This is a genomic window from Ruegeria sp. ABV3_008, assembly GCF_056161185.1.
The window spans coordinates 1-57,671 of the sequence record NZ_JBSWYP010000005.1 but is presented as its reverse complement, the minus strand read 5'-3'; the positions used below and the strand labels follow the sequence as shown (position 1 = coordinate 57,671).

49 protein-coding genes and 2 pseudogenes (1 of these 51 running past the window's edge) are annotated in these 57,671 nt (G+C 53.4%); 29 read left to right on the top strand and 22 right to left on the bottom strand.

All coding sequences use genetic code 11. The features are described 5' to 3' along the window. Positions 1-622, bottom strand: partial view of an efflux RND transporter permease subunit gene (locus ACXAH8_RS10560; protein WP_475218182.1) — the beginning only. It extends 2,522 nt beyond the left edge of the window; only the first 622 of its 3,144 coding nucleotides appear in the window; the start codon lies at positions 620-622; its stop codon lies beyond the left edge, outside the window. 12 nt (positions 623-634) lie between these two features. Then, entirely contained in the window at positions 635-1,711 is a 1,077-nt protein-coding gene (locus ACXAH8_RS10555; RefSeq protein WP_475218180.1) for an efflux RND transporter periplasmic adaptor subunit, read from the bottom strand. A gap of 171 nt (positions 1,712-1,882) precedes the next feature. Here ACXAH8_RS10555 and ACXAH8_RS10550 point away from each other — a divergent pair, with 171 nt between their 5' ends. Beyond that, complete coding sequence (locus tag ACXAH8_RS10550) at positions 1,883-2,524, top strand: TetR/AcrR family transcriptional regulator (protein ID WP_475218178.1); 642 nt, start codon at positions 1,883-1,885, stop codon at positions 2,522-2,524. A gap of 493 nt (positions 2,525-3,017) precedes the next feature. Here ACXAH8_RS10550 and ACXAH8_RS10545 read toward each other — a convergent pair whose 3' ends face one another. Continuing rightward, positions 3,018-3,797 carry an MOSC domain-containing protein gene (locus ACXAH8_RS10545; protein ID WP_475218176.1) on the bottom strand — a complete coding sequence of 260 codons (780 nt, stop codon included), beginning with the start codon at positions 3,795-3,797 and terminating at the stop codon, positions 3,018-3,020. Between the two features lie 396 nt (positions 3,798-4,193). Here ACXAH8_RS10545 and ACXAH8_RS10540 point away from each other — a divergent pair, with 396 nt between their 5' ends. The 11 genes and pseudogenes from ACXAH8_RS10540 (at position 4,194) to ACXAH8_RS10490 (ending at position 14,682) form a co-directional block, all read left to right on the top strand. Continuing rightward, entirely contained in the window at positions 4,194-5,513 is a 1,320-nt protein-coding gene (locus ACXAH8_RS10540) for an ABC transporter substrate-binding protein (RefSeq protein ID WP_170375848.1), read from the top strand. A gap of 79 nt (positions 5,514-5,592) precedes the next feature. Then, the gene (locus ACXAH8_RS10535) at positions 5,593-6,540 is read left to right on the top strand and encodes a carbohydrate ABC transporter permease (RefSeq protein ID WP_155150124.1); all 948 of its coding nucleotides are present in this window, start codon (positions 5,593-5,595) and stop codon (positions 6,538-6,540) included. Further along, a complete protein-coding gene (locus ACXAH8_RS10530) occupies positions 6,537-7,475 on the top strand; it encodes a carbohydrate ABC transporter permease (RefSeq protein WP_010442361.1) in 939 nt (312 codons plus the stop codon). Before ACXAH8_RS10535 ends, ACXAH8_RS10530 begins: the two co-directional genes overlap by 4 nt. Then, the gene (locus tag ACXAH8_RS10525) at positions 7,472-7,660 is read left to right on the top strand and encodes a hypothetical protein (RefSeq protein WP_155150119.1); all 189 of its coding nucleotides are present in this window, start codon (positions 7,472-7,474) and stop codon (positions 7,658-7,660) included. The genes ACXAH8_RS10530 and ACXAH8_RS10525 overlap by 4 nt, the downstream gene beginning before the upstream one ends. A 2-nt stretch (positions 7,661-7,662) precedes the next feature. Then, the gene (locus ACXAH8_RS10520) at positions 7,663-8,760 is read left to right on the top strand and encodes an ABC transporter ATP-binding protein (protein ID WP_475218173.1); all 1,098 of its coding nucleotides are present in this window, start codon (positions 7,663-7,665) and stop codon (positions 8,758-8,760) included. Next, positions 8,753-9,745: an ABC transporter ATP-binding protein gene (locus ACXAH8_RS10515; RefSeq protein WP_475218171.1), complete on the top strand. Its 993-nt coding sequence runs from the start codon at positions 8,753-8,755 to the stop codon at positions 9,743-9,745. The genes ACXAH8_RS10520 and ACXAH8_RS10515 overlap by 8 nt, the downstream gene beginning before the upstream one ends. Positions 9,746-9,756: 11 nt before the next feature. Then, positions 9,757-11,379, top strand: coding sequence for a dihydroxyacetone kinase subunit DhaK (locus ACXAH8_RS10510; protein WP_475218169.1), 1,623 nt, complete (start codon positions 9,757-9,759; stop codon positions 11,377-11,379). Positions 11,380-11,386: 7 nt separating this feature from the next. Next, a pseudogene (locus ACXAH8_RS10505) lies at positions 11,387-11,551 on the top strand (LacI family DNA-binding transcriptional regulator); the annotation flags it as partial. A gap of 6 nt (positions 11,552-11,557) precedes the next feature. Beyond that, on the top strand, positions 11,558-12,445 hold the full coding sequence (locus tag ACXAH8_RS10500; protein ID WP_475218538.1) for a substrate-binding domain-containing protein: 888 nt from the start codon (positions 11,558-11,560) through the stop codon (positions 12,443-12,445). 27 nt (positions 12,446-12,472) lie between these two features. Beyond that, positions 12,473-13,528: a sugar phosphate isomerase/epimerase family protein gene (locus ACXAH8_RS10495; protein ID WP_475218167.1), complete on the top strand. Its 1,056-nt coding sequence runs from the start codon at positions 12,473-12,475 to the stop codon at positions 13,526-13,528. Then, positions 13,528-14,682, top strand: a complete 1,155-nt coding sequence (locus tag ACXAH8_RS10490) for a Gfo/Idh/MocA family protein (protein WP_475218165.1) — start codon at positions 13,528-13,530, stop codon at positions 14,680-14,682. Before ACXAH8_RS10495 ends, ACXAH8_RS10490 begins: the two co-directional genes overlap by 1 nt. Positions 14,683-15,759: 1,077 nt before the next feature. Here ACXAH8_RS10490 and ACXAH8_RS10485 read toward each other — a convergent pair. The 4 genes from ACXAH8_RS10485 to ACXAH8_RS10470 all read right to left on the bottom strand — a co-directional run bounded on the left by ACXAH8_RS10485 (position 15,760) and on the right by ACXAH8_RS10470 (position 19,682). Next, positions 15,760-16,869, bottom strand: coding sequence for an HlyD family secretion protein (locus ACXAH8_RS10485; RefSeq protein ID WP_475218163.1), 1,110 nt, complete (start codon positions 16,867-16,869; stop codon positions 15,760-15,762). 90 nt (positions 16,870-16,959) lie between these two features. Beyond that, positions 16,960-17,940: a CobW family GTP-binding protein gene (locus ACXAH8_RS10480; protein ID WP_475218161.1), complete on the bottom strand. Its 981-nt coding sequence runs from the start codon at positions 17,938-17,940 to the stop codon at positions 16,960-16,962. A 4-nt stretch (positions 17,941-17,944) separates the two neighbouring features. After that, positions 17,945-19,417, bottom strand: coding sequence for a guanitoxin biosynthesis MBL fold metallo-hydrolase GntH (gene gntH / locus ACXAH8_RS10475; RefSeq protein WP_475218159.1), 1,473 nt, complete (start codon positions 19,415-19,417; stop codon positions 17,945-17,947). A 10-nt stretch (positions 19,418-19,427) separates the two neighbouring features. Further along, on the bottom strand, positions 19,428-19,682 hold the full coding sequence (locus tag ACXAH8_RS10470; RefSeq protein ID WP_170471682.1) for a hypothetical protein: 255 nt from the start codon (positions 19,680-19,682) through the stop codon (positions 19,428-19,430). A 78-nt stretch (positions 19,683-19,760) separates the two neighbouring features. On the opposite strand from ACXAH8_RS10470, the gene ACXAH8_RS10465 reads away from it, so the two are divergent. Beyond that, a complete protein-coding gene (locus ACXAH8_RS10465; protein ID WP_475218156.1) occupies positions 19,761-21,095 on the top strand; it encodes a tetratricopeptide repeat protein in 1,335 nt (444 codons plus the stop codon). Positions 21,096-21,505: 410 nt separating this feature from the next. On the opposite strand, the gene ACXAH8_RS10460 is transcribed toward ACXAH8_RS10465, so the two are convergent. Beyond that, on the bottom strand, positions 21,506-22,189 hold the full coding sequence (locus tag ACXAH8_RS10460; protein WP_475218536.1) for a LysR substrate-binding domain-containing protein: 684 nt from the start codon (positions 22,187-22,189) through the stop codon (positions 21,506-21,508). Between the two features lie 42 nt (positions 22,190-22,231). Next, positions 22,232-22,438 (bottom strand): annotated as a pseudogene (locus ACXAH8_RS10455) (helix-turn-helix domain-containing protein); the annotation flags it as partial. Between the two features lie 333 nt (positions 22,439-22,771). Here ACXAH8_RS10455 and ACXAH8_RS10450 point away from each other — a divergent pair. Beyond that, positions 22,772-24,451, top strand: a complete 1,680-nt coding sequence (locus ACXAH8_RS10450; protein WP_475218154.1) for a BCCT family transporter — start codon at positions 22,772-22,774, stop codon at positions 24,449-24,451. A 381-nt stretch (positions 24,452-24,832) separates the two neighbouring features. Here the strand turns inward: ACXAH8_RS10450 and ACXAH8_RS10445 are convergent, their stop codons facing one another. The 3 genes from ACXAH8_RS10445 to ACXAH8_RS10435 all read right to left on the bottom strand — a co-directional run bounded on the left by ACXAH8_RS10445 (position 24,833) and on the right by ACXAH8_RS10435 (position 28,563). Continuing rightward, positions 24,833-25,870 (bottom strand): GlxA family transcriptional regulator, encoded by a 1,038-nt coding sequence (locus ACXAH8_RS10445; protein WP_475218152.1) that lies wholly within the window; start codon positions 25,868-25,870, stop codon positions 24,833-24,835. Positions 25,871-25,942: 72 nt separating this feature from the next. Further along, positions 25,943-27,415 (bottom strand): Na+/H+ antiporter NhaC, encoded by a 1,473-nt coding sequence (nhaC, locus tag ACXAH8_RS10440; RefSeq protein ID WP_475218150.1) that lies wholly within the window; start codon positions 27,413-27,415, stop codon positions 25,943-25,945. Positions 27,416-27,915: 500 nt separating this feature from the next. Continuing rightward, positions 27,916-28,563: a class I SAM-dependent methyltransferase gene (locus ACXAH8_RS10435; protein WP_475218148.1), complete on the bottom strand. Its 648-nt coding sequence runs from the start codon at positions 28,561-28,563 to the stop codon at positions 27,916-27,918. A gap of 96 nt (positions 28,564-28,659) precedes the next feature. Here ACXAH8_RS10435 and ACXAH8_RS10430 point away from each other — a divergent pair, with 96 nt between their 5' ends. After that, positions 28,660-29,559 carry a LysR family transcriptional regulator gene (locus ACXAH8_RS10430; RefSeq protein WP_475218146.1) on the top strand — a complete coding sequence of 300 codons (900 nt, stop codon included), beginning with the start codon at positions 28,660-28,662 and terminating at the stop codon, positions 29,557-29,559. A gap of 16 nt (positions 29,560-29,575) precedes the next feature. Then, complete coding sequence (locus ACXAH8_RS10425) at positions 29,576-30,067, top strand: P-loop nucleotide/nucleoside kinase family protein (RefSeq protein WP_475218144.1); 492 nt, start codon at positions 29,576-29,578, stop codon at positions 30,065-30,067. Positions 30,068-30,534: 467 nt separating this feature from the next. On the opposite strand, the gene ACXAH8_RS10420 is transcribed toward ACXAH8_RS10425, so the two are convergent. Further along, positions 30,535-30,693: a hypothetical protein gene (locus tag ACXAH8_RS10420; protein ID WP_475218142.1), complete on the bottom strand. Its 159-nt coding sequence runs from the start codon at positions 30,691-30,693 to the stop codon at positions 30,535-30,537. A gap of 19 nt (positions 30,694-30,712) precedes the next feature. Here ACXAH8_RS10420 and ACXAH8_RS10415 point away from each other — a divergent pair, with 19 nt between their 5' ends. Beyond that, the gene (locus tag ACXAH8_RS10415) at positions 30,713-32,563 is read left to right on the top strand and encodes a bifunctional 2',3'-cyclic-nucleotide 2'-phosphodiesterase/3'-nucleotidase (protein ID WP_475218140.1); all 1,851 of its coding nucleotides are present in this window, start codon (positions 30,713-30,715) and stop codon (positions 32,561-32,563) included. Between the two features lie 697 nt (positions 32,564-33,260). Here ACXAH8_RS10415 and ACXAH8_RS10410 read toward each other — a convergent pair. From ACXAH8_RS10410 to ACXAH8_RS10395, 4 genes are read right to left on the bottom strand one after another with little or no spacing between them, the layout of a single operon-like run. Then, positions 33,261-34,022 carry an ABC transporter permease gene (locus ACXAH8_RS10410; RefSeq protein ID WP_170660777.1) on the bottom strand — a complete coding sequence of 254 codons (762 nt, stop codon included), beginning with the start codon at positions 34,020-34,022 and terminating at the stop codon, positions 33,261-33,263. Continuing rightward, complete coding sequence (locus tag ACXAH8_RS10405; RefSeq protein WP_170552217.1) at positions 34,019-34,765, bottom strand: ABC transporter permease subunit; 747 nt, start codon at positions 34,763-34,765, stop codon at positions 34,019-34,021. Before ACXAH8_RS10405 ends, ACXAH8_RS10410 begins: the two co-directional genes overlap by 4 nt. Positions 34,766-34,774: 9 nt before the next feature. Continuing rightward, positions 34,775-35,539 (bottom strand): transporter substrate-binding domain-containing protein, encoded by a 765-nt coding sequence (locus ACXAH8_RS10400; RefSeq protein WP_170380295.1) that lies wholly within the window; start codon positions 35,537-35,539, stop codon positions 34,775-34,777. Positions 35,540-35,577: 38 nt separating this feature from the next. Further along, complete coding sequence (locus ACXAH8_RS10395) at positions 35,578-36,375, bottom strand: ATP-binding cassette domain-containing protein (RefSeq protein ID WP_170722540.1); 798 nt, start codon at positions 36,373-36,375, stop codon at positions 35,578-35,580. Between the two features lie 94 nt (positions 36,376-36,469). Between ACXAH8_RS10395 and ACXAH8_RS10390 the strand changes: the two genes are divergently transcribed. From ACXAH8_RS10390 to ACXAH8_RS10375, 4 genes are read left to right on the top strand one after another with little or no spacing between them, the layout of a single operon-like run. Continuing rightward, complete coding sequence (locus ACXAH8_RS10390) at positions 36,470-37,117, top strand: TetR/AcrR family transcriptional regulator (protein ID WP_475218137.1); 648 nt, start codon at positions 36,470-36,472, stop codon at positions 37,115-37,117. Continuing rightward, on the top strand, positions 37,114-38,298 hold the full coding sequence (locus ACXAH8_RS10385; protein ID WP_475218135.1) for a pyridoxal phosphate-dependent aminotransferase: 1,185 nt from the start codon (positions 37,114-37,116) through the stop codon (positions 38,296-38,298). The genes ACXAH8_RS10390 and ACXAH8_RS10385 overlap by 4 nt, the downstream gene beginning before the upstream one ends. Continuing rightward, positions 38,295-39,899 (top strand): 5-guanidino-2-oxopentanoate decarboxylase, encoded by a 1,605-nt coding sequence (locus ACXAH8_RS10380; protein WP_475218133.1) that lies wholly within the window; start codon positions 38,295-38,297, stop codon positions 39,897-39,899. The genes ACXAH8_RS10385 and ACXAH8_RS10380 overlap by 4 nt, the downstream gene beginning before the upstream one ends. A gap of 3 nt (positions 39,900-39,902) precedes the next feature. Continuing rightward, positions 39,903-40,685 carry an arginine deiminase family protein gene (locus tag ACXAH8_RS10375; RefSeq protein WP_475218131.1) on the top strand — a complete coding sequence of 261 codons (783 nt, stop codon included), beginning with the start codon at positions 39,903-39,905 and terminating at the stop codon, positions 40,683-40,685. Between the two features lie 274 nt (positions 40,686-40,959). Here ACXAH8_RS10375 and ACXAH8_RS10370 read toward each other — a convergent pair whose 3' ends face one another. The 3 genes from ACXAH8_RS10370 to ACXAH8_RS10360 all read right to left on the bottom strand — a co-directional run bounded on the left by ACXAH8_RS10370 (position 40,960) and on the right by ACXAH8_RS10360 (position 46,772). Then, positions 40,960-43,092, bottom strand: coding sequence for an adenylate/guanylate cyclase domain-containing protein (locus tag ACXAH8_RS10370; protein WP_475218129.1), 2,133 nt, complete (start codon positions 43,090-43,092; stop codon positions 40,960-40,962). 102 nt (positions 43,093-43,194) lie between these two features. After that, a complete protein-coding gene (locus tag ACXAH8_RS10365; protein WP_475218127.1) occupies positions 43,195-43,668 on the bottom strand; it encodes a phosphate-starvation-inducible PsiE family protein in 474 nt (157 codons plus the stop codon). 422 nt (positions 43,669-44,090) lie between these two features. Next, positions 44,091-46,772, bottom strand: coding sequence for a cation-translocating P-type ATPase (locus ACXAH8_RS10360; protein WP_475218125.1), 2,682 nt, complete (start codon positions 46,770-46,772; stop codon positions 44,091-44,093). An 82-nt stretch (positions 46,773-46,854) separates the two neighbouring features. Between ACXAH8_RS10360 and ACXAH8_RS10355 the strand changes: the two genes are divergently transcribed. From ACXAH8_RS10355 to arcC, 5 genes are read left to right on the top strand one after another with little or no spacing between them, the layout of a single operon-like run. After that, positions 46,855-48,504, top strand: coding sequence for a YfcC family protein (locus ACXAH8_RS10355; protein ID WP_475218123.1), 1,650 nt, complete (start codon positions 46,855-46,857; stop codon positions 48,502-48,504). Positions 48,505-48,513: 9 nt separating this feature from the next. Further along, positions 48,514-49,893 carry an amino acid permease gene (locus ACXAH8_RS10350; RefSeq protein ID WP_475218121.1) on the top strand — a complete coding sequence of 460 codons (1,380 nt, stop codon included), beginning with the start codon at positions 48,514-48,516 and terminating at the stop codon, positions 49,891-49,893. Further along, positions 49,890-51,116, top strand: a complete 1,227-nt coding sequence (locus ACXAH8_RS10345; protein WP_170471693.1) for an arginine deiminase — start codon at positions 49,890-49,892, stop codon at positions 51,114-51,116. Before ACXAH8_RS10350 ends, ACXAH8_RS10345 begins: the two co-directional genes overlap by 4 nt. Before the next feature lie 55 nt (positions 51,117-51,171). Next, positions 51,172-52,170, top strand: coding sequence for an ornithine carbamoyltransferase (gene argF / locus ACXAH8_RS10340; RefSeq protein ID WP_475218118.1), 999 nt, complete (start codon positions 51,172-51,174; stop codon positions 52,168-52,170). Positions 52,171-52,173: 3 nt separating this feature from the next. Next, the gene (arcC, locus tag ACXAH8_RS10335) at positions 52,174-53,112 is read left to right on the top strand and encodes a carbamate kinase (RefSeq protein ID WP_475218116.1); all 939 of its coding nucleotides are present in this window, start codon (positions 52,174-52,176) and stop codon (positions 53,110-53,112) included. 231 nt (positions 53,113-53,343) lie between these two features. Here the strand turns inward: arcC and ACXAH8_RS10330 are convergent, their stop codons facing one another. Then, positions 53,344-53,577, bottom strand: coding sequence for a hypothetical protein (locus tag ACXAH8_RS10330; RefSeq protein WP_170527438.1), 234 nt, complete (start codon positions 53,575-53,577; stop codon positions 53,344-53,346). A 381-nt stretch (positions 53,578-53,958) separates the two neighbouring features. Between ACXAH8_RS10330 and ACXAH8_RS10325 the strand changes: the two genes are divergently transcribed. From ACXAH8_RS10325 to ACXAH8_RS10315, 3 genes are all read left to right on the top strand, one after another. Further along, complete coding sequence (locus ACXAH8_RS10325) at positions 53,959-54,201, top strand: hypothetical protein (protein WP_475218114.1); 243 nt, start codon at positions 53,959-53,961, stop codon at positions 54,199-54,201. Positions 54,202-54,739: 538 nt separating this feature from the next. After that, positions 54,740-54,982 carry a 5-aminolevulinate synthase gene (locus ACXAH8_RS10320; RefSeq protein WP_475218112.1) on the top strand — a complete coding sequence of 81 codons (243 nt, stop codon included), beginning with the start codon at positions 54,740-54,742 and terminating at the stop codon, positions 54,980-54,982. Positions 54,983-55,423: 441 nt separating this feature from the next. After that, positions 55,424-56,317, top strand: coding sequence for an NAD(P)-dependent oxidoreductase (locus ACXAH8_RS10315; RefSeq protein ID WP_475218110.1), 894 nt, complete (start codon positions 55,424-55,426; stop codon positions 56,315-56,317). A 706-nt stretch (positions 56,318-57,023) separates the two neighbouring features. Here ACXAH8_RS10315 and ACXAH8_RS10310 read toward each other — a convergent pair. Further along, positions 57,024-57,362: a hypothetical protein gene (locus ACXAH8_RS10310; RefSeq protein WP_475218107.1), complete on the bottom strand. Its 339-nt coding sequence runs from the start codon at positions 57,360-57,362 to the stop codon at positions 57,024-57,026. Positions 57,363-57,671: the final 309 nt, after the last annotated feature.

Below are 57,671 nucleotides of genomic sequence, written 5' to 3'. Positions count from 1 at the left end.
TCCGCTGGGAGATCTCGGCAGCGCCAAGGCCAAGCGCTGCGGCCTTGTCCATACCGACACTTACCAGCACCTCTTCTTCCGGCTGACCGAAATAGTCGACGGCCCGTGTCGCAGGTATCGCGCGCAATCTGTCACCCAAGGCTTCGGCATGACGAGACAGCAAAGTGAGCGGGACGTCGGGGTCCTCGGCCGCGACTGCAATGACAGCGGAATAGGCAGCAATACCCTCGGCATCAAACTCCGGTGGCAACACTCCTGCCGGAAAGTTCTGGCGTGCATCTTCGACGGCGTCCCGAGCCTCGGCCCAAACCTGCTCAATGGTGGCTTCGTCTAGCGTTTCCAGCAATTCTACCGAAACGACAGATACGCCCGAACGGGATACGGAACTGATCTCATCCACCTCGGCGATTTTCCGCAGCTCTTCTTCGATTTCTGCGGTCACTAGTGCTTCAACCCGTTCTGGATCTGCACCCGGGAACTGTGTCGTTACAGTCGCGAAGAGGTTGGTGATCGTGGGGTCTTCCTGTCGCCCAAGCGATAGGAACGAAGACAGCCCTGCAGACACAAGCACCAAAATGATCAGGGCAACCAGCCGGGGATGGCGAAAGGTAAGGGTTTCCATCAGATCGCTCCGTTACTCGCCAGTGTTGAAGGCGACGCGCTGACCAACGCTGACCCGCTGCGGCCCCTGATCGATCAGGACGGTGCCTTCCGGGAACGCGCCTCGCACAAAGACGCGGTCGTCTTCGGCATGCAGCACTTCGACTGTCGCCAGGCGTACAGTCTTTTGCGCGTCGGCAACCAGCAGTGTCCATTGCCCGCGCGTTCCTTCCTTCAGCGATGTTGTCGGCACCCAGGTTCCCGCACTTTGGACAGGATCGAGCACATGAACACGTGCGGTTTGCCCGAAAGCCACGTCGGGAGCGTTCTTTAGATCGAACAGCGCGGTGCGGGTTCGGGTCACCGGGTCAATGTCGGGTCGCAAGGTTGCAAGATCAGCCCGATAGCTTTGACCTGCTATCTCGATCTCAACATCAGTCAGAAGCGCCGGATCAACATCGAGAGGAATACCGATCCGAACCTGTGGCGACACAACCTCGACCATTCCCAGAACCAACTCGCCCGATCGCAGAGTTTCACCTCCGTCCACATGTCGCGCGGTTATTTGACCGGCAAATGGGGCCTCGATACTGGATTTCTCGATCCGAACGGTCACATCGCGCAAGGCCGCATCCAGTTCGCCAATTCTGGACAACAATTCATCTCGCTGAGAAACGGCCTCGTCCAAACGGGCTTGACTGGTAAAGCCTTGTTCAATGAGTTTCGCGTTTCGCTCGACTGTCTTTCTCGCAAATGCAAGCTGGGCTGCAATGGCATCACGTGCTGCTGTCAGACGGTCGCGTTCGACCTCCAGCAGTACAATGTCCAGTGTGGCAAGAAGTTGACCCTTGGCAACCTCGTCACCCTCATCCACCAGAATTTGATCGAGCGTCCCGTTCAGTTCGAAAGAGATATCTGCCGAACGCTGAGGTTCGACCTGCCCGATGAACACACGGTCGACTGTGTAAGCGTTCTCGGAGGTGATCGGCGTCACGGATACCGGGGTCACAGCGGCGGCATCCGGTGCCGGCACCGCCTCCGCTCTACGGGTAAGCTCGGATGCTCCGAAGTGAACAGCAGCCGCTGCGACGGCGATAAAACTGACGGTCACTCCCAAACGCACAGTGCCGCGTAACACACGTGCAAATAGGCTCGGTTTGGTCGCTTCAGTAGATGAATTTGCAGGATTCGGCATTTGGGGACCTCATCAAGTTAGTGTCTCTAACATAAGTTAGAAGTTCTCACTTTGACAAGAGATACGTGATCTGGCACATGTTGGATCATGAGCAGCATCGAAAAAAATCATTCGACAAGCAGACAAACGGCTGGTCTTTCCGTGAGCAAAAAAGCCTATCATCACGGTGATCTCCGCGCTGCACTGATCGAAGCAACCCGACAGTTGGTCGAAGAAAAAGGCCCGGACAGTTTTTCCGTATCCGAGGCCTGCAGACGCGCGGGCGTATCAACTGCCGCGCCTTACAAGCACTTCAAAGATAAGACAGAAATGTTGGTCGCCACTGTTCTTGAGGGAATGGATCGGCACCGAGACAAAATGCTTGCCGCGCTGGAAGGCGTTCCTGAAGGATCTCCCGAGCGTATTACAGCCATAGGGATGGAGTACATTGCCTTCGCGTTAAATGAGCCCGGTATCTTCAGATTGAAATTTGGCGGCTTCACAGACCGCATCGCGGATCCGCGGCTGGAGGAAGGAGGCCAGCAAAGTTTCGAGATTCTTTTGACTGAGATAGCAAAATGTCTCGGTGAGCCGGGAATCACAGACGAAGTTCGCCGCCGCGGTTTTTTATTGTGGAGTTTTGTGCACGGGCTGTCCTTCATTCTGCATGACAAAGGGCTTGCCGAGAAGGGCGAAGAGTTTGATCTTCATACCCTTCTCGAGGACGTTTCGGAAAGAATGTTGAGTTAAGCGCTCTCGTGCCAAATCAAACGCGACTGAGCTTTGATGGCGGGAAAACTAAAACGGTAGATCGCCAACGCCAATACGATTGCTTGGGTTCAAGGAAATGACACCTATAGAAAACGCATGTCAGTTCTACCGCCAAGGTACTTCTGCAGCTGATGCTAAGCTCGCAGAGTCGCTGTTCAGGTCGACAACGCCCATGACAAAAATTTCCGTACGCCTGAAATTCGCATCAGTTAATAACTGTCACCTTCCTGCAAATTCACGCACCACTTGAAATGCAATGCAATTGGCGGCTTACGTCGCAGATCAGTTCTGAGGTCGGCTATGCTTTGTTGCATCGCCTGTGTTTCTCTCTACCAAATCATGAGATACTAAGCTCTTTGCAGATTCTCCCTTAGGCGAGCAAGAAAACGACTGGCAAAAAGTAGACACAACTTATCTTAGAACACGCGGGACAAATCGCCCGGGACTGCCACTTTGGCGGGGGAAGTAGTGTTCAATTTAACACTTGCCCTGTTTGGCCCACGCTCAGCTTTCCGCCTTTAGCCACCTCAACATAGACACCCATGTCCATATGACCCATCAACTTCCGAATTAGATAGGGTATCTTCAAGTCCCGCTCGGTCGTATCCGGGTTCACCTCGGTGGCTGCACACCTTTTCGTACGTGAGAGTATCTTTAACTCGACATCGCCGAATCCAAGAACTGATCCAACTGCGTCCAGCTCAGAAAACGGGGGTAAGCCTTCTATCTCAATATTCGCCCGGAAGCGTGCTGGGTGGATTTCCGCGTTCAGTTGTTCACCCAATTTCTCCACAGACGCCAGATTTAAAACGGATATCGCATTCATCATTTTAGGTGAGACGACAGACACATCTGTAAACCGATGAGGAGCAGACGAAACGAAATTTGGCGGTTCGGGATCTTTTAAATCGATCTCTGAAGACAGGAAACTTGCCGCATTCATCCGATCTTCTGGTGCTTGCATATTAAAGCTGTGTGTTTTGCCGCTTGCTTTGATCTTTAGAGTTTGGGTCTCAGTATCAAAATTCGTCTTAACACCTGCCAGTGCAGCCTCATTCAACAGAACAACAAAGCGATCTTTCGGCAGTGGCTGAGGGTTCTGCGCATCGAAACCGGAGTTGTAGCGCGCGAATCCGAACAAGCGATCACCAGGAATCCCCTCTCCTGCTCGCAGCTTTACGGTTTGCATGGGCTCGGCACTCAAACCTTTAATTGGGTACCGGTTCAATCTGACGATAGAGAGCATGTTCATACGTCTGCACCTGACCAAACGAGTTTACACGATCCTGCGTGGTCCGTGCTGTTTGACGCTATCTCCAATTCTCCAAGGTATCGACCAAATAATCTGTGAGTGCTTCAAAAGCGGGTTCGCTAAACCTGCTGGACGCATCATTGCCGCGATTGTGGGATGTGCCAATTATAGTCGATTTGGCCTTATTAATCCTAACTGTCAAAAATACATGCGCTTCGATAAAAGTAATTAACTATTATTAAATCAATAACTTAGAAGCAGATATAGCGAATTTCCAAGGCTATTTGAGGTACGAACCTCAAAAAATTCTGGACTTGAGGTGCGTACCTCAAATAGCCTTGGAAGTATGCCGCGATTCGCACATCCTCGATTGACGGCGCAAAAAGGGAGGAATGGATGACTTACACAAAACTGGCCTCGGCCAGCGCAATAGTCCTTGCCGCTACTACTCTTTCTACCAAGGCAAATGCTGAAGATCTGACGCTATGTTGGGCTGCATGGGACCCGGCCAACGCGCTTGTTGAGCTATCAAAAGAATTCGAAGCAGAATCGGGCCACACAATGAACTTCGAGTTTGTTCCCTGGCCGAATTTCGCGGACCGGATGCTGAACGAGCTGAACTCTGGCGGTAAGCTCTGCGACCTGCTGATTGGTGACAGCCAATGGATCGGTGGTGGCGCTGAGAATGGTCACTATGTCCAGCTGAACGAGTTCTTCGATGCTGAAGGCATCAGCATGGACGATTTCGCGCCGGCCACTGTCTACGCGTACTCGACGTGGCCTAAGGGCACACCAAACTACTACGCGCTGCCTGCGATGGGCGATGCAAACGGCTGGTTCTATCGCAAGGACTGGTTCGAGAACCCAGACATCCAGGCCGCTTACAAAGAGGCTACGGGTCAGGACCTGCGTGAACCTCAGTCTCAGAAAGAGTTGTTGCAGATCGCTCAGTTCTTCCAAGGTCGTGAGATCGACGGCAAGACCGTCTATGGGGCAGCAATCTTTACCGAGCGCGGCTCGGAAGGGATCACCATGGGTGTGACCGGAGCGCTGTATCCTTGGGGCTTCAAATACGAAAACACCCCGGGCTCATATGACATGGAAGGCGCCGTAAACTCACCCGAAGCGGTTGAAGCTCTGGAGTTCTACAAGGAATTCTACGAAACGGCGACGCCTCCGGGGTACACCAATTCGTACATGGGTGAGAGCCTGGACGCCTTTAAATCCGGTCAGGTCGCCATGGCGATGAACTGGTTTGCGTTCTTCCCAGGTCTTTATGCCGACCCCAATACCGGCGGTGACAAGATCGACTTCTTCGTGAACCCACCCCAAAATCAGGCAGGTTCGACACTGGGTGGACAAGGTATCTCTGTTGTCAGCTACTCTGACAAACAGGATGCCGCACTTGAGTACATCAAGTGGTTCGCGCAGCCAGAAGTGCAAGCCAAATGGTGGGAGCTTGGAGGATACTCCGCGCATAACTCGGTGCTAGAAGATCCTGGTTTCGTAGACAGCCAACCGTTTGCCGGTGACTTCCTGGAAGCAATGGGCGGTGTGCAGGATTTCTGGCAAGAGCCTGCCTATGCTGAGCTTCTGCTGGCAATGCAGAAACGCATCCACGACTACGTGGTTGCTGACCAAGGTACAGCTCAGGAAGCGTTGGATCTTCTGATCGAAGATTGGACGGAAGTCTTCGAAGACGAAGGCAAGCTGTAATCCGGACACAGGCCGGAGCGGGTGCAATCCCGCTCCACCTTCACCCGTGAGTCCTACACCAACAAGAACTGGCAAAGAGATGTCTGACAGGACCGTAGATCGCGTTGCGCAGGCAACGCCCGAGCGAGTTGCGCGAAAAATCCGGGGATTATCCGACCGCGCGATCGCCTGGATATTCATCTCCCCAACGATTTTTCTATTGCTGGCGATCAACATCTTTCCGTTGATTTGGACCATCCAACTGAGCTTTACCAACTACAAGGCCAATCGGATCGGGCGCGAAGTCAAAGATGTCGGTCTCAGGAATTACGAGCGTATCCTGACGGACTCGGACACCTGGCTGAACATGCAGGCGACGGCGCATTTCCTGTTCTGGACGATCTTTTTCCAGGTCCTGATCGGGTTTGCTCTGGCGTGGCTGATCAACAAGAAATTCAAGGGCAACGATCTTTGGACCACAATTATCGTGTTGCCGATGATGCTGTCTCCGGCGGTTGTCGGGAACTTCTGGAAGTTCCTGTACCAGCCTCAGATCGGCCTGTTTAACTACATCGTGTCCTGGTTTACCGGCAAGGACCCATCGAGCTTTGAAATGCTGGGATCCGTCACGTTGGCCCCATGGGCGATTGTGATTGTCGACACCTGGATGTGGACCCCCTTCGTAATGCTGATCTGTCTGGCCGGTCTACGCAGTATTCCCGACTACATCTACGAGGCGGCTGAGATCGACAGGGCCAGCAAGCTACGACAGTTCTTTACGATTACCATCCCGATGGTGCTGCCGTTCCTGATGCTCGCTGTGCTGTTTCGAGGGATCGAGAACTTCAAGATGTTCGACCTGGTGGTTCAGCTCACCGGTGGTGGGCCGGGGTCTGTTACGGAGCTTACTTCGATAAACCTGAAACGCGAAGCCTTTGAGAAATGGCGTACGGGCTATGCCTCGGCCTATGCGATCATCCTTTTCGTCACCGTGTTCGGCCTTGCGTCGATCTACGTCAAAGCCCTGAACAAGGTGAAACAGAGATGAGCAGTTTTTCCGTCACAGAACCTTCGAACCGGTCCAAGTGGATCGCAGGCTTCTTGGTAATCACTTATGCGCTGATCACGATGATCCCGCTGGTGTGGATCTTGCTGACCGGTTTCAAATCGCCCGCCGACGCGATCAGCTACCCGCCCAAAGTGGTCTTTGACCCAACGCTTGAAGGCTACGTCAACCTCTTCACCACGCGCACACGGCAGACGCAGGAGTTTCTGGAAGCCAATCCGCCACAGAACTGGGCCGATGAAATCGTGCGCCAATACGACATGGTGATCGTCGGGCCATCTAAGTTCGGCGAGCGCTTTATGAATTCGGTTATCATCGGATTTGGCTCAACCTTCCTTAGTATCTTCCTTGGCACGCTTGCCGCCTATGCGTTCAGCCGATTTAAAGTACCGCTCAAGGACGACCTTCTGTTCTTCATCCTCAGTACAAGGATGATGCCTCCGGTCGCCGTCGCCATCCCGATTTTCCTCATGTTCAGAAACCTTGGGCTGAGCGATACGCATCTGGGAATGATCCTGCTCTATACGGGGGTAAATATCTCCCTAGCGGTTTGGTTGCTAAAGGGTTTCATCGACGAAATCCCAAGAGAGTACGAAGAGGCCGCCCTCATAGATGGCTACACGAGGTTTCAGGCCTTCTACAAAGTGGTGCTGCCGCAAGCCGCCACAGGCATCGCGTCAACTGCGATCTTCTGCCTGATCTTCGCCTGGAATGAGTACGCGTTTGCCGTGCTGCTGACATCCGCAAACGCGCAGACTGCGCCACCGTTTATCCCAACCATTATCGGTATTGGCGGCCTGGACTGGCCCGCTGTTGCAGCAGGTGCCACGATCTTCCTGATCCCCGTCATGATTTTCACCATCCTGATGCGCAAACATTTGCTGCGCGGGATCACATTCGGAGCCGTACGCAAATGAGCGAGTTTCTTACCGGATTACTACGGCTCCGCCGCGGCCCATGGGAGATGGTGGCAACCATCCTAATTGCACTGGGTGTCTTCATGCTGATGCAACCCTTTGTCCTTTGGGCCTTTACCTACTCTTTCATCGTCACGCTGATCGGAACCGTCATGTTCATCATCGTCAGCCATTTCCCGGAGTAGAAATGGCCCAGATCGTAGTCAAAAACGTTAAAAAGATGTTCGGCGATTTCACGGCTGTCCGCGAAAGCTCGTTCACGATTGAGGACGGTGAGTTTTTCATGCTGCTCGGGCCATCTGGCTGCGGAAAGACGACGACGCTGCGGATGATCGCAGGGTTGGAGCTTCCAACGTCGGGCGAAATCTATCTGGACGGCGAAGAGATCAGCCAGCGGCCGCCATCAGAGCGTGACATTGCCTTCGTGTTCCAGATGTTCGCGCTGTATCCCCACATGAACGTGCGCAAAAATATCAGCTATCCCCTGATATCGCAGGGCATGCCGCGTGCTGCTGTCAAAGCCAAAGTAGAGGAAGTCGCGGGAATTCTGGGGATCAACGACATACTCGATAGCCCGGTAGGTGGGTTGTCAGGCGGCGACAGACAGCGCGTGGCGCTGGGCCGCGCGATTGTTCGAGAACCCAAGGCGTTCATGATGGACGAACCTCTTGGTGCCTTGGATGCCGAGTTTCGGGAACACATGGCCGAAGAACTGCGCGCGCTTCATGATCGCATGGGCGCAACCACTGTGTACGTTACGCATGATCAGCTGGAGGCCATGCAAATGGGCGACAAGATCGTGGTGATGAATAATGCTGTGATTGAGCAATTCGGCACGCCGCAGGAAATCTACGACAAACCGGCCACGATGTTCGTTGCGGATTTTATCGGATCTCCTTCGATGAACTTCCTGCCGTTTCAGGGAAAGGTCGCGCCTGGCTCGGGAATGGTTCGACTGAATGGCCATGACGAAGCCGTACCCAAACTGATGGAAGGGGCAGAAGGTGACTTGGTTTTCGGTGTTCGCCCCGAGCATGTTTTTCTGTCGGATGCGAGCGCCTACAGGGCCAAGGTCCTGGCCGCAGAATACTTAGGAACCACCCAGATCGTGACGCTGCAAAGCCCGAACGGAGAGCTGAAAGCCCGGATTGATGCACGTGAAACCGTTAACCCCGGCGAGACAGTGGGATTGGAGTTCCGCTCCCCCGCAGTAACCCTATTTGAAGAGTCTACCGGGCGCGCATTGAGGTCCGCTCTGAACGACGAGGTACTAAGCAATGGCTGAAGTCGTGTTGGAGAATATCTCGAAGTCATTCGGCAACGTCAAAGCGGTGGATGATATCTCAATGACGATCCCCAACGGAGCCTTTGTGGTGTTGTTGGGCCCGACTGGTGCGGGGAAAACAACGACGCTGAGATTGATTTCCGGGCTTGAGAAACTGGATTCAGGAACGGTGCGCATTGCCGGGCGTGACGTTGGAATAGATACACCTGCCCAGCGCGATGTGGCGATGGTGTTCCAGCAATACTCGCTGTACCCGCATATGACGGTGCGGGAAAACCTGTCTTTCCCGCTACGGTCGCCGATCCTAAAGACGCCAGAGGATGAGATAACGAGGAAGGTCAACGAAGTCTCGGAAATCCTGCAGATTCCGCACAAACTGGACAACAAAGCCACCGAACTGTCTGGTGGCGAAATGCAGCGTGTGTCGATCGGACGGGCGCTGGTGCGCGATCCCCAGATCTTCCTGATGGATGAACCGCTCAGTTCTTTGGACGCCAAGCTTCGGGCGGATTTGCGGGTCGAGCTGAAAAGGATTCAGGCCGATCTGGGGTCAACCTTACTGTATGTGACCCACGATCAGGTCGAAGCCATGACAATGGCGACGCATATCGGCGTTTTGGAAAACGGCCGATTGGTTCAGTACGGAACACCCCGGGATATCTATGAAAACCCGGGCAGTGTTTACGTTGCCAGCCGGTTGGGTCTGCCGCGGATCAACATCCTGCCGTCCGAGTTGTTCGGAGGCGATCACAAAGGCCCGCAGATCGGCCTGCGCCCGGAAAACATCATCGAAGGCGAAGGCAGCGATGCGCGCGTGATACGCGCCGAGCATCTGGGAGATCAAACACGGCTACACTTGGACTTACACGGTCACCCAGTTGTGACCCTGATCGATGTCCATCAGGACTACCCATCTGGAAAGATTATAAAAATCCGCCCCCACAACCCGTTGTATTTTGACGCGTCCGGCGCGCGCGTGAATTAAGGAGCAAAAGCATGGCCCAGTTCCTCAACACAAAAGAAACCCTGGTGACAGAGGCTATAGACGGCCTTCTGGCTTCCTCTGGCGGTCAGCTTACCCGGCTGGACGGCTATCCGCATATCAAGGTTGTTTATCGGTCGGATTGGGACAAGTCGAAGGTCGCCCTGGTGTCCGGAGGAGGGTCTGGTCACGAACCCGCCCATGCCGGTTTCGTTGGCGCCGGTATGTTGACGGCCGCGGTCTGCGGCGAAGTGTTCGCCTCACCCTCGGTCGAAGCAGTTTTGGCGGGCATTCTTGCTGTCACGGGTGAGGCCGGGTGCCTGCTGATCGTCAAGAATTACACCGGTGACCGGTTGAACTTTGGACTGGCGGCGGAACGCGCCCGCGCTTTGGGTCGCAAGGTTGAAATGGTCGTCGTCGATGATGACATCGCCCTGCCCGACCTTCCGCAACCACGTGGCGTGGCGGGTACGTTGTTCGTCCACAAAATCGCCGGAGCGCTTGCTGAAAACGGTGCTGACCTAGACACCGTTACCAAGGCAGCAAGAAGCACCATAGCAAAGGTTGTCAGCATCGGTATGAGCCTGGACACCTGTACCGTTCCGGGATCTCCGAAAGAAGACAGGATCGCGCCGGGGAAGGCAGAGCTTGGCCTGGGTATCCATGGTGAGCCCGGCGTACAGCAAGTCGAGTTCTCAAATGCGGTATCGGCCATGTCCACAGTGGTGGAGAAGCTGAAGCAAAGAGTGGGCGATGGGGACTGCGTGGCATTGGTTAACAACCTGGGCTCGACAACTCCGCTGGAAATGTCTGTCCTCACGCATGCGTTGTCCGAAACTGGTATCGCCCACCATATCGTTGGCCCGGCACCGATGATGACGTCGTTGGATATGCACGGGTTTTCGGTTTCCATTCTGCCCGTGGATCAGGACGATTTGTCAGCGCTTGAAGCTCCCGTTGATCTGGCCGCATGGCCCGGGGTCAATTCCATTGACCCGATCAAAGTTGCGCCATTGCCTGATGGCCTGACCCCAATCGATCCAATTCCTTCGAACAATCCCGCAACAAAGGAAACGATCACCCGATTGTCTGAGCTGCTGATCAACGCCGAGAAAACCCTGAATGAGCTGGACGCAAAATCCGGGGATGGCGATACAGGAAGCACATTGGCGACCGCCGCTCGGGCGTTACAGGGCAGCCTCGACCGGATGCCGCTGGCTGATCTAACACAGCTGTTTCCGGCGTTGGGCAACGAACTGAGCCAGACAATGGGTGGGTCGTCCGGTGTGATTCTTGCGATCTTTTTCAACGCAGCCGGGGATGCCTGTGCAAGCGGAGCCTCCGTGCCTAAATCCCTGGTCGAGGGCCTGAACCGCGTCAGCCAGGTCGGGGGTGCCAAGGTCGGTGACAGGACAATGATTGACGCCCTAGCACCGGCACTTGCCGCGCTGCCATCTGGTCTGACGCACGCGGCCGAGGCTGCCCGCGAAGGCGCGAACAACACCGCAAATATTCGTCGTGCGAAGGCAGGCCGGGCAGCCTATGTTCCCGAAGAAAACCTAGTTGGACATAACGATCCCGGTGCTGAGGCTGTTGCTTTGTTGTTTGAAGGCTTAGCGCGGGAGATTGAGGGCTGAAGAACACGTGGAAGACCAAAAACAAAAACTAGAATTGGTAAAAAAGCCAACCGTCAATGACCTCGCGCGCGTTGCGGGTGTCAGTCTCGCGACTGTTGACCGCGTCTTGAACAGACGCCCCGGCGTGCGGGCCGTAACCGTACAGAAAGTCCAAAAGGCAATTGATGAGCTGGGGTATGTGCGCGACACGGCCGCGGCCAACCTTGCGCGAAACCGAGTTTACAACTTCCTCTTTGTTCTGCCGGACACTGACAACGAGTTTGTGGAGGCAATCAGCAGTCAGATCGCAGAACAATCCCGTGACCAATTTATCGAGCGGACCCGCATTGCGATTGAGAAGGTCGCTCCGTTCGAGCCGCAAGATATCGTCAACATTTTAGATGCTGTCGACAGTTTGGATGTTGATGGAGTTGCCGTTTTTGGGCCTGAAACGCCTTCTGTCCGCGATGCTGTCAAAAGGCTCAGGGACAAAGGCGTTCCGGTGGTTGCCTTGGTATCTGACTTGCCCAGTTCCGAGCGAGACCACTTTGTGGGAATTGATAACGTTTCGGCAGGACGAACCGCCGCTCAGCTGATGGGGCGGTTTGTTCATCGCGACGGCAAGGTCTTGGTTCTTACAGGATCCCGATTGGCACGTGACCACCTGGAGCGTCGCCAAGGCTTTGACATTGTCGTGGCCGAGGAATTTCCGCACCTCCAAGTCGTGGCGTCGGTTGAGGGCCGGGATGACCCGGACCTGATTTACAAGATGATGCCCGAAATCTTTGAAACCTATCCAGATCTGGTCGGAATATACTCGTCCGCGGCGGGCAATGCGGGCCTGATACAATTTCTTTCAGAGAACAGGTTCAGCAAAGATCTGGTGATCATAGCGCACGAGCTTACGCCGCTCAGTCGTGAGGCGCTTAGGCTTGGCACATTTGACGCCATAATCTCGCAGGACACAGGGCATATTGTTCGTTCTGCCGTCCGTCTTTTGCGCGCAACTAAGGACAAGGTTCCATTCAACAAAGCGCAGGAACGTATCCGTATCGACATCTATCTAAAGGAAAATTTACCGCCATAGAGGCTTAGATTTTGGGGAGGAAATTTTATGAAGACGATCAAAGGTCCAGCTTTGTTTCTTGCACAATTTGCGGGGGACGAAGCACCGTTCAATTCGTGGGACGCGATCACCAAATGGGCGGCTGATTGTGGATACAAGGGCGTTCAGGTCCCCAGTTGGGACGGCCGGTTATTCGACCTTGAACAGGCCGCGTCCAGCACCGGCTATTGCGATGACTTCAAAGGCAAGGCCCTAGAAAATGGCGTCGAAGTCACCGAACTTTCAACGCATCTTCAGGGCCAGCTCGTGGCCGTTCACCCAGCCTATGACAGTGCGTTTGATGGCTTTGCAGCCGAAAGCGTTCGGGGGAACCCGAAAGCCCGGCAAGAATGGGCGGTAGACCAGGTCAAAAAGGCACTGTCAGCGTCAAAAAACCTGGGTATTTCCGCACATGCGACATTCTCAGGCGCGTTGGCCTGGCCCTATGTTTATCCCTGGCCGCAGCGCCCTGCGGGCCTGATCGAAACCGCGTTTGATGAGCTGGCGCGCCGATGGGTGCCCATCTTGAATCACGCCGAAGACTGCGGTGTCGATGTTTGCTATGAAATCCACCCCGGAGAGGACCTCCACGATGGTGTGACCTACGAGATGTTTCTGGAACGGACGGGAAATCACCCACGGGCCTGCATGCTATACGACCCGTCACACTACGTGCTGCAATGCCTCGACTATCTGGACAATATCGACATTTACAAAGATCGGATCCGGATGTTCCATGTTAAAGATGCCGAGTTCAACCCGACCGGGCGGCAGGGTGTTTATTCCGGATATCAAAGCTGGGTTGATCGGGCCGGACGGTTCCGTTCACTGGGCGATGGTCAGGTGGATTTCGGGGCTGTGTTTTCAAAAATGGCCGCGAATGACTTTGATGGCTGGGCTGTGGTCGAATGGGAATGCTGTCTCAAACACCCCGAGGATGGAGCACGTGAAGGCGCTCAATTCGTGTCAGATCACATCATCCGTATGACCGAGAAAGCCTTTGATGATTTCGCCGACGGTGGCGCTGACGAAGCCGCCAATCGTAGAATGCTGGGGATTGAGTGATGGTTACAGGACGCAGTGAAGAAACGTCAGGACGTATTCGCCTTGGCATGGTTGGCGGCGGAAACGATGCCTTCATCGGCGGCGTTCATCGCATCGCCGCGCGATTGGACGACAAGTTCGAGCTGGTTGCCGGTGCTTTGTCTTCGACGCCCGAGAAATCCATTGAAAGTGGTCAGGCCTTGGGGCTCGATCGGGTCTATGAAGACTTCAAACAAATGGCGATAAGGGAAGCCCGGCTGAAATCTGGGATAGAGGCGGTCTCAATCGTTACGCCAAATCACGTTCACTATGCCGCCGCGCGTGAGTTCCTGAAACGCGGTATTCATGTCATTTGTGACAAACCACTCACCTCGACCCTTGCCGATGCAAAAAAGCTGGTGAAGGCGGCGGAAAGCGCGAATGCGCTGTTTATTCTGACCCACAACTACACGGGCTATCCGATGGTTCGGCAGGCACGGGAAATGGTTGCCAACGGTGATATCGGCAAGATCCGAGTCGTCCAGGTTGAATACCCGCAGGACTGGCTGACCGAGCAGCAGGAATTCAAACAGGCTGAGTGGCGAACTGATCCCGAACGCTCGGGCGCAGGCGGATCGACCGGTGACATCGGGACTCATGCCTACAACCTCGCTTGCTTTGTAACCGGGCTGACAGCGGAAAGCCTGGCGGCCGACTTGCAGGCCTTTGTGCCGGGGCGAAAAGTCGATGACAACGCGCATGTCTTGCTACGCTTCGAAGGCGGAGCGCGAGGTATGCTGTGGTCTTCTCAGGTGGCTCCCGGCAATGAAAACGCACTTCGTTTGCGCGTCTATGGTGAGAAAGGTGGGTTGGAGTGGTCTCAGGAAGATCCCAATTACCTTTGGTTCACGCCATACAATGAACCCAAGCGGCTGATCACCCGAAATGGAGCTGGAGCGGGCGATGCTGCCAATAGGTTGAGCAGAGTCCCTCCAGGTCATCCCGAGGGATATCTCGAAGGTTTCGCCAATATCTATGGAGAGGCTGCTGAGGCGATCCAAGCTTTCCGGAATGGTATTTCACCTGATGCGTCGGTTGTTTATCCAACGGTTCATGATGGACTCAATGGTGTTAAGTTTGTAGCCGCATGTGTGCAGAGTTCTTCAAGGAATGCGGCTTGGGTCAGCTTAACTTAAATCCTGGTTGCGGGCGTAGGGCATGTATCTTGGAAGGTATCGTGGGTATCTACCAAAAACCGAAGCGCACAACCTATTAATAAACACTCCGGAACAACGAACCGCGAGCGTCGCTGAACCGGTGTCATGTGAAGCGATCTCCTGTTGCGTGATGACCGTTCATTGGAACGAGTACGAAAGGCTACTTAGCGTGCAAAGCCGTCCTTCACTTTTTGGGCCTCGCTAACTCAGCATCCTAGCGCAGATGCGGCAACCAGCCTGTTCTTATTGAAAACAACGTGTTCTCGCGCAAAGAGTAGCAGCGCGGCCTGCACCGCCGCACTTGTTTTGGATCAGCGGGATTTGGACAAGCCAAACACCCCTAGCCATCAGCGGCAAGACGCTGCCTTCCCCCTCGGGCAACCCTATTAGACAACACCGTTTCCTCGGCTGAACATGCGGGCCGTACCTTTATTGTCGAATAGCATTGCCTCGCCTCCATCCGCGTTCGCCATACGGCTCATCAGCAGGAACAGGCACCTTCGGCGTATGATCTGCAAATCAGCCCTGATTTTCCAAAAGAAGGTCAGGGTCAATGAAATCGGTCTAGGTGCAAGGTGAAGGAACTGACACAAGCATGGCAAGGTACTCTCGCTGGTGGTGGAACTAAGTGTCGCCTTGCACAGGGGGAATTGGCGGACTGAGGAGCAACTGTTTTCTGCAACTATATGTTAAGCAATGATAAAAAGTTGGACTAAAAAATACTCTACTGAGTATTCCACACTAGGAATGGAAACTGGCATTTCTAAGCCAAAGTCTGGGGTTTAATGAAACGCCCGGTAAGAAATATAAAACCGTCACTTCTACAGAGTGTAACGAACACATTCTTAGAAGCGTTTCGAACTTGCTGATGACGACAATGCGGAACAAATTGCCATCGGATGCTGAGCAATCAAGGACCGTACAGATCCCAAATCGAACTTCCAAAGTTGAGCCCCGCAAGTCCCGAGGTGCGAACGGCTCAGTTAGTGAAGCTCAAAGCAAAAGTATGATTTTGTTGGTCGCGACATAGGTCGTTTCTTGCGCAATTCAGTTAAATCAAAGGTAATTCAGTTTCTTGGTGACCCAGAATAAAATTTCTGCCAACACCGAAATTGCGCCTGCTTCCTCGGTTATAACCAAGCCCGTACCCGATGCGCCCAGTTTGGTCACCCTTGCACTCTGATCTTCCGGGATTTCTGCAACAACGATGAAGTCCGCCGCGCCAATCAATTCGCGCAGTGACGGAAGCCCACTTCTCGCATCCAACGCTCCTTCGCTGGTAGCGGGTGGTATGTCCGAAATCGTGGTATCAAACTCCGCTCCAGGCATACTACGCAGGGCAACGCGAATAGTGTCGCCTATGGATATGTTTTGCAGACTACTCAAGGGAAGTGTCGCAACCAGAACCCTGTCGCTTGGTACAACAAAATTGATTGCCCCTTGTAGAGTCGATACCCGGTTTCCAGGGCGCAGGGTCAAGCCTGTCACCATGCCATCTGCAGGTGCGCGTACGACTGTTTGTTCCAATGCCCAACGCGCTTGGATCAGCAAATTCTCTACTTCGGCAACGCCCACATCGACGCCATCCACTTGGGCGGCAATACGCCTTTCAAGACCCGCCTTCCGCGCGTTTGCGGCGCGCAAGCCCGCCTCTAGTTGCTCTATCGTTGAAACGGCTTCCTGAAGCTGGAACTCAGTGGACGCTCCCCGTTCGGTGAGACGGATAATGTCATCGCGTCGCGCCACACCAAAATCCAGTTGCGCGGACAATGAGGCGATGTCAGCCTCAGCCGCCTCAAGGTCGTGACCCAGTTGATCTGCCTCCGATTGGGCGGAGGCCAGCGACGCTTCAAGTCGAGCGACCTCAGCGGCGAATTCCGTATCATCTATCCGGAAAAGAACATCCCCCTTTGATACCAACTCATTGGGCTCTGCTGCGACTTCTGTCACTGGTCCAGCAACATTTGGGGCAATGCTGATCACTGCACCTTGGACCGAAACCGTCCCGCTTGGCGTCGTGTGGTTCAGCGCGCCGATAACCACCAATGCAATCACGACACCACCGCCATAGATGACGGTTTTTGAAACCGCGTTCCAAGGCAACAGGCGGAGTTTGGAAAATACCAACCATGCCAGGCCAAAATACAGCGCCAGAACGATTAGCATATCAGATACTCCACTGAATTCATTGGACCAGGAACCGAAGTATCTGGGCTTACTAAAGACGCACAAGACCAGGTTCGGCCGATTTGGCCATTATACAGTCTCAAGTAGCGTATCTGAAAGAGTGTGCTCTGAAAGGGCTCCTGGTGCACCAATTGCAACAAGCCTGGTTTCGGGTTTGCGCTCACCCCACACTTCATCCCGCGCGATGTCCATGCGTTTACCGACGACTTGGACAAGAATACGATGATCCGGATCTTCCTCACTGAAGACAAAACCCTTGAGACGATAGACATCACCGGGAAGCGTCCGAATAGCGCTGCGGAGAGAGGACAGGCTTATCGGGCGTTCCGCTTTCATCATGGTTGTCGAAAAGCTGTCTGAATGATTAGCGTGGTGACAGCCGCAGCCGGGGCCATGTTCATGATGGTCAGGTACTTCTGTTTCTAGTTGTTCTGAGGCAAAGCGGCCGACTGAAAGAAGTATGTCCAGAGGGACGTTTGCATTGACAGCTTCGACCAAACGATAGCGACGGAAGCGAGAGCCAAGCCAATCGTGCACCTTCTGAACTGTAGCCCTGTCAACAAGATCAACCTTGTTCAAAATAACCATGTCCGAGAACGCAATTTGACGGAGCTTCAGTTCCATTTGTTCCGGCGCGGCAAATAGTTGTTCCGCATCGACCAGGCACATAAGGCTGTCCAAGCGGATCATGTCCCGAAACTTTTGATCTGTGAATGTCATCGCGATTGACGATGGATCCGACACTCCACTTGCTTCGAGGACGATGTATTCCGGTTTTTCAGGCCGGGCGAGAACTGCTTCTACCGTTTCGATCAAGTCATCTCGGATCGAGCAGCACACGCAGCCGTTTGCCAGACTCATCACATCATCTTCGAGGCCGACCACCAAGTCGGCATCGACATTTATCGATCCAAAATCGTTAACCAGTACCGCCACCCGCAGACCGTGGTTACCGGTCAGGATGCGGTTCAAAAGCGTTGTCTTGCCGGCTCCTAAAAAGCCGGTAAGGATCGTTACGGGGATTGCGGATGACGACCCAAATTCGATCATGTCGTTACTCCGCCTTCTTTTTTCGGTTCGGGATGACGTCATCAACTTTGATGACGAAATCACTGGGCCATTCTGGATCAGGAGCTCGGAATACGTCAGCTGGGTAGTATTCTTTAGGATCGATCTCCATGTCGCGATACTTTTGGTCCTGCTGTTCAGCACGTGATGACCGCGGTGCTGGCGGCTTGATTTCATCCGGCAGCGTGATCTTGCCCTCTGCTTCCATCTTGCCCAATTCGCGGAAGGGGGCGACAGATCCAGACTTTCCGGGAAGAGTCGCCTTCCGATACCAGATTGCATCCTTTGTGACGTTGACGACGGCGACATCCAAACCCCAGGCGAACAACCCATCATAGTGCGCTCGGATTCCCGCCAACATCTCAGCATCGATATCCTCGTCTTGCGTATAGTGGGTTACCATTGCAAGCCGTGGGCGCGCCTCAGCCATCATCTTACCGACCGCATAGTGCGATGTATGATGCGTATCGATTGTGTAGTTGAACAGCTCTTGCGGCAAACCGTATTTGTAGGTCATCAACTGACCGATATCCTGTCCGGACATTTCGGTCACAAACACATCGACGCCTTTTCCGTATTCAAGGCTCAGTTCATCAGGGCGGCCATCGCCGGTCCAAACAAAGCTCAGGCCATTCCAATCCAGCCGATACCCCACAGCTCCGTCCTTGGCATGGCTACGCGGCCAGGACCGAACAGTCACGCCATCTTGGTCATAAACGATGCCACCTTCTTGGCGGAAATCGAATTCGTTAACTTCGATCTCGTAGCCGTCCCCAATCGGGAATACATCAAAGGCCTCCAGATGCCATTTGAGCATTTGCTGCATGCCTTTAACCATTCCGGCCGTGCCAAGCTCGGGTGTTCGACCTGATGGACCGTGAATGCGAAGCGGTGTGTATCCACCAGACCAGGCCCGAAACGGGTAGATGTATGGGATGTCGGCATAATGATCGACATGCAGGTGCGTTATGAAGATGTCGTTGATCAACTGACCCGGAACCTGCATCCCGATAATGTTGCGGACACAACCTGATCCGAAGTCGAAGAAGAACCTCTTTCCGTTACCCAACTCGACCATAATACAGGTGCCAGCCTGATCTTCTCTCGGAGGAAATGGGGTGGAACCGCAGAATGAAATCCGCATTTCGTCGGGGCCGAGCTCTTCGGACAGCGGGAAGTAGTTCGCGTTCGAACCAGTCATGTATTTTGTGGGGCGGAAATACTCCGGCAGCGTGATACCGCCCGCAGGTCTGCCGCCGTAAGGGTTCTTTAGGCTTTCGCCTAGTGGTCCATCTCCGGGGTGCGCCTGTGCAGCTCCAGTACCGTAGCTAACGGCACCGGTTGCGACCGCGCCTGCTGCCAGCCCCTGCATAACGTGTCGCCGGGAAGGGTTTTCGATGTCGTCAGATTGCTGGTTCGGGTCGTTTTTCAGATCTTTGCCGTTGTCTTCTTTTGTCATGGCCATGCCCTCAATTGGAAATGTTGCGAGGATCGCGCTTCACCATCCGGCGAAGTTCGTTCACGAGTTCAGATTTTATGTGGGCCCATTCCGCGCGCTCTGAGGCTGTGATCGATACATCATCCAGCAGCTCGGAAGCTTTCTTCAGGTCTTCGACAACCTCTTTGAGCAACGCATCCGTTTCGATACGCCCTGACAGCGCATCGGACAGCTCTGGAATCTCTTCTGTCAGGTCCACCGCCACTGGATAAATCCCGGCTCCCACTATCTATTCTCACATCGAGATGAGTGTGGTTGACCGTGCAGGCCAAGTGAGTCACCGTGAGTTGGGGGTGAGTTTGCCTTGAACAAAGCTAGTGAATTGCCGATAGATCAACATGTTGAGCAGCCATCGCCGGATCTAGTCCGGGAAGCTCTCGAGCGCGTTTTATCGAGCGACGAATTTCAAGCTTCGCCCCGTCTCCAGCAATTTCTTACATACGTAGTCGAGGAAGCTATCGCGGGTCGCGGTCCCCAGATCCGAGGCAAAGCTATTGCCGTAGAGGTCTATGGGCGGCGTATTGATGGCACTGGCGGTCAAAACCTCGTTCGCGTAGAAGCTAGGCGGCTGCGCAGGCTGCTCCATGAGTTTTACGAAGAAAAATGGGACGGCGAAGGGGTTCGCATTTTTGTTGATCCTGGCGGATACAAGCCGCGGTTTTCATACGAGCCTACAATTGAAGACGGCGTGTCAAATGGATGGAACGGCGATGAGCCGGGCGGGCGTCGGCGTTCGCTGCGGCTGCTGCCAGTTGGATTGGGGGTCCTCGCAGTAGTCGCTGTGCTTGGCATCTGGACGAGCCAAAAAAACACAAAAGTACCACCAACGGCTCAATCCATTGAACAAGCTGAACGTGCAGCACTTGGTGAGCAATCTTTGACAAGACTTCAGGCGGCCAACCTTGCGGGTCAAGCCCGAGGCATGTTTTTTCCCGTATTTGACGTCAAACGCCAGCAAATAGCACTGGGAATGTTCCAGCATGCGGCCGAGCTCGACCCAGCACTCTCCGATGGCTATGCGGGATCGGCACAGGTTCTGGCGACTCTGGCCATGCTGTCCCCTGATGAAGCACAAAGAGAAGATCTCTTAACTCAAGCTTCGGAACTATCTGAAAAGGCCCTTGAATTGTCCCCTGCTGATGCGTGGGCAAATGGCGCAAATGGTTGGGTGTTGGCCGTCAAGAACCAGCCAAACGAGGCTTTAAAATACGCCAGAATGTCCGTCGAACTGGGTCCGAAGGATGGCCATATTCTCGACCTTGTTGGTATCACTGCCATAGTTGCCAATGCCCCAGAACTTGCCGCCGAAGTCAGTAACCCGGAGAGACCCAGATCCGGATCGGGTAGGTTTGGTGCGAGAAACATCTGGGGCGTGTCGCAACTCATGCTCGGGAATTACGAGAGCGTTGTCGAAGCCTTTCAGGGGGCGCCAGCTGCCGGAGCGCCAGTCAGTGCTCCTTCGCTCTTATTCCAAGCCGTTGCGCAAGATGAGTTGGGAAACACGGAAGAAGCACAACGGCTCATTGCTGAAATGCGAAAAACGTGGCCCGAGTTTCCGTCTGAGTTTCTCGCTTACAGGATATTCAACAACGACAACGCTACGCGGAAATTGATACTGGAAACACTTAGCAAGTTTTGACAAACGGCCGATCAAAACGACAATGATGTGCGTCTAGAAGAGGACGTTTAAACCAATTATGGAGGTTGCCTAGTAATAAACCTTAGTCCTCACTTTGATTGACCGATGTCGGCCCAAAAGAGACTTTCACGGTGGTTTTTTGTTGTGGTGTTTGCAAACCCACACAGCCGCCGTTCGCCGCACCTGCTCGTATTCGATAGTGGCCACCGCCTTAAGTGCGGCCAAAGCAGCCGTCGAAAGCATGACACCTAAGAACCAATCGAACCCGCAATTTTGCATTCGCGACCGGACTTTGAAAGCTCGCAAAACGCAAAACCAGAGTTTTCAATGTAGCTTCGAACCTTTGCCGTATTAAGTTTTCGTATTGACCTGACTTGACGGCTAGGTTGACTGAACGATCCAACGACTCGCTATTTTGAAGATGTTGCGAGAACTTGGTCCGCGATCCAGTCGAACACAAGCCTGGGTCCTCGGCCAGAGTTGGTATGGCTCCGTGACATCACATAACCGGCATCGCTGAAAACGAGATCGTCCGTAACGGTCACAAGGGAACCCTTGCTGAGCAGATCATCAATCAATCCAATCCAGCCTAATGCAACGCCTTCACCTGACAAAGCTGCCTGAGTGACCATGTCGTAGTTGTTGAAACTAATGTAATTTTTCTTTCTTTCGCCCGTTACGCCTAAGCTATCAAACCATCCTTGCCAGGTTTGCCACGCCGCGGTTGCGGGTTTTGACAGACTCAAGAGTTGAACATTGAGCAAGTCTGCAGGATTTTGGATTGGCCCGATCTTCTCTAACAGCTGAGGACTGCAAACAGCAGCGACAACTTCTTCCAAGACTAGTATTTCATCAGGTTTGATCTGGTCCTTGGGCGCAACATGAATACGAATGTCGCAATCGGTATCATTCAGACTGGGTGGCACATTTGAAGCCAAAATCTGAAATTCAATTTCATCCCCGATTTCCTCTCGGAGGTAACCAAGTCGAGGCAGCAACCAGAATGTTGAGAACGCAAAATCGGCTGAGATTCGAACGCTGGGTTTAGTTTTGCGTTCCAGCAAAGAGTTTACCGCATAGTTCATCTGCGTCATTGCTGGTCTGACCACGTTCAAAAGCCTCAAACCCTCGTGTGTCAGTGAGACACCCCGGTGTTCCCTTTTGAAGAGGACGACACCCAGATCAACCTCCAAACCTTTTATCCGTTGCGAGATAGAGGACTGGGTCAGCCCGAGAGCGTCTCCCGCACTCGTAAAGTTTCCATGTTTTGCGACCATTTCGAACGCATAGAGCGCAACGAGGTTCCGGCTTAGATTGGTATTAACTCTGTTAATGTCATGCATAACTACTCAGCTACTGCAAAAGAAAGAAGAATTATACCAAAAACTATGCCAGTGGGCGCGAGTGCAGCCCTGTGAAAGAAACACGGGAGCCAACGATAACAAATTAAAGGCGCGGCTACAGGCGCGGACAGCCATCCGATCAACGAAACTCAAACGCGTATGCAGGCTCAAAGAATTCAATAATTTTAGAGAGTTGTGATTCTGTGGACCCGTTGAGGCTGACGACGCTTTTGTGTGCATCGTTGGGTTCACTGGTTTCCTTACAACTTGGGCTGTCAGACCAAATCTAGCAGACAGCCCCACAAGAACATCCAAAACAGGGAGAAGTTGACTATGGCAATAAAGCCACCTCTTTCGGAACTTCCGATTAAGACCGCTGATAACGGTTTTTATCGGGGGTTCAGTGTAAACGTCACTGTGATCAGTAAGATCATCATCAGTTTGTTGGTCGTCTGGTGCATCGTTTGGCCAACCCAGGCCGGCAGGATCCTTGGCGACTGGAACGCAGCTATTCTGGCTCAGTTTGCTGCTTGGTACATCTGGGTCGTAACCGGATTTGTTATCGTCTGTATTGGTTTGGCCATCTGGCCAACTGCGGGACGTTTGAACCTTGGTGTCGAAGGTGAAAAGCCGGAGTTCTCAAATTTCTCCTGGTTCTCGATGATGTTCGGTGCTGGGATCGGTGTTGGGATGTTGACCTGGGCGGTTGCAGAACCCGTAGCCCACTTCAAGAACAACCCTTCAGTTATTCAGGGGGTCACTACAGCTCTAGATGCGGACAATGTGCGCACCGCTTACGTGTGGTCCTACCTACATTGGGGATTGGGCGCTTGGGCGTGCTACGCGATTGCTGGTCTTGCACTGGCATTCTTCAGCTATCGCCGCGGGCTTCCGCTAACGATCCGCTCATCCTTGACACCACTGTTTGGCAAAGCGCTGTCGGGCAACCTTGGGCACCTGATTGATATCGTGGCCGTTGTTGCGACCATCCTCGGTGTGGCACAGACATTGGGGTTTGGTGTCGAGCAATTCGTGGCGGGTCTGACCCGTATCGGCATTGGTGGATTGGCTAATGCAGACGGTTCAGCCACAACACTGGGTATCGTCGTCGCCTTGCTGGTCATTATGGGTGCCTCGACGCTGTCGGCTCTGTCCGGTGTGGGTAAAGGTATTAAGTGGCTGTCAAACATCAACATGGCTTTGTCGATCTTCTTGCTGGGATTCTTCATCCTGTTCGGAGCGACATTCTTTGGCGCCAAGGCCTTCTTTGTCGGTATCTGGGATTACTTGATCGCTTTGCCTTGGCTCAGCTTAAATGTTTACGCATCAGATGGCGTTGAGGGCTCCGAGGCTTTCCTATTAGCACAGTGGCAGGGCTGGTGGCCGGTGTTCTACTGGGCTTGGTGGATCGCATTCGCACCCTTCGTCGGGTTGTTCCTGGCGCGCATCTCGCGCGGTCGGTCCATCCGTGAATTTGTGCTGGGCGCAATGATCGTACCCTCGCTTATGTGCTTTGTCTGGTTTGCGTGGGCCGGTGGTACGGCCATCGACCTGGAACTGAATGGCGGTGCGAATGGCGTGATTCTGGACGCAGCCAATGGTGACAAGATCTTTGCCATGACTACGTACATGCTCGCGCCAATAGCGGAATTCCTTGCCTGGGCAATGGCGGTAGTGATCGTGATCCTCTTGATGACGTTTCTAGTAACTTCCGCTGACTCGGCAGTCCTGATCGTGAACACAATCAACGCCGCTGGTGACGAGGGGCCCAAGGCTCGCCCGCACATCATGTTCTGGGGTGCAGCGCTGGCATTGGTCGTTGGCGGTTTGCTAATCTCTGGTGGAACAGGGGCAATCCAGACAGCCATGGTAATCGGCGCGTTGCCTTTTTCCATTGTCATGGCGCTGATGTGCATTGCGTTGATAAAAGCGATCTGGAACGATGGGCGCCGCGAAGCCGCCGGCATCGCATCAACTATTGATCCAGAAACATCGACGATGCCAGCCGAATAAAATTCGCTTAGCCAACAGTGACCCTGGGACGTTCCTAGGGTCACAAATATGAAGGCAGCCCATACAGAAATCCATCAGAAGTTGAGGTTTTTGCACTGTGCGTTGACTGGTTGATCAAAATCAAAATGCGATTTTGAATAAACTTGGCTACGTCAGCTTTCGAGCACTACAAGCATTGATTCACTGTGTAGCATTTCGCACTTTGAGCTCTTTCCAGACCTCGGAGGCAGCGCAACTTCGAACCATACAACGCTTCGTCGACCGGAACTCATCGCCACTTTCAGACATTTTTCAATACTGAGGGTCCTGCGTTGCAGCGTTCCCAAAACGGACCTTGGCTGGCTGCAGAGAAAGCACCGGGGTACGCTCAGATATCTCAAACTATGACTGTTCAGACGCAAAATACTCACGTCTTTCAGACCACCCCCTTCTGAATGAAGTCGGCGCTTCGCCGTAGCGTTTCTTGAATCGTGCAGTAAGTTGCGTCGCGCTGCTAAAGCCTGTGGCTGCGGCGATTTCTGCTACAGCCATCTCGGTTTCGCTGAGCAATGCGTAGGCCCTCGAAACACGCAGCTCTATATAAAACTGGACAGGCGAAGTTTCGACGTACTTTTGGAAGAGACGCTCTAACTGGCGACGAGATATCTGCACGGCTTCTGCTATTTCAGAGATATCTAAAGGCTCTTCCAGGTTTTCTTGCATGATCTGCATCGCGTTGATCAGGTACTGGTTGCGGCTACCCAAAGCGACCGAAAAGGCTGATTTCTGGAGCGTTTTACTATTGTTGGACCGAAAGTGAATGCACATGTCCGAAACGATGACCGCCAGGTCATTTCCGAAATCGGATTCGATCATGTCCAACATCATGTCGGTTGCGGCATTTCCGCCTCCACATGTCATAAGCTCATTGTCGATCTCATACAGGTTTGACGATGGCTCCAAACCATCAAAGTTTTCGATGAAAGCAGGGTGGTTTTCCCAATGCAATGTGAACCTTTTACCTGACAGAACTCCGGCCTTGGCAAGGGCGAAAGCCCCGGTGCAAATACCACCCAGATTACACCCAAAGGTTCTTTGGCGGCGAATCCACGATAGCACCTTGGGGTTTGTACTTTCCACCGGTTCAATACCCGAGCAGACAAACAGCCGCGATGATCGTGGCAGATTGTGCAACGCAAAATCCGGCTTAATTTCAACCCCATTCGAACAAGAAACCGGTTCTCCATCTTCAGTGATCAGAAACCATTTATACAGTTCTTTGTTTGTAACCTGATTAGCGATCCTCAGAGGTTCCACTGCGGCGCTAAAAGCCAGCATGGTCAGCTTTGGCAGCAGCAGAAAATAGATTTCCTTGGCCGGCCCATCATAGTCAATGCGATAGCTGGCCGCGCCCTTTGGGACAAAGTTTCTCGGGTCCATATGCTCTCCTCCCAGTATCGACCAAGGCGGATGAAGGGCACCAACACCTCATTTGGTGTTGGTGCAGAAAGATTACGCACTCATCTGTGCAACAGGTTCGCCGCTTTCCTCCCAGGAGCGGACTTCATCTTCGCTTGCTTTAGGCGAAAAGAGCCCTGTCATGGCATAGAAGATACCGATGACCGGTGACAGCCAGCAAGCGAATGCAAGCGGAATATACAGCAGGTTTTCGAAGTTGCCGTCTGCGATACCCAAACCAAGCGCCGTGATGACAAACGCACCACCTGCATTCCACGGGATTAGAGGGGACACCAGTGTTCCGCCTTCCTCGACCGCCCGGGAAAGGTTCAGCGGGGAATAGCCCATCGCACGATAGACCGGTGCATACATCCGTCCAGGAAGCGCAATTGACAGATAGGGGTCACCTGCAACGGTGTTGGTCGCGACAGAGGTCAGGATGGCCGAGGTTTGAATGCCGGCAAACGTTTTCACCTTCGAGATGACAACTTTGATGATCGCCTGAAGGCAACCGACACGTTCAAGCGCTCCACCAAACCCCAGGGCAAGCAGCACCAGTGAAATCGTCCACATCATCGACTGAATACCTCCGCGGTTCAGCAGGGGATCGATCTCTGGAACCCCAGTATCGATCGAATAGCCGCTATTGGCGAAGGTGAACGTCTCATGCAGTCCAGCCCCCTGACAGAAGATAGCCATGATGCCGCCCGAAACCGCGCCTGCAAACAGTGACGGGATCGGAGGTTGTTTCATGACTGCCAGCACGATGACCAGAACGGCTGGAAACAGCATGATCGGCGAAATCCAGAACGCGTCATCCAGTGCCGTCGTGATTGCATGAATGCGGTCAAACGATACCTGTGACGTGTCAATCAGAGTGAAGCCAACGACAAAGTAGATCACGAGTGCAATCAGCATCGAAGGAACGGTGGTTGGAAGCATATTCCGAATGTGATCGAACAGATTGGTTCCTGTCACGGCTGGTGCCAAGTTCGTCGTGTCCGATAGAGGTGAGATCTTGTCTCCAAAGAATGCTCCGGAGACGACCGCCCCCGCTGTCCAATACATTGGAATACCGAACCCCGCACCGATCCCCATCAGCGCTAAACCGACAGTGCCTGTCGTTCCCCACGAAGTGCCCAATGAAACGGAGACAATGGAGCAAAGGACCATTCCAGCGGCGAGGAAAAGTTCAGGCGACAAAATCTTGAGACCGTAGTAGATCAGCGTTGGCACAGTTCCGCTCGCGATCCACACACCGATTATCATTCCCACTGTGATCAGAATCGAAACTGAAGGCAGTGAGATATTGATAACGTGGAAAACGCCCTCTTCGATATTGGGCCATTTGTGACCCAACATGAGGCCAACGATGCTGGTGATCGCGATCCCGAATGCCAACGGGATATGCGGGGTAAAGTCACCGAAATAGAATAATTGCAGCCCAAGCACACACAGAGTCAGCACTATTGGCGCAAGCGCCAGCAGCAAGCCGGGCTGTCGTATGTTGTCTTCATTCCCAGGCATATGAGTCTCCTCCTTTAGATTGGTCCAGAACCTTGTTGATCTGCGGAAGAAACCAAGTTTGGCGATGTGAGACTGTCGGTCAGAGCGTACATCTTGTTAAAATTTGCGACATTCGGGCGGCGGATTTTGGCGTCCTCGAATGAACTGAAGACTGACAATTGCGATCACGCCAAACAAATTACATGCGTTTCGACCACCTCATCTTCATTGGGGCAACTAGCAAACTTTGCTCGAGTTGGAGTGGTTCTGTTAGTCATGGTCCTTTCCGTACCTTCACCCCATAGTCCCCGTGCTGCAGCACGGCGCATCGAACTTGTCGTTCGCAACGAGCGCAAAATCAAAGCCTGCCTGAACTCGCTAAATGCGAAAAAAGCGGCCCGCCGTAATAGCTTTCTTGAGTTAGAGGCAGACCGAAGTAACTCCGTTCATTCCAGTATAAAAACAACGCGCAATGTGACGCAAAGATAGTGCCAACCGATGCCGCTGATCGAACTAAAACTTTAAGATTTTTGCGCGACAATATAGCGGCTTTGGAGGATTGAGGCTTGATCAGTCGTATAGAGGATATCGAAGCCTGCGGAGGCAATCTTCCTCTCAAGCACTGATCCAGACACAAAATGCACAAATGGGGCTTTACCAAGAGCCTGCATGATTGGGATCGCGACCCGACTGATCATCGTATACTTGAAACCACCGCTCTCAGGGGCGCAAACGGTTTTGGATATGAAAAACCCACCGGATTTTGTAAGTGCGGAAATGTGCTCAAGCGCTTGGTCCAAATCGGGCAGGAGATGAAGCAAATTGTGCGCCAGGACCGCATCGTAGGACCCTTCGTCAAGACCGTGCTCAAGAACTTCAGCCACCTTGAAAGTGACATTCTCCAATCCTTCTTTCGCACGCTTCTCATCGGCAATCTCGATCATGCCCGGAGCGAGATCCGTCGCGGTGATATGGGCAACATGCGGTGCAAGCAGCAGCGCTGTTGAACCCGTCCCGCACCCGATTTCCAGTACGTTGTCGTCTGCTTTCAGGTACGACTTCGTAAGCTCAAGTGTTTTCAGATACCCTTCCATATTGCGGATTGGGTCTGCCGCGTACTTTCGCGAGATTTTGCTCCAGAACGCGGCATCCTTGGACAAAGCAGTCATTTCATTACTCTCTTACAAGATTGCTGCGGTATCCTTTACTTCCAAACAATCATTTATGGAATTGCTACAATCCGCAGAACTGTTATGCATAAATGCATGAACTGGAAAGCTATAAACTTCGACTGGAATCAGGTGCGGTCCTTTCTTGCGACAGCCGAAGAAGGCTCATTTTCCGCAGCGGCGCGCGTTCTTGAGCAAACTCAACCCACTGTCGGCCGTCAAGTTGCTGCACTGGAAACGGCGCTTTGCATCACCCTGTTTGAAAGAGTCGGCAAGTCGCTAAAGTTGACGACAGCTGGCGCCGAGCTTTTGTTGCATGTCAGAGAAATGGCGGATGTGGCAAACAGGATTTCTCTTACTGCGACAAGCCAGTCGCAAGCTGTTGAGGGACAAGTCAGGATTACTGCATCAGATGTGATGTCTGCCTACCAGCTGCCACCGATACTGAAAAAGATTCGACTTGCAGCACCTCGACTAGAGATAGACATCGTTGCTGCAAATGACATACGAGACATACAGCGACGTGAGGCTGATATCGCGATCCGACATGTACGCCCAACTCAGCCGGATCTGACAGCAAAGCTTGTCGCCGAGGCCAGCGCTCATTTTTACGCGGCACCTTCGTATCTTGATCAGGTCGGACGGCCTAAAAATGAAAATGAACTTGCGAAATTGGACTTTGTCGGGTTCGGGGACATCGACACGATGATCGGCTTTCTCGATCCGGCGGGCATTCAGGTCACCCGAAAAAGCTTCAGGATTGGCTCACAAAGCGGGATAGTATCCTGGGAATTGGTGCGCCAAGGGTTTGGCATAAGTGTAATGTCGGATGATGTGGCTGCCTTAACGCCGGGTGTGGAGCGCGTGCTTCCCGACCGCGAGCCGTTTAAGTTCCCGATTTGGCTGGCGACGCACTCCGAATTACATACCGCACGAAGGATCAGGTTGGTGTTTGATCAACTGGCGGACCAACTTAGCGCAGGGACCATCAGGTAATCTGGGAGTTCGCTTTATGTCACAGGCTATTCCAACGCTTCACTTGCTATGCGGCAAAGCAGCTTCCGGGAAATCAACTCTGGCAGCAGAACTCGCCGAAAGAGACGCGGCCGTGCTTATTTCAGAAGATGAATGGCTTAGCACCCTGTTTGGCGACCAGATGAAGTCCCTTCAGGACTATGTGAATTGCGCTTTAAAACTGCGACCGGTCATGGGGCGTCACGTGGCTTCTCTGCTGAAGGCTGGCGTTTCCGTTGTTCTCGATTTTCCAGCGAACACAATTGAAAATAGGGTTTGGATGCGCGACCTGCTGGAAGACACTGCTGCGAAGCACCACCTTCACTTTTTGGATGTGCCAGATGAGGTTTGTCTGCACCGACTGCGCGAGCGCAACAGAGAAGGCGCTCATGCCTTTGCAGCAACGGAAGATCAATATCGCCGAATTGCGCGGCATTTCGTGCCACCATCACCCGAAGAAGGTTTCAACATCATAACTCACCGTCAGTAGCGCCCGAAATTCAAAGCGTCGCGGCGGCTCCAAACATTGTTCCGCCCCCTGCTCTGGATCGAAGGATGGCGAATGCTCAAAGACAACTTTCACTTAGTCTCAACTCCGGATTTCGCACGATAATAGGAGGCGCATGCCAGTGGGTCCTTCATGGGTCAAGGCGGTGGCAAGACCGGCAATGTCGCTTACGCCGACTATCGGTTAACGTACGTCACTGGCGGGCCTGGGCAACGCACCGTCCAGAACAGGCTCCTGCGATCCCCTTCAGAATAGTTTTGCGCCGTCAATGCTGCACGGACAATGGTACGAAGCACCGAGCAAGTTACACATAAGTTATCAAAACACTTCTGGCTTGATTTCACCTCAGACCATCACTGAGCAACTTCTCGGGAGTAGGTGCATGGTGCTCGTCCAAAACCCCTGAAATAAGCCTGCAAAATGTGGTAGGAAAAACTGTCATAAGATCGTTATGCAAAAGCGGCAACAATTCTCGTTGCCAGCCAATTCGAAAGGTCACCCATGTCATTTTCCAGCCGCTCGTCAATTTCGCGTCGCCAATTTCTCGCAACAACAGCCGGTGCAGCGGCTATCACCTTGCATCCTTTTTCAGTTTCGGCTGCCAACAATCAAGCGCATTTGCGCATTATGGAAACAACGGACATCCATGTTCATGTGTTCCCCTACGACTACTATGCTGACAAACCCCGTGACACCGTGGGCTTGTCACGTACGGCCTCAATCATCGACGAAATTCGATCCGAGGCGACGAACTCGATCTTGGTCGACAATGGCGACTTTCTTCAAGGGAACCCAATGGGCGACTACATTGCCTATGAGCGTGGTATGAAAGAAGGGGACGCCCACCCTATCATCACCGCGTTCAACACGATTGGCTATGATGCCGCCACTTTGGGCAATCACGAATTCAACTACGGACTGGATTTTCTGGAAAAATCACTTGCGGGCGCGGAGTTCCCGGTCGTTTTGGCTAACGTTTCAAAGGCACAAGGCGCAACTCCACGTGACGACAAAACGCTGATCAAACCTTACGCAATGATCGACCGTGAAATCGAAACGGGCGACGGGACCAAGCACTCAATCAAAATCGGCGTAATTGGCTTTACACCGCCGCAGATCATGAACTGGGATCGAAAGCACCTGGAAGGCAATGTTCAAGCCCGCGATATCGTCGAAACCGCGCGGGCATACGTGCCAGAGATGAAAGAACAAGGGTGTGACCTAGTCATCGCCCTTTCACATTCTGGGATCGGCGACGCCAATCATGTCGACGGTATGGAAAACGCATCCGTCGTTTTGGCGGGTGTTGACGGGATCGACGCGTTGGTCACGGGCCACAATCACCTTGTTTTCCCCTCGCCGACATTTTCGGACCGACCCGGTATCGATGTCGAAAAGGGCACCCTGATGGGCAAACCTGCTGTCATGGGCGGCTTCTGGGGATCACATCTTGGTTTGCTGGATCTGTTGCTGGAACGAGACGGAAACGAGTGGCGCGTGGTCACCACGACGTCCGAGGCCCGTGCGATTTCTCAACGCAATGAAGACCGTTCAATCACCGCTTTGGTCGGAGACGATCGGAAGGTTCTCGACTCGGTTGCGAAGGATCACGACGAAACGCTCGCCTATGTCCGTCGAGCAGTCGGCAAAACATCTGCTCCATTGCATAGTTATTTCGCGCTGGTTGCTGACGATCCGTCTGTGCAGATCGTTTCAATCGCACAGAATTGGTATGTCGAAGAAATGCTGAAAGGTACCGAGCACGAGGGTTTGCCGATCCTGTCAGCGGCGGCGCCGTTCAAGGCGGGTGGTCGCGGCGGCCCCGACTACTACACCGACGTCCCGGTCGGGGACGTTGCTATTAAAAACGTGGCTGATCTGTATCTCTATCCGAATACGGTGCGCGCGGTGCGCGTGAACGGTGTTCAGCTGCGTGGTTGGTTGGAGCGTTCGGCCGGAATGTTCAACAAGATCGAGCCAGGCTCAGAGGACGCGGTGCTACTGAACCCAGAGTTTCCATCTTACAATTTCGATGTAATGGATGGTGTGACATACCAGATCGACCTTTCACAACCGTCGCGCTTTGGACCAAAAGGCGAAGAGGTGAATCCCGACGCAGCCAGAATTGTGAATTTGTCCTTCCAAGGTAAACCGGTCACTGATGACATGGAGTTCATTATCGCCACCAACAATTATCGTGCATCGGGCGGAGGTTCATTCCCCGGCGCACTGGGTGATACAATTGTATTCGAGGCCCCGGACACAAATCGCGACGTCATTGTGCGCTATATTGTTGAACAGGGAACGATCAACCCAAAAGCGGACGCCAATTGGTCATTTGCACCTCTTGAGAACACAACCGTGCTTTTCGAGACCGGCCCTAAGGCCCGAGACTACATTGGCGACGTCAAAGGCGTTTCCATCGAAGACGCCGGATATGGCACAAACGGCTTCGCGGCTTTCCGCATCAAGCTCTAGTTCAATCTGATTTGCGTACTTAGGGGAAGCTGGGGATCAACTAAAGCAGCTACTATAGGGTCTATGCTGACCGCCCGCTTGGGATATTCAAAGGCTATCAATAGTCATAAAGAACGATTGCTTTGTACTCACAGCAGAAATTAGCGGCGGCGTTTCAGAATGGCGGTTTTGGGCCGTACTTCATACTTGTGGTGGGGCTACTGGCCATTGACATTTTTTTGTGGGTCAGTGGGATCTGGACAAGCCAAACGCCACTGGCCGCTAGGGAGAGGGCGCAGCTCTCCCCCTCGGGCAACTCAATTAGACAGGGCCGTGTCCTCGGCTGGGCCTGCGGGTCACTCCAAACCTGTCGAATAGCATTGCCTCGCCTTCACCGGCGTTTGCCACTTTGCAGATCAGATGGCAAAGTCGTTTGTTCCTGATGATCTACAAATCAGCTCTGATTTTCCGGAAGGAAAGTCAGATCAAACGGAACGCCGACGGGAGCATGAAATCGGGGTGTTGGGTCAGTCTTTGACGTGAAGTTCAAATTCGTCTGACGTCCAACAGTTACTGTGGAACATCACAGATCATTGACTTAATCGATGGCCAAAATCTCAAGAAATGAGTACATTACGTCTCTTATATCTAACCCAAACATCAAGCATTTCTGTCTCAATACACCTATCGACCATACGTTAGCACTGCTGGCAATATTTCAAACTCCCTCGAATCGTCGGAAGGCTAAGGCAATTAAACCGGCGATTGCCATGTAAACCAATGCCAGCAACAGCAGGGGCTCGTAGACCACGAATGTGTCTGCTCGAACCCGGGAAGAAACCGCATATATCTCGACCACTGTGATCGTTGCTACGAGTGGCGTTGCTTTGAGCTGCAATATGGTTTCACCACCCAAGGTAGGCAGAACATTACGTACGGCTTGGGGTAGCCAGATCCGGCGGAACATAGTGAAACGTGGCATCCCGAAAGACTTTGCAGCCTCCAACTGGCCTTTTGCCACACCAGAGAACGCGCCTCGCATGACCTCGCCCTCGTATCCTGCAAAGGACAATGTCAGCGCCAGGACGGCGTAGGGCCAAGCCTGACGCAGGTAGGGCCAAAGCTCAGACGATCGTATCCAGGGAAACTGCGGAAATAACGAACCAAGTCCGTAATATAGCAACCAGATCTGCAACAGCAGCGGTGTGCCTCGAATTATCGTGCAGAACACCCTTGCGGGCGTGGCCAAGTACCATGGGCCCACCGCTTGCGCCAATCCCAGAGGCACAGCCATTAGAAAGCCTAATACGGTTGTGACCACCAAAAGCCAGATTGTGGTCCAAAGACCCTGTAACGCCAAAGGGGCATATTTTGGGATCCAGTCCCAACGCAACGAGAACGCACACCAGATCACCAATGCTGCAAATAGCAACATCATGACGATACGGTGCGGTTGCATAAGAGCTTTTACAGTGATCATGCCGAGCCACCCTTCAACGAAGGTTGACCGCGCCGCGCCCATTTCTCGATTCGGGCAAAAACGACCCCTGAGAAAAGGGTGACCATCAGGTATAGAAAGCCAGCAGCCAAAAAGAAGGTGAAGTAGGCTCGGGTACTGCTTGCCGCCTGTCGTGTTTCCAGCGTCAACTCACTGAACCCAACGACAGCGAGCAAGGCCGTGTCTTTGGTGGCGATAAGCCACAGATTGGCCAGCCCCGGCACCGCAAATCCCATCATTGCTGGTATGGTCACCCGACGCATGATCATGAAGGCGGGCATTCCATAGGACTTCGCCGCCTCGATCTGCCCGACAGGCACCGCCTTTATCGCGCCTCGCAGAACCTCGGTGGCATAGGCCCCTTGTACAACGCCCAACACCCAAATACCGGCGGCGACACCGTTGATCTCAACCCGGCCGCCTCCGACGGCCTCAGAGATCTTGTTGATGATATCACTGCCGACATAATAAAGGATTAGGATCAGCACCAATTCGGGCACAGCCCTGATCACTGTTGTGTAGATGGCAAGAAGGTCACGCGTGACCTTCCCGCCGTAGAGTTTTCCGTAGGCCCCGAACAGCCCGATAACCAGCCCCATTCCAAATGCGCCGAAGGCGATTTGCAGGGAATTGGCAAGCCCGCGTAACAGGTTGCCACCCCAACTAGACAGCGACAGCAACTCCATGCTGGTGCCAAGGCCCAGTGTCTCTAACAGTCCGGTCACAGCTACGCCTTAGTAGATGCTGGTGGTGAAATAACCCGAGGTGATTTTCTCGTGGGTCCCATCCGCCAAGATCGCAGCGATCCCTTTGTTTAGCGCTTCAAGAAGTTCGGTGTCGCCCTTGCGCACACCGGCACCGACGCCACGGCCCAAGATTGCCGGATCATCTGCGACAGCACCTTTGATTTCGCAACAGCTACCATTGTCCGAATTCACAAAATCAGCCATGGCAATACTGTCCGCCTGAGTAGCATCGATGCGACCCGCGAAAAGGTCTTGGTTGGCCTCATCCTGAGTCTGATAAACTTTCAGCTCTGAATCCTTGAAGTATTCCTGGGCATAGGCTTGGTGGATGGTCGAGGCTTGGATCCCGATGATCTTGCCAGCAAGGGATTCTGCGGTGGGCTCGATATCCATCGACTTGTCCGCCACGATCACTGCGGGTGTGTTGTAGTACGCATCACTAAAGTCGATGGTCTTCAGCCGTTCTTCGGTGATCGACATCGACGCCATGATCGCATCGATCTGCTGGCCGGTCAGCGACGGAATGATACCGTCCCAGGCGACAGGTGTGATTACACAGTCAAGCTCGGCTGCGGCGCAGACGGCATTGATCACCTCGATCTCCCATCCGACCCAATTGCCCGAGCTGTCGGGTGACGCAAATGGGGGATAGGGTTCGGCGGCGATACCGATCTTAACTTGTTCAGCTGCGGCCGCGCCTGCAGTTAGAACGGCTGCGGCTGTTGCTGCAGTCAGAAGTGCTTTTAATTTCATTAGGAGTCTCCCGGTTGGTTTTATTTGGTGTTTTGATACTATCCGACTGATCTGAGGAATTGCTTCAGTCGTTCTGATTGTGGATTTCCAAAGAGGTCGGCAGGTGGTCCCTGCTCTTCAATGCGTCCCTGGTAGAGGTAGACGACATGGTTCGCCACTTCTCGCGCGAACTTCATCTCATGAGTGACCAATAACATGGTTCGCCCTTCAGCAGCCAGATCACGGATCACCGTCAGCACTTCGCCCACAAGTTCTGGATCCAGTGCGGATGTTGGCTCGTCAAAGAGCATAGCGGAAGGATCAACCGCCAATGCCCGAGCAATAGCGGCCCTCTGCTGTTGGCCCCCGGATAGATATGCTGGGAAGGTGTCCTCTTTTCCGCCCAGGCCTACCCTGACCAGCAATTCGCGCGCGCGTTCGATCGCCTCGGATTTTGGCACCTTTAACACATGTACCGGAACCTCGATCACATTCTCCAGCAGAGTGCGGTGGGTCCACAGGTTGAACTGCTGGAACACCATCGCCAGCTTTGTCCGAATGCGCTCTATCTGCTTCTGGCTGGCCGGGCTGCCATCCGCCCGCATGGCCACTTCCTCGTCTCCGATTATGATTTTGCCGGAGGTCGGCGTTTCAAGGAAATTGATGCATCGTAGCATGGTCGATTTGCCAGACCCCGAGCCACCAATGATCGCTACGACATCGCCCTGATGTGCAGTGAGGTCTACGCCTTTTAGTACCTCGAGATTTCCAAAAGACTTATGCAAGTCCTCAACGCGGATCGCCTCTCGGCGCGTATCCGTTTGTTGAGCAACTGCGTCAGCGGCGGCTGTGTCCATTTTTTCTTTGACCCCAACTTTCTGATTGCAGTAAGCCGCGAGCACAGTAATTATGCAAGTGTATAATTACAGCATCCGCAAAATAGGACCAATCGTGAGCGAAGACCGCAAGAAATTTAAGCGTGAGTCGGCCGAAGCCCGACAGCACGCACTGATTCTCGCGACGCTTGATTTGGTGGCGGAGCAGGGCGTCCGTGGCGCTACAGTGCGGGGAATCGCAGACCGCGCAGATGTAACGCAGGGGCTCATCCGTCATTATTTCAACTCCAAGGAGGAGCTGATCGTCGCGGCGTATGAGCACCACATGAACTCGATGACAGATCAGACATTCGCACCCGCGAGCCAAGTCGAAACTAGCGCCCAAGCCAAGTTGGCAGCTTTCGTGACCGCGTCGTTGACGCCTCCGGTTGTCGACCCCCGTGCTATCGCTCTTTGGGCCAGTTTTTTGAACAAAGTTCAGCAGGACCAGCAAATGAAGGCGACCCACGAACGAACATACGCCTATTTTCGGGACCAGCTTGAAGGGTTAATCGCGGCCTCTCTGAATGAAGCGAACCGTTCGGCATCGCCTGTCCAATTGCGGCAGCTGGCTATCGCTTGCAATGCGGTCATCGACGGTCTGTGGCTGGAAGGCGGGGCCTTACCCGATGCCTTTGAGCAGGGTGAACTGGTTGAAATCGGGCTGCAATCCGTTTCCGCCATTATCGATTTGGATCTAACGCAAGAGAGCGAGCGCCTATGAGGTTGACGGCAATTACTGAACGGCTGGCCGGATTGGGCGGCGGTAAGTGGGAAGTACACTTGAAGGCGCGCGCCATGGTTGAGGCAGGCGCCGATCTGGTGGAAATGACAATCGGCGAGCCGGACGTGCCAACGCCTCCAGAGCTATGCGACGCCGCTGCCGTGGCGTTGAAGTCTGGCCGTACCGGCTATTCCAACGGCCGCGGAGAGGCCGGGCTTTGCGCAGCCTTGGCAGAGTCGTATACCAAAAGCCGCGGCCGGCAGTTTTTGCCGGAGAATATTCTTTGTTTTCCTGGCACGCAGACCGCGCTTTATACGGTGATGCAAGGCGTCGCCGAAGCCGGTTCCGAAGTGTTGGTCGGTGATCCGATGTATGCCACGTACGAGGGCGTGATCCGCGCATCAGGAGCCGAACCCGTGCCGGTGCCGCTCCGCCCTGAAAACGGTTTTCGGTTGCAGGCCGAAGATATTGCCGAGCGCATCACCCCGCGCAGCCGCGCTATACTTCTGACGACTCCGCATAATCCGACAGGCGCGATCCTGACCGCTGAAGATGTACGGAAAATTGGCGAACTTGCGATCAAGCACGACCTCTGGATCATCTCGGACGAAGTGTACGAGCATCTGGTGTTTGAAGGAGCAGAATTTGTATCTCCGCTTTCGGACCCGGACCTGGCCGATAGGGTCATCGCCGTGTCGTCGATTTCCAAATCTCACGCAGCCCCTGGCTTCCGCAGCGGTTGGTGCGTTGGCCCAGCCGCGTTCTGTACTGCGTTACTACCGGTCTCGGAAACGATGCTGTTTGGCAACCAGCCCTTTATCGCAGACATGACTGAAAAAGCTGTGCGACACGGATCTTCGGTCGCTGCAGGCATGGCGTCTCGTTTTGCGGCTCGCGCTCGTGTTCTGGAGCGCCGCCTTCATAGTGAAACGCCTCTGACCGTCCACCAACCGGATGCGGGCATGTTTGCGCTGGTCAACGTATCGGGCATTGGAATGGATGGTGACGCCTATGCTTGGGATCTTTTGGAGCATGGCGTTTCAGTGATGCCGGGCTCGGCCTTTGGTGAAAGCCTCAAGGACTGGGTTCGGGTCGCCCTCACCATCGACGACAGCCAATTCGCGACCGCGCTAGACCGTATCGTCGCCCACGCAAACCTCAGCAAACGGAATGTTGCATGACCAAACAAACAGTGGGCGAGGCACTGGTCGCCGAATTGAAGCAACGGGGCGTATCCTGCGTGTTCGGCATTCCCGGCGTGCACACCGTTGAGCTTTATCGCGGGCTTGCCGCCTCGGGTATTCAGCATGTGACCCCAAGGCACGAGCAAGGCGCAGGTTTTATGGCTGACGGCTATGCGCGTGTTTCAGGCAAGCCGGGCGTTGCCTTTGTCATAACAGGACCCGGCCTGACAAATACGCTGACGCCGATGGCGCAGGCCCGTGCGGATTCCGTTCCGATGCTGGTGGTTTCCGGCGTCAACGAGAAGAGCACGCTAAACAAGTTTCTTGGCCACTTGCATGAACTGCCCGACCAACATGCGCTTGCCAAGACCGTTGCGCTGGTGTCCGAACATGTGGACCAGCCCAGTGATCTGAGTGCCGCTTTGGATCGCACATTTGCACCCTATTCCGTTGGACGACCAGGCCCCACCCATATCCAAATCCCGCTGGATGTGGCGGGACTGGTCGCTGAAAGCGCCCTGACGTCGGAAGATTATCCCCATCAGGCATTGGACTGCGACTTAGTCCAACAAGCCGCAGACCGGCTGTCAGCCGCGCGAAAAGTCGTCATCTTGGCGGGTGGCGGAGCGAAAACGACCGGAGAAGATCTACAAACTCTGGCAGAGCGTCTCGATGCGCCTGTCGTGCAAACCGCAAATGCGCGCGGTCTGATGCATGGGCACCCACTTACTGTTCCCGCTAGTCCAAGCTTGAAAACCGTACGGGCATTGATCGAGGATGCCGATTGCGTCCTCGCTTTGGGGACCGAGTTGGGCCCAACGGACTATGACATGTATGCCACCGGAGATATGGCCTCTATGTCAGGGCTCATACGAGTGGATATTTGCCCGGATCAACTGACCCGTCACGAAGCCGCAATAGCCATAGAGGGTCGCACCGATCAGGTTGTTTCGTCCTTGCTGTCGGCATTGCCCGGAAAATCCAACCAGCGAGATGGAGTGGACCGCGCCGAAAGAACCCGCGCTGCTGCGTTCGAAGAGATAGGTTCTGACTACCGCGCTCAAGTCGGTATTCTGGCAGCCATGCGCGCTGCTGTCCCGAATGCGCTCATGATCGGAGATTCCACTCAACCGATTTATGCGGGCAACCTCTATTATGATCACGACCGTCCCGGAGGTTGGTTCAATGCGGCCACCGGATACGGAGCGCTTGGCTATGGTATTCCAGCCGCCATCGGTGCCGCGATTGCCGACCCGGAGGCGTCCGTGATTTGCATCGCTGGGGACGGAGGTGCCCAATTTTCACTGCCCGAGATCATGGCCGCAGTGGACCAAAACCTGCGCATTACCTTTGTTCTTTGGAACAACCATGGCTATGGCGAAATCGCTACTTCCATGGAGGGCGTGGGCGTCGAGGTGATCGGTTGCGACCCAACCCCACCTGACTTTGCGGCCACTGCTGCCTCGTTTGGTGTCCCCTACAAACGCGTCCGGCAAGATCCAATAGCTGTTGCCGCTGCACTGACAGAAGCCATTGCCCAAATCGGCCCCGCGATTCTGGAAATTGATATTACCGGGCGACGCTCGGATCAGGAGTGACTCATGCGAAACCCGACCTTTGAATTTACCCGTGCCATAACGCGCAAGCCTGCCTCGACCATTGCAGACGGCCTGCGTGCCGAGGATATCGGCAATCCCAGCCTAGAGGGTATGCTGGCTGCGCATTCGGCCTATGTCAGCGCGCTACGGAGCACCGAAGCAGAAGTCATCGAGCTTGACCCGCTTGAAGCGTACCCGGACGCCCAATTCGTCGAGGACACCGCGCTGTGCCTGCCGCAAGGTGCTATCCTGATGCGACCTGGCGCGCCCTCCCGCCTGGGTGAGGTGGCAGAAATATCGTCGACGATCCGTGCCTGTTACGACGACGTCCGCGAGATCAAGGGGCCCGGCCATGTCGAAGGAGGTGATATCCTGGTGACCGGAAAGGAAATTCTGGTCGGCCGCTCGGATCGAACCGACGCTGCAGGCGTGGCCGAGCTGACGGAAATTGCCAATGAATGGGGCCATGCTTTGCGCGAGGTGTTTACGCCTGAAGGCGTGTTGCATTTTAAGACCGATTGTTCGCTGATGGATGCCGAAACCATCCTGTCAACCAAGCGCTTGGATGCGTCCGGATGTTTTGAAGGCTACCGAGTTCTGCATGTTGCCGACGGGGAGGAAGCGGCCGCCAATGCAATACGTTTCAACAATCTGGTGCTCATGGCGGCCGGTTTCCCCCGCACTGCAGATGTTTTGGACAAGGCAGGGTATGAGGTCGTCCAAATCGACAACACCGATTGCGCCAAGTTGGATGGCGGCATGTCATGCCTGTCTCTGAGGTTTTGATGTTAGCTAAGGATCATCAGGCAAAATAACCGAGTTCAGCTGGAGTGCCGAGGCTATACTGGCGAATTGAAACGAACGCTGTCGAGAGAACGTGAATTTGTGGCTGCATGTGAGCCCGTAGGTGCCGACGCCAGAAAATGGCTGTCATCTACAAATCTTGGCAGTTAATCGGCATCGCAACAGACTGAGCAGCCTCATCTGACTGGTCCAGTTTGATTGTGACTGGTTGACTGCTCTCTGGTCCATCGGGGCGAGAGATTGCAATGCTTCTCATTTATTTATTCTCGAAACGGTAAACGCCGTCCCAATCGGCCGGAGGTTTAAACGCAAAACTGCTGCAACGTTCGATAAAGACATCTACAAGAAGCTTGTTAGCTGCGATTTCTCGATGCCTCTTTAAGGCGTCTAATGCTTCAGTCCATTTTCCAGACTGATATAAGTCATAGCATACACGCCAGTCTTCGAGTTCGCGTTTCTTGGCTGCGCTCACCAGAGAACCACTCTCATCCTCTTTTTCCCCTACCAGTTCAAAGATACGGCTAGGAAAACTAGTCCCGGCGGGTACGACAAAGTCAATTTCGCGCAGCACAAACTTGCTCTCGACATGAACGGCCACATCTGACGATACGAGAATTCTTGTGCCGTAAACTTTATTCAACCCTTCCAGTCTGGAAGCAAAGTTAACGGCAGCGCCAAGCGCAGTGTATTGCAATCTTGAGAGGGACCCGACATTACCGACCACGACGCGACCGGTGTGTAGGCCGAAACGTGTGTGCAACGGACGTAGTGGTAACGCTTCCTTATCAGAATTGAGTTTCGCCTCAGCCTGCAAACAAGCTAAAGCTGCTCGGCAAGCATGAACAGGGTGATCAGTATCATCGAGTGGAGCATTCCACAGAGCCATAATGGCATCGCCGATATACTTATCCACGGTACCCTGATTACTGGATATCTCTTTTTCCATTGCTTCGAAATACTCGGACAAGGCAGGCATCAGAACTTCGGGTTCAAGCCCCTCGGTTTGGCGCGTAAAGCCTTTGAGGTCGGCGAACATAAGTGTCACGTCGCGCGACTCTCCCCCAACGCTAATTCTCTCTGCTTTTGAAAGGATAGAGCGCACCAGCTCCTTCGGTACGAACGCTCCGAAACTCGACAAACCAGCTTTCATACTCGCAACGGCAGCCCCGAGTTCGGCGACTTCCTGAATATTTGACTTCAGGTTCAAGTTCTCACTTAGCTCAAAGTTACTGACTTTTCTGGCTTCCGTTGCCACGCGCACGAGGTTTTTGCTCAACAGACGGGCGACAACAAAGGTAAATGAGACAGCCAGAACCAAAGCAAGGACGCCGATTTGCATGGCGCGAGTGGTGTTTCTTTTTATTTCTCCGATAAACTCATCTTCCGGCACTATGAGCCCGAGTGTGGGTTGGGCACCGAAGACTTCAGGGATTGGCATCACAGATGCGATATAGTTTCCTTCATCGGATGCTGGAGCTATGCGAAAAAAATCCTGCTGACTGGTTCGCCATTTATCAATGACACTATCAATAATTTGGCTACTACCTTCAATTGACTCGTTCGTATTGGAACTTACGAAGCGCGGCTCTCCACCTTCGGACCGCGTGCTGGTGTACGAAAGTAGGCGGCCTTCGCGATCTAGCATGAAAACCAAACCATGATCGCCGATCCTGATATCATCTAGGATTTGCGAAAGTGCCGATATTGTTATGTCGAGCGCAACGACGCCAAGCAATTTACCTTCGTCGTCAACCACGGTTTTTGAGAACGTTGCACCCAGACGCCCTGTACTCTCAAACTGATAAAGCGGCGAAACGTAAACGCCGCTTTGCTCCAACGCCCCGCGATACCAAGGGCGTGTTCGAGGGTCGTAGACAGTGGTTCCACTAAGAAATGGTATGGCCAGCGAACGACCATCCGACCAAAAGTAAGTCTCGACGCGCTCGCCAAATTGCTCGGAAATTACCCGTTGAACGCGATCTACTCCTTCCGGCACAGGCAAGGCGCTCGTACCAAAAGTTTTCCAATGTTTTGGGAGGTTAATATTCTGAAAAAAGTCTCCGGATTCTTCCTCGCCAAAATACAAGCCATAGTAGTGCTCATTGCCTTGCATCTGCGAATAGAGCACGTCCAAACCTGCACTTGAGCCAGCATAGTCCGTAAATTTAGAAAGAAAGACAGATGCAGAAGATACGACACTTCCCGCTCCGCGTATCACGGTTAGCATCTCATCGACTGACTGGCTTCTGGCCTCCGCCATCCGCTCTTTCGCAGTACGAATGGCGAGCTCTTTGTTGCCAAAATATAGAATGGCAACAAGCATTGTTGTTACGGCCAACGTGAGGAACGTGAATAACGTCGCAACGCCGATATGGAGACGTACTTTCATACCCTTAATTAGTCAAAATGTAACAATAGAAGTCCAGTCGCTCGTTACCTCACATATGAGTATCTAGAGCACTTTGTTATCTGAAGACACAAAGTACTGGCACTATTGTTCTTCCTTGGCTTTTTCAGCGCTTTTGGCTCGCCCAAACCGAACGCTAAAGGACGGCATATCGTGAACCAGCCAATAGGCGAGTGAACAAGCAATCACGAGAAGTGCAAGACCGACCAGATCCAGTCCGCTTGTCTTCTCCGTATCGAGTATAATGACCTTTCGTGCGACGGCCATGAGCGCCGTAGCAACCACTATCTTCACATGGATTACGTCGTCGCGAAGATAGATTGTGATGTTTACGAATATTTCGATAGCGATTAGCACCGCCATGAAGGCGCCAAAAGTAGACAATATTTCAGAGATTGTCAGTATGAATACAGGCTGATTGATTAGTTTCTGATAGAGGGTCCAGGCCACATCCAAGACGCCAAGTAGTATAACCAGAACCATCATTACGGCCAGAATTCGGACGGCGAACCGAATTACGACCTGAAGTTTTTCTACAAATGGATCCTTGTGTTCCATTTATCACCTCCCCCTCTTTGCTACGTCAGGACGCCAAACGGCGTTCTCTACGCCACCATCTCTTGCTCCCCAACGGAAATATCCTGTACCATCATTGTTTCATTTCATCCGAGCCTACCTCTACGATTTTCAGCATCACCATAGCGCCTGATGTTTTTTTCTTGCGGAACTGGTTCGCTAGCCACGTTGAAAAGACTTAAACCCACACGTCCAACCACAAAAGAAACCTCGATCTGTGTACGCCGCAACTTGCCAATCCGCAGAAGCCGATGACTATTCCTGAGTTCGCTTCAAAACGCGCCGCAAACTACTCCGAGAGGACAAGATCACTCCGTTGACAAGCTCGGTAAGATCCTCCTTTTCAAATAAAACAAGCGACCACTTTTCTGGGGGTTAGCCATTTCAAACCACACTCTTTTCACTCAAACGAATTTAAGATTAAACATTTCCTTTAAGCCGGACAGCACGAGTGTCGGAAGCGCCGCGACAAAGAACGTTCCCAACAGATGTGAAAGAGGCAATGGAACCGTGCCCAGAACGAAATGGCCCGGAGCAGAGTAAATTGCCAATAACGATAAAACGACTGAAATGCCGACTGCGCCTAGGAGCATGGTGTTGCCAAGCGGCGATTTGCGATAAAGTGTCGTTGTAGTTCGCGCGTCAAAGACATGCCAAATTTGCGCAAATATGAGGGTCATGAAGGCAGCTGTTTGCGCGTGCTCCAGAGAGGCACCGCGTTCGAGAAACTCTTGAAAAACGTAGTAGGTCAGAAAACCCAATGCGCTGCCCCTAATCAGAATCCGCTCTTTCATTCCACCACCGAACATGTCTTCGTCGCGCGGGCGTGGCGGACGTCTCATTAGATCCGGCTCGCTTTTTTCAAATCCCAGCGCCAGTGCTGGTAAGCCATCTGAAACCAAGTTCACCCAGAGGATCATAAGCGGTGTGATCGGAAGGAGGGGATCTGCTCCCATCAGCAGAAAAGCGAAAAGAATGGTGGTAACTTCGGCAACGTTGGCAGTTAGAGCTTGCCGGACGAATTTCAGTAGGTTGTCAAAGATTCTCCGGCCCTCGCGAACCGCCGTGACAATAGTCGTGAAGTTATCATCCAGAAGAATCAACGCGGCGCTGTCCTTGGCAACCTGTGTCCCGGTAATCCCCATGGCGACACCTATGTCAGCCGCGCGAAGCGCAGGCGCATCGTTCACGCCATCTCCTGTCATCGCGGCCACTTCACCATTGGTCTGAAGTGCCTTAACGATGCGAAGTTTGTGCTCGGGCGTCACGCGCGCAAATACAGCTGCGTTCTTCACTGCGCTATTTAGATCTTTGTCTTTCATTTGGTCGAGCTCGGCACCCGTGAATACGGCTTGCTGTGAACCCGAAATTACACCGATTTGCTCGGCTATCGCCTTGGCGGTGACTGCATGATCCCCAGTGATCATAACAGTACGGATTCCGGCACTGGTGGCTTCTGCTACGGCATGCGGCACTTCTTGTCGGGGGGGATCCATAATACCATGTATACCAGCGAGCACGATTTCCTGTTCGGGGTTGTCGTGATCCAGTTCGTCTGGGGAAACTTCGCGATACGCCACTGCCAAAGTTCTAAGAGCCCGCTCGCCAAAACTGTCAATGACATTTTCTATATCAGCTCGTAGTTCAGGCGTTATTTGGCGCTCCTCCTCGCCGATACGGACCTTAACCGCTCGCGACAAAATCACGTCAGGCGCCCCTTTTGCGACCAAAACAGTCCGCCCGTCGGGAAGCTGTGCGAAGACGGACATCATTTTTCTTGTTGAATCAAAAGGGAAGGATTGAAGAGCCTCGCTCCGACGAGCCCTCAACTCTTCGACATCAATTCCGGCCTTTGCCGCAGCGACCAGAAGCGCACCTTCAGTCGGGTTACCTTGCACTGAGGTCTCAGCACCTTCACCAATCAGCCGGGCATCATTGCAAAAAGCGGAGATCATCAGCACAGGCCATAACGGTGTCCCCTCTTCGACCTTTGTGGCTTCGTTTTTCGAGTCCAGAAATTCCCCTGACGTGTCAAAGCCGGCGCCACTTACCTCCCAGGTTTCGCCCCCAGCCCAAATGCGCATCACCTGCATTTGGTTTTGTGTAAGAGTTCCAGTCTTGTCCGAGCAGATGACAGACGTGGCGCCTAACGTTTCCACCGAAGACAGTTTTCGGGCTAGAGCGTTATTCGAAGCCATGTTCTGAGATCCGAGCGTCAAAAGTATTGTGACGACAGTTGGTAGGCCTTCTGGAATGGCTGCTACTGACAGAGAAATCGCAGTATTTAGCATTTCCGCGAGGTCCATGCCGTTGATAACGCCGATACCAATGACGATAGCCACGACAATAAGAGCCGCGATAATAAGTACCTTCGAAAGTGCTTCGATTTTGAGCTGCAGCGGCGTCTTTGGTTCCTTAGCTGCTGACATCAGATCCGCGATATGGCCAACCTCGGTTCTCATGCCAGTTCCAACCACGACGCCTTCACCGGTTCCACCAGTGACAAGGGTACTCATGAAGCCCATGTTGAGGCGATCGGCAAGAACGACCTCCTGATCGTTGATCTTACGATCATGTTTGTCCACAGGTTCGGACTCTCCGGTTAGCGCAGCTTCATCGACCTGCATTCTGTTGGCTTGGAGAAACCGAATGTCAGCGGCAAGAATATCACCTGTTTTAACTATCAATATGTCGCCGGGGACCAAAGCAGAGGCGGCGATTTGCACCTGGTCACCGTCCCTTCTTACCAAAGCCTGTGGGGCTGACATCTCGCGAAGTGCGGCGAGTGATTGTTCTGCCTTGAACTCTTGCCAAAACGAGATGAAGGCATTGAAGATCGCGATCAAAAAGATCGCCACGGCGTCGATCCAATGTCCGGTGAAAGCCGAAATAACCGCACCCACCATAAGGATTATCAGGAGCGGGCTCTTAAATTGAACGAGCAGCATTTTCCACGCTGGCTCAGCCTCGGCTTCGGATAGACGGTTTAGTCCATATCTTGAGAGGCGTTCCTTTGCGGTTTCCGAGCTCAATCCGTTTTTAGGATCTACAGCTAGTGCCTCGGTCAACGCAGTTTTCTCGATCACCCAAGGTGCTGTCGGAAGTGTGTCTTGGTCATCCGTGGCATGGAAAGCATGCTGCATAGAAGCCCCTTTCGATAGGACGTGGGTGCAAATTCTCGCGCAAAGGAAGCGCGAATCACCGCTAGTCTACGTCCTGCCTTCGTTTTTTCACTTTCCGCTGAGCCATTTTGGCTCGCCAAAAATTGAAACGAATCTAAATACATGCTCGTTTTTTTATGTCGCTCTACCTCCAACGCGAGAGTTAGTTATGTCAAATTTCAAATTCCCTACTGCATTTACAATCCTGTTTGCTCTGATCGCTATTGTAGCGGTGTTAACTTGGGTCATTCCTGCAGGCGAATACGAACGTCAAATGAACGAAGCTTTGGGCAGCGAAGCTCCTGTTCCGGGCACCTATCACGAAGTCGAGTCTAACCCCCAAGGACTAACTTCGGTCATTCTCGCGCCAATTGCCGGGATGTATGACCCTGGGCTTCTCGGAAGCTCTTCAAGTGCAGCAATAGACGTCGCGCTCTTCGTTTTGGTTATTGGCGGCTTCCTGATGGTCGTGACCAAAACTGGTGCCATCGATGCTGGCATTGGTTGGTTGCTGCACAGGCTTGAAGGCCGCGAGATTTTAATGATCCCGATTCTGATGATTGCTTTTGCATTTGGCGGCACCAGCTACGGCATGGCTGAGGAAACACTGGCGTTTTATGCGCTTATAATTCCGGTTTTCATACGCGCGGGATATGATTCACTCACCGGTGTTGCCGTGATCATGCTAGGAGCGGGAATCGGCACTCTTGGCTCAACATTCAACGCGTTTGCAACAGTCGTCGCTTCGCAAGGCGCTGGAATTCCATTTACGACTGGCATCGTTCTAAGGTTCATTATCCTCATACTCTGCTTGGCAGCTGGCATCGCTTTTGTCATGAGATACGCAAAGCGAGTAAAGGCCGATCCATCTGCATCTGTGGTTGCGGATCAAGCCGAGGAAAACAGAAGGCATTTTCTTAAGGGGTCGGCCGGCGATGATGCTTTGCCAGAGTTGACTCGAACCCGCTCCATCATCCTGCTCCTGTTCGGCATTACATTTGCAATAATGATCTATGGTGTTGTGGTATTGGGATGGTGGATGGCCGAGATGTCTGGCCTGTTCCTTGTGATGTCCATCACCGTTTGGTGGGTCGGGAAAATGGACGAAGGGTCCCGTATGGACGAGGCGACCTTTGTGGAAACCTTCGTCGATGGCGCCCGCGATCTGCTCGGGGTTGCTTTGATCATCGGTGTCGCGCGCGGCGTGGTCGTGATCATGGACGCGGGCAAAATCACCGACACAATCCTTGCCGGAGCTGAGGGCTTTGTCTCGGGTCTGAGCGAATTCGCATTTATCAACGCGATGTTTGGCATTCAGATCTTGATGTCATTCCTGGTGCCGTCCTCTTCAGGGCTGGCCACGCTTTCGATGCCGATTATGGCGCCGCTTGCTGATTTTGCGGGCGTCGGTCGTGACCTGGTGGTGACAGCGTACCAGTCGGCAAACGGATGGGTGAACCTGTTCAATCCGACATTTGCCGTCGTCATGGGAGGGCTCGCCATTGGCCGTGTCTCCTATGATCGGTGGCTACGCTTCGTTTTCCCCCTGCTTCTTATACTTGCCGTGATCATCTGCGCCGCGCTCACCGTTGGCGCCATAACTGATCCGGGGATCGACGGGCCCGCAACCGAGACTTCAGACACAACATCGAACTGAGCCGTCGCAATGACCGATCGTTCCGCTCCAGAGACGACTTCGAAATCGGGTGCCCTTGGGCTGACGGCCTGTATCGCTTTGGTTGTTGGAAACATGATTGGGTCAGGAGTGTTCCTTCTGCCGGCGTCACTTGCGCCGTTTGGGCCTATCGCAATCTGCGGATGGATCCTAACTTCGGCCGGGGCGCTGGTTTTGGCGATCATCTTTGGGCGGTTGTCGCGTGTCGTTTCCAAACCCGGCGGCCCGTATGCCTATTCGCAAGAAGCATTCGGAGACTTTGCAGGTTTCATAATTGCCTGGGGGTATTGGATCGCGCTTTGGACCGGGAACGCAGCTGTTGCAGTCGCGTTGGTGGGGTATCTGGGGTTCCTGTTTCCAATTATCATCGAAGCGCCAATGTACGGCTTATCGACTGCGTTGGTCGCGATTTGGACACTTACCTTGGTAAATATCCGAGGTGTTGAAGGGGCCGGTTTGGTTCAGATCGTGACCACCGTGCTCAAACTCGCGCCTCTGATCCTGATTGGCACATTGGGTATCTTCTGGATTGAAACAGAGAACTACATCCCGGTTAATCAAAGTGGCACGACGGCGTTTACGGCGATCTCGGCTGCCGCGGCCCTAACGCTCTGGGCCTATTTGGGCCTCGAATCCGCGACCGTTCCATCTGGCGACGTTATGGAGCCGGAAAAGACCATCCCGCGCGCCACGGTCATCGGCGTGATTATCGCGGCCAGCGTCTATATAGCGGTGACCGCCGTTTCGATGGGCGTCATTCCTGCCGAGTTGCTGGCTATTTCTGCCGCACCGCTGGCAGCGGTCGGCGAAGTCATGTTTGGCACCGTTGGCGGTATACTCGTAGCCGTAGGTGCGGTGATATCTACCTTCGGAACTCTGAACGGCTTCACACTGCTCAGCGGGCAAGTCCCATTCGGCGCTGCTTTAGACCGCGTTTTCCCTGCAGCTCTGGGCCGGAAATCCAAATTTGGAACGCCTGCTAACGCTCTGATATTGTCGAACGCCCTAGCCTCCGTTCTGATTATCATGAACTATGCTCAAGGACTGGTCGCCGCATTCAACTTTGTTATTCTACTTGCTGTTGTCGCAAGCCTGTTGCCCTATGCCATCTGTTCCGTGGCCGAGATCATGATCCGGCTAAAAGGTGGGCAAGTCCTACATGGCCCAGAATTGGCGAAGGTCGTTGTTCTGGGCGCCCTTGGGTTCATATATTCCGTATGGGCCTTCGTCGGTTCGGGTGCGGAAACCGTTTTGGTTGGCTCTGTCTTGCTGCTTTTGGGCGTTCCCATCCATGTCTGGGTCCGCTGGAGCCAGGCCAATGACGTTGAAGACATTCAAAAAACAGATAGTTCGAAAGGAGAGTTACCATGAAGCTCGGCGTTCATTCCGAGATCGGAAAGCTCAACAAGGTGATCGTCTCGCGCCCGTCACTGGCGCATGATCGACTGACACCTCGAAACTGCGAAGAGCTTCTGTTCGATGATGTGATCTGGGTCGAACAGGCCCGCAAGGACCACGCTGAATTCTGTTCCCTGATGCGTGAACGCGGGGTCGAGGTCTATGACATTCAGGATCTGCTGGCCCAAGCTATCGCGGACGACCCAGAGGCGCGGGCCTTCATGCTGGACCGCTTGATCACGCCAAACATGGTCGGTCTTGGCTTTTCAGTTGAAATGCGCGCCTGGCTGGATGAGATGGACGCCAAGACCTTGGCACGCCACATGCTGGGTGGAATCATCTTTGCCGATCTGCCCAAAGGTATGATCGACGAACAATTTGGCGACTTGGTATCGCTGGGCGATTTCATCCTGCCCGCTGTCCCGAATGCGCAGTTCCAGCGTGACCCGTCTTGTTGGATGTTCAATGGGGTCACGACGAACCCGATGTTCTGGCCGGCTCGCAAGCCGGAAACCCTGATTATGCGCACCGTGTATCGCTTCCATAAGATGTTCAAGAACGCCGAATTCGAGTTCTGGTGGGGCGACAGCGACGACGATTTTGGCCTCGCCTCGGTCGAGGGTGGCGATGTGCAGCCGGTGGGCAACGGCACAGTGTTTATCGGCATGGGCGAGCGCACGACCCGACAGGCCGTGGCACAGGTTTCGGAAGCGCTGTTCCGCAAGGGCGGCGCCGAGCGTGTCGTCGCCTGTGCGATGCCCAAGAGCCGCGCGGCCATGCATCTGGATACAGTGTTTACATGCCTCGACCATGACAAGGTCACCGCATTTTCTGAAGTGGCGGATCAGATCACATGTATCTCGATCCGCCCCGGCGATCGTGGGGATTTGGATATCCACGTGGAAAAAGGGCACCTGTTTGACGTCTACAAGGAAGCCTTGGGGCTGAATTCGCTCGAGGTGATTTCTACAGGTGGCAACGAATTCCAGGCCGAGCGCGAACAATGGGACGACGGTAATAACGTCGTCGCCCTCTCGCCAGGTGTTGTTGTCGGCTATGCGCGCAATACGTTCACGAATGGAAAGATGCGCGCAGCCGGTGTCGAGGTGATCGAAATCTCGGGTCAGGAACTTGGGCGCGGCCGTGGTGGCGGCCACTGTATGACCTGCCCGATCGACCGCGACCCCGCCTATTGAATTTACCATGGGCGCAGCCCACTGCGCCCTCTGATTTTTGTTAGGGAGAGATAAAATGGCATTCAATCTCAAAGGCCGTAGCTATCTGAAAATTGCCGATTTCAGCCAGCGTGAAATGCTGTATCTGCTGGATCTGGCCCGCGACCTGAAGCGCGCGAAATACGCCCGCGCCGAACAGCCGTCGCTGACCGGCAAGAACATCTGCCTGATCTTCGAAAAAACTTCGACACGCACCCGCTGCGCCTTTGAAGTGGCCGCATACGATCAGGGCGCGAACATCACCTATCTCGATCCGTCAGGCTCACAGATCGGGCACAAGGAGTCGATGAAAGACACCGCCCGTGTTCTGGGCCGTATGTTCGACGGGATTGAATTCCGCGGTGCGGGTCAGGACATGGTCGAGACGCTGTCGGAATATGCTGGTGTCCCGGTCTATAACGGCCTGACCGACGATTGGCATCCGACCCAGATGCTTGCCGATATGCAGACCATGATCGAGCACGCTGACAAGCCCCGCAAGGACATCGTCTATGCCTATTCGGGCGATTGCCGGTCAAACATGGGCAACTCGCTGTTGATGTTAGGCGCGATCATGGGCTGCGATGTCCGGATGATCTCGCCGAAAGAAACCCAGCCTCATGACGATGTGCGCGAATTGGCGATGGAACGGGCCGAAAAGACCGGTGCACGTGTGACCATAACGGACGATACCTCGGCCGTAGAGGGCGCGGACTTCATTCATACCGATGTCTGGGTGTCGATGGGTGAGCCAAAAGAGGTTTGGGCAGAGCGGATCAAGCTGCTGAGTCCTTATCAGGTCAACATGGATCTGATGAGGAAAACCGGCAATCCAGCCGTAAAGTTTATGCATTGCCTGCCCGCCTTCCACAATCTGGAGACCAAGGTCGGTCAGGACATTCACGAACAGTTCGGCATCACCGAGATGGAAGTGACCGAGGATGTTTTCGAAAGCGATATGAACATCGCGTTCGAGCAAGCCGAAAACCGGATGCACACGATCAAGGCGATCCTCGTCGCCACATTGGGAGCCTGAACCATGGGTCGCGTTGTTGTAGCACTTGGCGGCAACGCGCTTCTCAAACGGGGTGAGGCGATGACAGCGGACAATCAGCGCAAGAACGCGAAGATTGCCGCCGAAGCCCTCGCCCCGCTCTGCGAAGCGCACGAAACCGTCATCACTCATGGCAATGGTCCACAGGTCGGGATGCTGGCCCTGCAAGAGATCATGTACACCGATGTCGAGGAATACCCGCTAGACGTCCTCGTCGGCGAGACAATGGGCATGATCGGCTACATGATCGAGCAGGAACTTGGGAACATTCTGCCTTTCGAGCATCATATTGCCACCCTGCTGACCATGATCGAGGTCGACCCGAGCGACCCGGCCTTCGACAACCCGACCAAGTTCATCGGGCAGGTTTATTCCGAAGCGGACGCCAAGAAAGAGGCGGCTGACAAGGGCTGGACGGTAAAACCGGATGGCGAGTACTGGCGGCGCGTGGTGCCATCGCCCCGCCCGAAACGTATCTTTCAGGTCGAACCGATCCGTTGGATGCTTGAGAAAGGCGCAACCGTGATCGCTGCTGGCGGAGGCGGCATTCCCACGATGTACGAGGCAGGAGCTGAACGGAAACTGGTTGGAGTCGAAGCCGTCATAGACAAGGACTTTGCCTCTTGTCTCCTGGCTCAGAATCTTGGTGCAGACTTCTTTGTTGTTGCAACGGACGCCGAGGCTGTGTTCCTCAATTGGGGAACGCCCGATCAAAAGGGCATTCGATCCATCACTCCAGATGCTTTGGACGAATACGACTTTCCTGCGGGATCAATGGGTCCGAAAGTGCAGGCCGCACAGGATTTCGTTCGAACCTCCGGTGGGCGGGCCATTATTTGCGCCCTTGCAGATGTCCCGGCAGCAGTACGTGGTGAGAAAGGAACAACCGTTTCGCTGGACGCAGGAGCAACGCAATTTCATTGATACAATGAGCCCAACAATACAGTTCCGCTCGAAGCCTTTTTTTGTTGTGGCTATTTCTCTCTGAACTGACCCACCAAAATGTTTCCTAACAGATACAGTTCCGTCTCGCAGATGGGGATTATTGAAGTGTCCAAAACTCGACAGATGAGCGGGGTCGGCTAAACGCATAAATTTACGAACAACAGACTCGTTCGAATCGTAAGGCACTGCCTAGCCAAACTACCCAACAACCTACGCGTCGAGAATTTCCGGTGCCTCAATCACAGGCCACCAGATATGCGTGGCAAGCCATTCGTAGTCGGCCCCGCCCACACCATTTGCACCAGTTGACTGCTTGTGTGCTGAAATTAGCTCTTGGCTGAACCGATGCCCCCCTCGAACGAACTTCGTCAGTTCTCGATGCACAGTCCAATTCAAAGCCAAACCCAACTCCGTGATTTGAAACCCATCGTCTACACGTTGCACGTTCGGGTTTGCCAAGAGTTTCAGCTGTCGTCTGACGCTTGTCTGAGGCAAATTAGTATATTTAGCTAAACCGCGAGTTGTCCACGGTTGAGGATGAATAACAAGTGCTTGATGCACCCTCTGCATAGGGGCAGGGAACTTAAAATGATCAAACGTGACTTGCCAGCGGCGCCAAAGTCGTAACCGATTTCGCTCAGTTTCACTCATCGACATAGATAGCTACATTAATGATTATGATTTAGCTGACAAGCCAACTGACGCAACGATTCCACTAGCGACAAGAAGCAACTTTGGCTTGCTACGGATGAGGACGACAACACCAGCGGGCCGCGCATTAGGTCTCGCATCTGTCTGTGGTTCCGACGCGCACAGGACGCCGAGTTGCTGCGCGACTACGGCACGAACGGTGAAGTGATCGAAACACCCGGCGGCGACTATCGCTACCTAGCGTTCATTCCACGAAACCACCTCATGAAAGTGCTGATGAACCTGGGCGACCGAATGGCATACCCTAATTTCAAGGACAGCATCCCCGAAGATAACACACCGCTAGAAAACGCCTGCCAAGAGGCATGGGCTGTGTTTGGCAATTTACAGGAGGGTGGGCCGTATGAAGTGGAGTAAAAAAACCTTTTTTAAACAGCGCGGATGCCTCAAAGTTGCCTTGAACAGGTATTCCTCGATGTCATCAAGTGGGCTACATTGCCCAAGACGTTTCATTTATTGAGAAACCAGTGGCGGACAGAGGAGCAACCATACATTTCATATAACTTTTTGTTAAAAATTTATAAAATCTTAGAGACTAAGATGCATACCACTAAATACACCACACTAATCATTGGAACTGGCGCCTCAAAGCCTCAGGTTCGAGCATGACGGAACGACCAGTAAAACATAAGAATAGCAGACGCTCCTACAAAATGTAGCGAACGTCCGCTTCGAGCCCTTATTAGACTTTGGGTCAGGCGCAGGATTCGTTTCGAAGGGGGGAGCAGCTATTCGCTTCATCTGAATGAGCAATACCCTTACCGGCTTTCACTTCGCTAAAATAATGTAACCGCCTTCACTGAAGGTGCCATCATACGCACGCTAAAATCCCATGGGGAGAATGCTGGTTATTAGAAGTATGTTGTTTTTTCGCACACGGTGAAGGATTTGAAACATGGATTTTCTAGCGTCAAAGCCACTGGCTTCGGCCGTCTTTGCGGCAGCGAGATATGGCGTTGCAACAATCGGATTGAAATTGGCCTCAGCCGAATGGACGGCGGTGGCGCTCGCTCTGATCCTTCTGGGTTTTTTGGCCGCAACTCAGTCTGAGGTGGTGCTGATGCGCATAGTCCCACTTTCCGAGCTGTATCTAATAGTAATCGCGCTCGAGACGCTGATCGCACTCACCTACGCCTAAAGCATCGGCGAGGGACTAGAGCCGCGCGATTGGGCAGGCGGCGTGCTCATATTCGCGGGGCTCGCGATCGTCTCACACTGACCGGACTGTAGGTGACCAGCTCTATACGCTACGTTCGGGCCAACGATGACTTGTTTGCGTAATGGGTGTGCGATGGGATCGGCAGCAGTCTCTAAATGTTCTGACGGCAACGGCGGCTTTGTCCGCACTGCCGCCATTGAGTTAGCGAGGAATGCCTTGTCAAGCGACATAGTACTATAGATGTCTGCTAAGAGCCCAATGCAGACATTTGGTTCAAGCGCAGCATCTGTCGAAAAGGACTAGAAACGTTCATTCGCTGCGTCCTGCGCCTTGGTTCACGAAGCAAAGTTAAGCCGCCATTGCTTTTTCATTCTGTAATAGTCCACACTGACTCTCCGTGAATGGTAAAGGGAGATCACGATGAGCGAAGAAACGGTCGGATTTGTTGGTGTCGGCTTGATGGGTCAGGGTATGGCCGCAAATCTGCTAAAAGCAGGCTTCACAGTTAATGTGGTTGCTCATCGAAACCGTGGCCCTGTCGATGACTTGGTCGCTCGGGGTGCGACGGAGGCGGAAAACCTCGCGGAGCTCGCGGCAGTTTCCTCAGTTATCCATATTTGTGCACCCGGTTCACCTCAGGTCGAGGCAATTGTCGCGGCCATGATGCCAACCATGCAGACCGGTAGCGTCATTGTGGATTGTTCCACGTCAGACCCGAATTCCACTATGGCACTTGCAAAGAAGTTAGCGCAGGCTGGTCACCATATGGCGGACGCGCCGTTGGGCGGGACGCCCGTTCAAGCACAGAGCGGAGAGCTGTCGACTATGGTCGGTGCTCACCCAGATCTTTTTGAGCGGTTGAAGCCCGTTATCGCAGCTTGGGCAAAGACCATTGTTCACATTGGTCCATGTGCTGCAGGGCACAAAATGAAGCTTCTGAACAACTTTCTTTCGCTGGGGTACGCGGCGCTTTATTCGGAAGCGTTGGCATTGTCAGAAAAAGTCGGAATTTCCACCAAGGAATTCGACTCAGTCATTCGTGGTAGCAGGATGGATTGCGGGTTTTACCAGACTTTCATGGGGTACGCCGTTGAAGGCAATCGAGAGTCCCACAAGTTCACGCTATCCAATGCTCTGAAAGATTTGCGTTACCTCGAAGCCATGGCGGATGAAGTGGGGCTGTCCAATCCAATCGGAAACGCCGCAAAAAACAGTTTTGCAATGGCGCTCGCCGCTGGAGGTGACGGACCGAACGACTATGTTCCTCACCTTGTCGATTTCGTGGCTGCGAGAAACGGCGTATCCAAGGCGTAATTCTGGTCGCATTACACACGCAGTTAAATGCGAAGTCATTAAGATGCGGGAACAAAGATTTCAGGTAGTCCCGCCAATCATGCTGAGGATCAGAACTGAGAAGTCTTTCACTTTGGCGTTTGAATCGAAGGTTTCATCCTGCGTCATTTCCTTCTTAACATCAAAGCCTTCTTAAAACCGCGCTACTAACTCTGACGTCGTTAAATTTACAGAGTGGTTGTCGTTTGCTACGTTGGAATCCGGATAACGCAATTCACGGATGCTCACGAACTGTTGGCGCTCGGAGCAAAAACCTATCAATTGAACTCCTCCGAACCGCTTCCCAATGCGGCCGGCTGCCGGTTAGTTGAGCTCAACTGGCGGGCTGAATGAAAAGGCGCGGGACTTCTTTGCCAAGTCACTCACGCAACAATAAAAAAGAATAATGAAATACTTGCTCCAAACCCCAAGTGCCAGAGCAATCCTGATGGCACTCTTCATAATCATTGTTGTAAGGGTGTGCAGCCATGAAGGAGCTGGATATCAAGAGCCTGAAAAAGAGTATTTGGACGGCAGAGGCAGGCCCTAACCCGCACTGCCACACCCTTGTGTGTCTTCTTTCCGCTCATAAGCTGTCATCTGAGAAAAATGGTCAGGTGACCAAGTTGAGCACAGAGCGGACTGAGAAACATTTGCCTCAATAGCGAACGCCAAAGAACTTCGAAGATCAATCGATTTCTTTCTTTAATTCGTCACGAGCTTCATCAGCCTCGTTCTCTAGCTCTTCGCGCAATTCCTCGGCCTCGTCTTCAAGGTCATCGCGCACATCGTCAGCTTCTTCCTCCAGTTCGTCACGAACTTCGTTTCCGACCTTCTCACCTGCATCCCGAACAGCGTCGCGTGCATCGCCGTCAATCCGATCACTTCTACTATCCACGCGATCCTGTGCCCTATCTGCGCCTCGGTTCCCAACATCGCGCGCCTCTGCGCCAAAGGGTACGTTAATTGAAGCGGCAGCTATCAACGACAAGCCGAAAGGTGAGACAGTTCGGAGAGGGTTCTTCATGGATTTTCCTTCAAAAATTTTGGCAAATTACACCCGGAGAAGCGCCTTAGATTTTCGTTATTCGTTCGATGTTAATTCGACAAAAACAGCCGTCAAGTTTCACGACAAATTGCGCGTCCGCTGCATACAAGCTGCCGATTAGACGAGCGTACCGCGTAGCGACAGAGACATTCTAAGTCTGTATCGCCCGCAGAGCAGACATTGAGTTGAATTCAAGCAACGACTGCTTCGAGCCCAAAGCAGACGTCCAACTTTGGAATGAAGTGATTTAGTTGTACCATGGAATGCGTCAGCAAGTCGGAGGAAGCT

Bases quoted from the DNA above. Each gene is read 5' to 3' on its own strand.
- ACXAH8_RS10550 (WP_475218178.1), top strand. From the start codon at position 1,883: ATGAGCAGCATCGAAAAAAATCATTCGACAAGCAGACAAACGGCTGGT.
- ACXAH8_RS10545 (WP_475218176.1), bottom strand. From the start codon at position 3,797: ATGAACATGCTCTCTATCGTCAGATTGAACCGGTACCCAATTAAAGGT.
- ACXAH8_RS10540 (WP_170375848.1), top strand. From the start codon at position 4,194: ATGACTTACACAAAACTGGCCTCGGCCAGCGCAATAGTCCTTGCCGCT.
- ACXAH8_RS10535 (WP_155150124.1), top strand. From the start codon at position 5,593: ATGTCTGACAGGACCGTAGATCGCGTTGCGCAGGCAACGCCCGAGCGA.
- ACXAH8_RS10530 (WP_010442361.1), top strand. From the start codon at position 6,537: ATGAGCAGTTTTTCCGTCACAGAACCTTCGAACCGGTCCAAGTGGATC.
- ACXAH8_RS10525 (WP_155150119.1), top strand. From the start codon at position 7,472: ATGAGCGAGTTTCTTACCGGATTACTACGGCTCCGCCGCGGCCCATGG.
- ACXAH8_RS10520 (WP_475218173.1), top strand. From the start codon at position 7,663: ATGGCCCAGATCGTAGTCAAAAACGTTAAAAAGATGTTCGGCGATTTC.
- ACXAH8_RS10515 (WP_475218171.1), top strand. From the start codon at position 8,753: ATGGCTGAAGTCGTGTTGGAGAATATCTCGAAGTCATTCGGCAACGTC.
- ACXAH8_RS10510 (WP_475218169.1), top strand. From the start codon at position 9,757: ATGGCCCAGTTCCTCAACACAAAAGAAACCCTGGTGACAGAGGCTATA.
- ACXAH8_RS10495 (WP_475218167.1), top strand. From the start codon at position 12,473: ATGAAGACGATCAAAGGTCCAGCTTTGTTTCTTGCACAATTTGCGGGG.
- ACXAH8_RS10490 (WP_475218165.1), top strand. From the start codon at position 13,528: ATGGTTACAGGACGCAGTGAAGAAACGTCAGGACGTATTCGCCTTGGC.
- ACXAH8_RS10485 (WP_475218163.1), bottom strand. From the start codon at position 16,869: ATGCTAATCGTTCTGGCGCTGTATTTTGGCCTGGCATGGTTGGTATTT.
- ACXAH8_RS10480 (WP_475218161.1), bottom strand. From the start codon at position 17,940: ATGATCGAATTTGGGTCGTCATCCGCAATCCCCGTAACGATCCTTACC.
- gntH (WP_475218159.1), bottom strand. From the start codon at position 19,417: ATGACAAAAGAAGACAACGGCAAAGATCTGAAAAACGACCCGAACCAG.
- ACXAH8_RS10460 (WP_475218536.1), bottom strand. From the start codon at position 22,189: ATGACGCAGATGAACTATGCGGTAAACTCTTTGCTGGAACGCAAAACT.
- ACXAH8_RS10450 (WP_475218154.1), top strand. From the start codon at position 22,772: ATGGCAATAAAGCCACCTCTTTCGGAACTTCCGATTAAGACCGCTGAT.
- ACXAH8_RS10445 (WP_475218152.1), bottom strand. From the start codon at position 25,870: ATGGACCCGAGAAACTTTGTCCCAAAGGGCGCGGCCAGCTATCGCATT.
- nhaC (WP_475218150.1), bottom strand. From the start codon at position 27,415: ATGCCTGGGAATGAAGACAACATACGACAGCCCGGCTTGCTGCTGGCG.
- ACXAH8_RS10435 (WP_475218148.1), bottom strand. From the start codon at position 28,563: ATGACTGCTTTGTCCAAGGATGCCGCGTTCTGGAGCAAAATCTCGCGA.
- ACXAH8_RS10430 (WP_475218146.1), top strand. From the start codon at position 28,660: ATGAACTGGAAAGCTATAAACTTCGACTGGAATCAGGTGCGGTCCTTT.
- ACXAH8_RS10425 (WP_475218144.1), top strand. From the start codon at position 29,576: ATGTCACAGGCTATTCCAACGCTTCACTTGCTATGCGGCAAAGCAGCT.
- ACXAH8_RS10415 (WP_475218140.1), top strand. From the start codon at position 30,713: ATGGAAACAACGGACATCCATGTTCATGTGTTCCCCTACGACTACTAT.
- ACXAH8_RS10410 (WP_170660777.1), bottom strand. From the start codon at position 34,022: ATGATCACTGTAAAAGCTCTTATGCAACCGCACCGTATCGTCATGATG.
- ACXAH8_RS10400 (WP_170380295.1), bottom strand. From the start codon at position 35,539: ATGAAATTAAAAGCACTTCTGACTGCAGCAACAGCCGCAGCCGTTCTA.
- ACXAH8_RS10395 (WP_170722540.1), bottom strand. From the start codon at position 36,375: ATGGACACAGCCGCCGCTGACGCAGTTGCTCAACAAACGGATACGCGC.
- ACXAH8_RS10385 (WP_475218135.1), top strand. From the start codon at position 37,114: ATGAGGTTGACGGCAATTACTGAACGGCTGGCCGGATTGGGCGGCGGT.
- ACXAH8_RS10380 (WP_475218133.1), top strand. From the start codon at position 38,295: ATGACCAAACAAACAGTGGGCGAGGCACTGGTCGCCGAATTGAAGCAA.
- ACXAH8_RS10375 (WP_475218131.1), top strand. From the start codon at position 39,903: ATGCGAAACCCGACCTTTGAATTTACCCGTGCCATAACGCGCAAGCCT.
- ACXAH8_RS10370 (WP_475218129.1), bottom strand. From the start codon at position 43,092: ATGAAAGTACGTCTCCATATCGGCGTTGCGACGTTATTCACGTTCCTC.
- ACXAH8_RS10365 (WP_475218127.1), bottom strand. From the start codon at position 43,668: ATGGAACACAAGGATCCATTTGTAGAAAAACTTCAGGTCGTAATTCGG.
- ACXAH8_RS10350 (WP_475218121.1), top strand. From the start codon at position 48,514: ATGACCGATCGTTCCGCTCCAGAGACGACTTCGAAATCGGGTGCCCTT.
- ACXAH8_RS10345 (WP_170471693.1), top strand. From the start codon at position 49,890: ATGAAGCTCGGCGTTCATTCCGAGATCGGAAAGCTCAACAAGGTGATC.
- argF (WP_475218118.1), top strand. From the start codon at position 51,172: ATGGCATTCAATCTCAAAGGCCGTAGCTATCTGAAAATTGCCGATTTC.
- arcC (WP_475218116.1), top strand. From the start codon at position 52,174: ATGGGTCGCGTTGTTGTAGCACTTGGCGGCAACGCGCTTCTCAAACGG.
- ACXAH8_RS10320 (WP_475218112.1), top strand. From the start codon at position 54,740: ATGGATTTTCTAGCGTCAAAGCCACTGGCTTCGGCCGTCTTTGCGGCA.
- ACXAH8_RS10315 (WP_475218110.1), top strand. From the start codon at position 55,424: ATGAGCGAAGAAACGGTCGGATTTGTTGGTGTCGGCTTGATGGGTCAG.
- ACXAH8_RS10310 (WP_475218107.1), bottom strand. From the start codon at position 57,362: ATGAAGAACCCTCTCCGAACTGTCTCACCTTTCGGCTTGTCGTTGATA.